Raw genomic sequence first — 57671 nt, 5'->3', positions numbered from 1 at the left:
TCGGCCGGTTCGTCGGGTTCGGGCGCTGCGGCGGGCGAGGGTGGGACGCCGCAGCGCGCCCCGCTGCGCGAGGAGGGCGGCTTCCAGGTACCCAGCCCGTTCCTGCGCGCCGCCCTGTCCCGCCTGGCCACCGCGCCCGGCGCTCCCGCCGCGGGCTGACCGCGCCCGCCGTCGATCCGACCAGACGAAGGAGCACCGTGAGCAACGACGAGCAGGCCTGGTACGCCGCCACCGAACCCGCGGAGACGGCCCGGCTGCGGGTGGGCACCGTCCTCCCCGCGAGCGTCCCGGTGGAGCCGCGCCAGCAGGCCGCCCCCGCCGAGGAGCAGGGCTGGATCAGCCCCGAGCCGTACCAGCAGGCCGAGGCGACGCCGCTCCGGCCCTTCGAGCAGGCGGAATCGGCGCGGATCGCGCCCGAGGCGTTCCAGCGGGACGTGGCGGCCTCGCCGTTGCGGCCGTTCGAGCGGGAGGTGGCGGCCTCGCCGTTGCGGCCGTTCGAGCGGGAGGTGGCGGCCACGCCTGTCCAGCCGTTCGAGCGGGAGGTGGCGGCCTCGCCGTTGCGGCCGTTCGAGCGGGACGTGGCGGCCACGACGGTGGAGCCCTTCGAGGGGGCGGAGACCCCGCGGATCACGGCCCGTGGGCTCGGCCGGTCCGAACCGGCGGTCGCCGCGAAGCCGATGGAACGGGGGACGCCCGCGGAGCACGCCACCGCTCCGTCGGCGGCCCGCGGGAAGTCGGACACCGCCGCGGCCAACCGGATCAGCAGTCGGCCCGCATCCGTCAACCGGGACGCGTCCGGGAGCGCCGGTCAGGGCTTCCAGGTCGACCCCGCGCAGTACCAGGCCGCGGTGTCGCCGATGCTCGCCGTCGCCGAACAGGTCGGCTCGTTGTACGCCTCGCTGAGTTCGTACCTGCCGTCGCTGGAATCCCAAAACCCTTGGGGCAACGACGAGTCGGGCAAGCAGTTCGCCGAGGGCGAGAAGGGCTACCTGAAGTACAGCAAGGACACCCTGGACGTCATCAAGGGTCTCCCGGCCGCCCTCAAGGGCATCGCCGACGGCCTGAAGGCGATGGCCGACGGCTACCAGAGCGCCGACGACGGCGTCATCACCGAGCTGAACGGCGTGGACCCCGGCAGCGCGCCGATGCCCGCCTCGCCGCAGCAGGCGGCCACGGCACCCATGCGGATCACCCCGCGGATCTACCAGAGCGGAAGGCACTGACCAGATGGCTGTCGAACTCCCGGAGCCCCTCCAGTGGGTGCTCCTGCTGCTCGCGGGCTGCCGCTGGCCGGAAGCCGACGAGGACCAGCTCCGCGACATGGCCGACCACTGCCGCAAGGCCGCGGAGACCCTGAAGGACGCCGCGCAGAGCGGCGACGCCACGATCAAGCGCGCACTCGAGGGCCAACAGGGCGTCGCCGCCGAGGCGTTGGGCAAGTACTGGGAGAAGTACTCGGTCGGCAAGGGCACCGAACAGGACCCCGGCTACCTGCCCGGCGCGATCAACGCGCTCAACGGCATGGGCGACATGCTGGAGCAGGTCGCCAACTCCGCGGAGACAGCCAAGATTCAGATCATCGCCCAACTCGGCATTCTGGCCTTCGAGATCGCGACCGCGGAGGCCGAAGCGCCGTTCACCGGCGGCCTCTCGATGCTGGAGGTGCCCGGGTTCATCGCGGCGAGCAAGCTCACGGTCATGGCGACCCTGAAGGCCCTGCTCAAGGAAATGATCATCATGGCGGCCAAGCAGGCCGCCCAGATGGCCGCGATCAACCTGATGGCACAGGGCATCGAACTCGCCGAGGGCCACCGCAAGAGCATCGACATGAAAGAAGTCGGCGAAAGCGCCAAGGGTGGCGCGATCGGCGGCGCCTCCGGCCACCTGATCGGCAAGGGCATCGGCAAGGCGGGCGAGAAGCTCGGCGTCGAGACCGCGCTCAAGTCCACCGCCGGCAAGATGGCCACCGGCGCGGCCGTCGGCGTCGGCGCGGACGTCTCCACCCAGCTGATCACCACCGGCAAGGTCGACGGCAACTCCCTGCTCGGCTCCGGTCTTTCGGGCGGCGCGGGCGCGGGTCTGCACGCGGGCGCGTCCAAGGTCAAGGGGCACTTCGCCACGCCGAAGGCGGCGGAAGCGCCGAAGCTGCCCGGGGCCGGTGGCGGTGCCGGCGCGGGCGAGCATGGCGGGACGCCCAGCTTCAACAAGTCCGACACCGCCACGGGCGCCTCCGCGTACCACGGGCCGTCCGGCGGCTCCGGTGCCGGTGCTTCGCGCACGGCGGAGTCGGGGGTGTCGAGCTCGGGGTCGTCCAACTCGGGTTCGTCGGCTTCGGGTTCGTCGCACGAGACGGGATCTGGTGCTGGTGCGTCGAAGGTCAGCGGGCTGACCCCGTTCGGCGGGGGACGGTCCGGGGACGCTCCGTCCGCCGGCTCGTCGGCCGCCGGCCACAACACGGCGCCGACGCCGACGCCGACCACGCAGGAGCAGGCGGCGTCGCACGTCCAGGAGTCGATGGCCCCGCGCGCCGAGTCGCGGGCTGCCGCGCCTGCGCAGGAGTCGGTGCCGCGTCAGGAGAGCGTCGCGCCCACGCGTGAGCAGGCGACGCCGCGCGGCGAGTCGCAGTCTGCCGCGCAGGTTCATGAGTCGGTGCCGCGTCAGGAGAGCGTTGCCCCGGCCGTCGAGCGGTCGGTGCCGCGTCAGGAGTCGGTGGCTCCGGTGCACGAGAACGTCGCTCCGCGCGGTGAGTCGCAGCCTGCCGCGCAGGTTCATGAGTCGGTGCCGCGTCAGGAGAGCGTTGCCCCGGCCGCCGAGCGGTCGGTGCCGCGTCAGGAGTCGGTGGCTCCGGCGCACGAGAATGTCGCTCCGCGCGGCGAGTCGCAGCCTGCCGCGCAGGTTCACGAGACGACGCCGCGTCAGGAGAGCGTCGCGCCCGCGCGTGAGCAGATGGCGCCGCGCAGCGAATCGCAGCCTGCTGCGCCTGTGCATGAGTCGGCGGCGCGTCAGGAGTCGGTGGCTCCCGCGCGCGAGAATGCCGCCCCGCGCAGCGAGTCGCAGCCTGCGGCGCCGGCCCACGAGTCGGTGCCGCGTCAGGAGAGTGTCAACCAGCCTGGCGCGCAAAACAGTTCGGCGCCGGACGGGTTCACCCCGCAGAACGATCCGCGGGAGCCGAGGCCGAGCGGCGCGTCCGCGATGCCCAACCTGTCGGGTGTGCTCGACGGTGCCGGGCACTTGGCGGGGGCCGGGGGCACCCATCTGGACGGTGGGACCCGCCTGTCCGCAGGGCCGGCGACGGCCCGTCCGGCGGGGCCGGAGCAGGTGGCCGCGCACCTCGTGCCGGACGGTCCGGGCGATGCCCCGGCCGCCGCGAGCACCACGCAGAGCCCGATGGTCGGTGCGCCGATGGCGGGCGGGTTCACGCCCGGCCCGGTCGGCGGTGTCGGCGGGCACGGCGGGTCCGGGGCCTCGGCCCACGCCACGCCGTCCCCGACCGTCCCGCACCAGGGCGGTGCCAAGCCGGCCACCACCCCGAACCCGAACGCCGCCCCGGCCGCTGGCACGATCCGCCCCGGTGCGGGTCGCGCCCCCGAGGCAGGCAGCAACGGCAAGCCGACGGCGGAGCAGGCCCACGACCAGCTGCTGGACCGTCAGCGGCAGGAACGCCAGAGCGAGCTCGACCGGCTCGGCCGGGCGACGAACGTGCGGGACGCCGTCCAGCAACTCGGTCGTACCCAGCGGCCCGGCCAGCGGCTCCGTCGTCCGGCCGACGCGGACCGGCTGCGGCAGGACATGCCCGGTATGACGCCGGAGCAGCGGGCGCAGGAGCTCGCCAACCTGAAGCCGGAGAACCGGCGTTGGCTGGCCCAGGACCCGGAGTTCGTGGACACGCTGAAGTCCTCGCTGCCGCCGAAGGACTTCGCCAAGGTGGCCGCCGACCTGATCGTGCACGTGGACCCGCGGGCCGAACAGGCCCCGTCCGCGCGCCACGAGGCGCAGCAGCAGGTCGCCCGGATGCTCCAGGACCCGGACACCGCCGCACAGTTGATGAAGAGCGGCGCGGACGTGGTGATCGTCCCGAAGGACGTCCGGATGACCGACGTCCCCGAACTGCACAACCTGCGCGGCGGGACCAACGACTCCGACGCGGGCGGCGGTCGCGGTTACGACGACATGCGCGGCTCCGGCGGCAAGCACTCCGCCGTCACCGAGGAGAACCTGCTCGGCGAGCGCACCACGATCGGCGCGGGCGGCCACTACGCGGACGGGTACTCCACCACCACGCACGAGTTCAGCCACACGCTGCACGAGCACGGGCTGACCCCCGCGGACAAGCAGACGATCACGGACGCCTTCAACAAGAAGAAGGCCGACGCCCAGGACCCGACGAAGTCCGTGCAGTGGCCGGACGGTTCGAGGCCCGGCAACTACTCCTCGCAGGACCAGCACGAGTACTTCGCGCAGGCCACAAACGCCTACCTGGGGACGAACCACGGCCACGACCAGACCACCGGCGAGGCGCGCAACAACGGCCCGGAGTGGGTGAAGCAGCACGAGCCCGACCTGTACCCGCTGCTGAAGAAGCTGTACGGCGAGAACCCGTCCGCCATCCACGACGGCCCCGCGAACCCGGTGCGCGAGACCACCGCGCAGAACGCCGCGTACGACGGCTTCCGCGAGTTCATGCAGCACGTGGACGGCACCCCGACCCCCACCGGCGAGCACGTCCCGCCGGCGACCGAGCACACGCCCCCTGCGGCTGATCGCACAGCTGCTCCGACCGAGCACATGCCCCCGACGGGTGACCGATTGCCGCACCCGCCGCCGCCCGCGACCAGCGCGGAGTACCAGCACAAGATCGACGGCAAGAAGACCTTCGAGACCCTCGACAGGTTCCTCAGCGACTCCCCGGAGTTCCAGCAGGTCCGCGAGCAGGTGCGGGGCTACGACCGGGACGAGCTGAAGACCGGCGACACGAACGCGGTGCTCTCCCAGTACCGGAACGAGAAGCTCCAGCACGTGGATGTGCTGTCGCGCAACGCCGAGCAGCTTCCGAAGGCGATCGCCAAGGTCGACGAGCGGTTGCAGGCCGTCGAGCACGAGCTGACCACCGGTAACCACCCGCCCGAGCGGGTCGCCGAACTCCGGTCGCAGCGTGAGGGGTTGGAGAACGCCAAGGCGAGCATGCAGGAACAGCGCGACCGGATGGCGATCTTCGAGCACGAGCGACTCAAGGACCCCGCGCTGGCCAGGGCCCGGTACGAGGCCGAGGTCCGGGTCCTGCCGGGCAGCATCGAGCGGATCAAGGCCGAGCAGCTGCGCAACGACGCCCTGCTGGCACAGGCCACGCAGCACCGGGAGGACGGAAAGCAGCCCGACGGCAGTTACAAGAACAAGGTTCACAACGACCGGTACGAAGACCTGAAGACTCACAAGGAGAACCTGTCCAAGGATCTCACGCAGCGCGAGAACGACCTTGCGACGGCGCAGGCGGAGATCAAGAAGCCGGCCCCGTCGGCAGCCCCGGCGGGCAGCACCGGCAGGGGCGGGGTGGAGGCGCCGGCCAGCAAGGAGGCCTGGACGGACTTCGACAACACCTACCGCAAGGCGTTCGGGTACTCCGACCAAGGCGTGATGGGCCATCAGCCGCACGCCGAGAAGGTCGTGGCCCGGATGGAGAACCACGCCCCCTCGATCGGGCCGGCGAACATCAACCGCAACCACGTGATCGCCGACTACATGGTGCACAAGTACGTCACGGCGGCCGTGTTCAAGGCGCGTGCGATGGACGAGGGCGACCATCGGGCGGCCTCGGACGCGTTCGGAGACTTCGTCTCCGCGATGTCCCCGGACCAGCACCGGATCTACGACGTGTACGGCAAGAAGGCCCAGGCCCGGATCGGCACGGAGGCCTACGACCTGGCCGGGCTGAGGGAGCACGAGCTGACCCGCACTCCCGGCACCGTCGATCTGAAGGCGACGTACGGCAACGAGCGGTTGCCGGGCGCGTTCGAGACCACCGGGATCACCGACCGCGGCAGCGCCGAGACCGCGGCGAAGAACCTGGAGCGAGAACTCGGCCGGTCCGGCCTGGACGTGCCCGCCCGCGAGCAGCTCAACCGGTTGAACGCCGCAGTGGCCGAGGTGCACCCGGACAACCCGACCGCGAAGCAACTCGCCGACGTGCACGGGGCGGTGGGCGCGGTCCACCAGAAGATCAAGGAACAGGCGGTCGACGACCTGGCGCTGGTCCACGGCGTCACCGGGCCGCAGAAGCTGGACGAGGCGGCGGCCGTGCTGACCAAGGCCGCCGAGGGGAAGGGCGGGCTGCAGACGCCCGAGCAGCAGCAGCGGCTGGCCGGGAAGTTGGACGACCTGGCCGACCACCTCCAGGCGGCCGGCAAGGACCCGAAGCCGGTCCGCGACCTGGCGGGCGACCTGCGCGAGCACCCGGAGCGGCTCACCGCGGACCGGTACGGCGCCGTCGCGGACAAGCTGACGAACGACCGGCCCGCCGTACGGGATCGCGAGGTCGACACGCTGCTGAAGGAGCCGGTTCCGAAGGGCACGGTCCGGCGGACGGCGGAGGGCCCGGCGGAGCGTGAGGTGAGGGCCGCGCAAAAGACGGTGACGGATCGCGAGAAGACCATCGCCACCGCAAAGAAGGACTTGGCAGCCGCCGAGGCCACGCACGCCACTGCCGAGCAAGCGGCCCAGAAGTCCGCAAAGGCCGCCGCGGACAACCCGACGACCGCGAACAAGAACAAGGCGGAGGCCGACGTCAAGGCCGAGCAGAAGGCCAAGGCCGCAGTCGACAAAGTCGCGAAGAAGCTGGGCGAGGAGGAGGCCAAGCTGCCCGGCGACAAGCAGCACCTGGACGCCAACAAGGCACTGCGCGACCGGGTGAAGGCGGTCTACGCCGAGCAGGTGTCGGGCGTCACCAAGCCCTCGCCCGCGCAGAAGAACGACGCTGGCCGGGTGGCCCGGGCGACCGTCGACCTGGAGACGGTCGGCAAGCAGTACGGCGGCTCGTACGCGCGCGCCGGGGACGGGGCGAAGCACCCGGCCGCGATGTTCGAGCAGGCACTGACCGCACACCTCGACGATGTGCCCGCGCTGATCGAGAAGCTCACGGCCGACCTGTCCAACAGCGCCTCCAACCTGCGGTTCGGCGATGAGTGGGTGAACAAGTGGATCCAGAACTTCCTGGACCCGCACATCATCCGCGAGCCCGATCTGCTGACCGCCGTCGCCCACGAGCAGTTGCCGCCCGAGGTGCTGTACGCGCCGCACACCGCCGACCTGTTGCAGGCGGTCCGCAGCCTGGAGGCGAACGGCCTGGTGCCGCTCGAGCTGCGCGACCTCATGGCCCCCAAGACCCAGGCCGACCTGGAGCACCTCCGGACGGCCGGGAAGCTCAGCGACAGCTCGACGATCGTCGTCGAGGACCTCGGCGTCCCGTCCCCGCACGCCGCCAAGCTGCCGGTCTCTTCGTCCGGCGAGTTCGCCAACCGCGCAGACGCCACCAAGCTGACGGACGAGCAGCTTCAGCGCCTCGGCGTGGAGGGCCTGTACCGGCCCGACCACGTGCCGCAGCCGGCGCCCGACCACGACGTGGTGATGGCCGACGCCAGCCAGTCCACCGCCCACATCCCCGACGGGGACGTGCAGATGCACGACGGGACGGCGGACGCTGCGGGGCCCGGCCGCAAGCGCCGCCGGGACGACAGCGAATCCGACGAGGAATTCAGTCGGGAGACCGCGCGCCTCCGCCTGGACGACCCCACCCCGCCCCCGCCGCCCCCGCCGCCGCCCGCGGCCACCGGGCACGGCGCGGGTACCGGCACGCGTGGGTTCGGCAGCCCGGCTGCGCCGCCGCCCCCGCCGCCGCCCGCGGCCACCGGGCACGGCGCGGGCACCGGCACGCGTGGGTTCGGCAGCCCGGTTGCGCCGCCGCCCCCGCCGCCGATGGGCAGCGTCCACGAGGGCGCGCCGGTCTTCGGACACCAGCCGCCGCCGCCCCCGCCGCCGCCGAGCGCTGTCCACGAGGCGCCGTCCCACGACGCGCCGCCGGTGCACGAAGCACCGTCGCACGAGCAGTCGCACGCCGCCCAACAGCCGCCGCACGCCGAGCCGTTGCTGCCGCCGCCCGGCACGGTGGAGCGCTGGCTGGTGCAGAACCCGGCCGAGCTGATGTCGCAGGCGCCGGTGACGGTGAACTACGCCGACGGCGCGATGCAGCGGATGCCCGGGCTGAACCAGCAGCAGGCCAACTCCTTCGTCGCCGCCGTCGAGAAGGCGGACCAGCACTGGTTCACGCTGGTGCCGGACCGCAACCACGTCGGGGCGGGCAAGAACGGCTTCGTGCTGACCCCGGCCTGGGAGAAGTACGCCGAGCACGACCCGTCGTTCCCGCGTCCCCCGGCCGGCACCGCGCTGCCCGCGCCGCAGCCCGACCACCACTACGTGACCGGTTCGTACGTGCCGTACAAGACCGGCCGCCCGGACCCGAACCTGCCCGACGCGATCGGCAAGACCGTGGTCCCGATGCACCCGGACCCGTCCCGGCCGAACGACGGCCTGGTGCTGACCGGCGGCATGAACGGCTGCGCGTTCGCGATCACCGACGTGACGCCGCACGAGTTCACCGTCTGGCACGTCCAGTCGTACTCGGCGTCCTCGAACCTCGGGATGACCGCGGACTTCCGGGCGACCAAGTCGGTCACCGACTGGTTCGGCGTCGAGGAGTACATGACGCCCGGTCAGTCGCGGCCGTTCGCGGTCACCAACATGCTCAAGCACGGTGCGCACGGCTGGGAGGTGATCAGCCACGAAGTGGTGGACCACGGCGGCGAGTTCGGGGTCGGTCGGCAGAACCGGCGTCCGCTGAACTTCACCCCGCCCACCGAAGCCGACCGGGTCCGGATGACGGTCGGCACGTACGAGGTGACCGCCCGCGAGCAGTTGAGCAACTTCGACCGGGCGGCAGAGTTGGCGCTGCGCGAGTTCGACCGCAACAGCCCCGGGTACCGCGTGCTGGAACAGCAGATCGGCGAGTTCCGCGGCCGTCTGACGGACCAGCTGGACACCGTGGCCGCTCTTCAGCAGCCCGGCCGCAGCCTCCAGGACGTGCGCAACACCGCTCAGCAGCTGGCCGACAACGCCGCGCAGCTCGGGCGGGCCGCGAATGACAGCAAGCTGCTGATCGAGGGCACCATGCGGGCGCTGCTGAAGGAGCCCGTCGGGTACGGCGCGGACGCCGAGCCGCACTCGCGGCAGGGGAAGATCGACACCATGCTGGAGGCCCTCGAACCGCAGCGGGGCGGCCACTGGATCGAACGGATGAACCAGGACAGCGCGAAGCAGCTCCAGGCCCACAACGCGGCCCCGACCACCGGCGAGGGTTTCGGCTCGCCCGCTGCCGGCCAGCACGGTGCCCCGCCGGTCGAGCACGTGACCGGTCGGGACGTGGAGCCGATGGACATCGAGACCCCGCCCTCAACCGCCTCGCGCCAGGCGCCAGTTGAGCGGGGTGGAGACACCGCGCCCCGCGAGCAGGGCGGAGACACCGCGCCCCGCGAGCAGACCCGCAACGACCGCAAGCGCGGACGGGAGGACGACGAGCCGACGCTGCGCCGGGAGACCGAGCCGACCGGGCCGCAGGCCAAGCGGCAGCGCACCCCCGCGTACGAGAACACCGACGCCGTCATGCGCGACCGCGGCTACCAAGCAGTGGGCCCGCAGCACGAGTTGACCGGGCAGCTGGTCGACTACCTCGGTGGCGCACCGAAGTTGCACCCGCCGATGAGCAACTCGCTGCTGCAGAAGGTCAATCCGCACCAGTCGCCGGTCCGGCCGGTCGAGGGCTTCCAGCCCGGCAACGACCTGAATGCCTGCTTCGAGAACGTCGAGGCGTACCGGGACACCCACTTCGGGCGGCCCCGGGTTTCCGGCCAGACCCTGAACGGCACGGTCGAGCCGATCCCCGGCAACGTCCTGTGGAAGCGGCACGACGGGCCCGCGCTGTTCGGCGAAGGGCCGGGCGCGGTCAACGAGTTGATGGCGAAGGTGAAGGCCGGTGGGCCCGGCAGCTTCGCCACCGTACTGGGCGCCGGGCCGACCGGCGCCGGCCATGCCGTCGCGCTGGTCCACGACCGGGACGGCGCACTGCGCTGGGCCGACCTGACCGACCGCCGGGTCGTCGCCGCCAGGCCCGGGGAGATGCCCTACAGCTTCGACCCCTCCTGGACGGTGTGGGCCTCCGTCGCGGACCGGCACGAGACCAACATCTCCGGGCCGCACGACCCCCAATTCATGGAGCGCTACAGCACGTTCACCCGCGGCGAACCGTCGCACGACACGTCCGAGCCGATGGACATCGACGACGGCTTCGGCAACGGGAGTCCGTCCCGGACGGAGGCGCTGGACGAGCACCCGGGCGGTGCGCCGAACGACGCTGCGCCGCAGCCGGGCGCCCCGCAGCCGACCAGCCGGACCTCGTCCGGCGACGACGGATTGGACGCGCCGGGGCTGACGACGCCCAGCACCCCGCCGCCGAGCACGCCCGGCGGTGCCGGCGGCCACGTGGCGGGCGGCCCGAACCCGGCTGGTGGGCCGGCCTCGACGGGCGGCGGCAGCCGTGCGACGGGCGGACCGAACCGCCCCCGGTCGGCCTCGGCCCCGGCCGAGTTCGGACCGCGCACGCCCGCCACCCCGGCCCGGTCCGAGACCGTCGCCGCTCCCGTCCGGTCGGAGACTGCCACCGGCCCGGTCCGGGCCGAGAGCGCCCTTGCATCGGTCCGGTCCGAGACCGTCACCGAACCCCGCACCGGAACGGGCCCGGAGAGCCCCCTGCGCCCGACTTCCCCCGAGGGGGTCGAGCGCGCCGCGTCGCTTGCACCGAACTCCGAGCACACGCCTGAGCCGGAGTTGGGGTCGCCCGGGTCGAAGTCTGAGCACGCGCTTGAGCCGGACTTGGGGTCGCCCACGCCGAACTCCGAGCACACGCCCCTGGCGGAGCTTGCGTCGCCCGGGTCGAAGGCTGAGCGCGCGCCTGAGGCGGAGCTTGTGCCGCCGGTGCCGAAGTCCGAGTACCTGCCCCCGGCGGAGCTTGCGTCGCCCGGGTCGAAGTCCGAGCACACGCCCCTGGCGGAGCTTGCGTCGCCTGGGTCGAAGGCTGAGCGCGCGCCTGAGGTGGAGCTTGTGCCGCCGGTGCCGAAGTCCGAGCACACGCCCCCGGCGGAGTTCCCGCCGCTCGGGCGGCGGGTGCCGGTGGCGGGGGACGGGTACTGCCTGCTCCGGGCGGTCGCGGTTGGCGCGCCCGAACTGGCGGGGCCGCACCAGCTTCAGGCCGCGGTCGGGGACCACTTCCGGTCGCTGCGTCCGGAGGACTGGCCGACCGAGGTGGTGTCCAATTACCGCAACAACATGCTCGGTCGGCCGGACCTGCCCGCCGGTGACCTGCTGGCGTACGTCCGTGCCGAAGACCGACCCAACTTCACGGGGCTGACCGTCGAGCAGCTGCGGGAGTCCGTCGGCGCGTACCTGACCGAGCACCAGCCGCTCCCGGCGGGCCACGAGCGGGCGGAGCTGATCCGGACCGTCCAGGAGTGGGACACCCGTTGGGGGAGCACCGGGGGCGAGATGCTTCCGGCGGCGACCGCCCACGCGCTGGGTCTCCGCCTGCGGGTGGTCGACCACGACGGGATCACCCAGGCCGTCTTCGGCCCCACGGACGGCCGCCCGGTGACGGTGTACCGCGCCAGCGACCACTACGACGGCAGCGAACCGCCGACGCACACCCCGGAGACCGACCACACGCCGCCGCCGACCCCCGAGCCGGCGCCGCAGCAGCTGCACGTCACCCCCGAGGTCGAGCAGCCGCCGTCCCGCACCGCCCCGGAGGCCGAGCAGCAGCAGCCGCACACCGTCCCGGAGACCGACCACACGCCGCTGCCGGCCCCCGAGCCGGCGCCGCAGCAGCCGCACTTGGCCCCCGAGCCGGCGCCGCAGCAGCCTGCTGCCGTCGCGCCGAAGCCGATCGCGGGTACCGACCTGGTGGTCGGTCTGACCGGCAACGAGGCGGCCGTCCGGAGGAAGGTCATCGACGTCATCGCGCAGGCCGTCCCGGGCGATCGGGCGGCGGCGCGGGCGTTCGCGGATGCGCATTTCGGGCCGGCCACGCTGCGCCCGATGCTGGGTGCGCTCTCGCGGGGCGAGGTGTGGACGGCGCCGTTCGAGGGCAACGGCTGGAGCGGCAGCGTGAAGCTGCGCGGCCAGGTCACCGAGTCGACGCATCTGCGTACCGAGAAGATCGAGTTCGAGAACGGCGCCGACCGTACCGTGGCGACCGGGACCAATCGCGGTGCGCAGTGGCAGTTCAACGTCGGCGTCCAGGCCCGGGAGGGGCGTGGGATCGGCGAGCCGTCGGAGCTCGTCGCGTACTACCACGACCGCGGTCAGGCCGAGGTCAACCTGGATCTGGGTGGCATGGTGGCGCGGTCGAAGACCAGCGGGCCCGCCGAGGTGTTCGAGTCGACGATGCGGCTGGAGCTGGACTTCGGCGACCTGCGCCACAACGGTGAGCCGGTGCGCGCCGAGGGGCAGGGCCGTACCGAGGCGGTGAACATCGACCTGACGGTGGCCGTCCCCGAGCGGCTCGAGGCCCCGGCGGCCGGCGAGCAACGGGTGCCCCCGCAAAGGCTGTTGGACGGTCGGGTCGGCGGCCAGGAGATCGTGCTCGACCTCGCGCCGCGTGATACGGCAGGGAACCGTCCGCCGGTGGAGGCGCTGCTCGACCGTGCGGACGCGGCGGGCCGGCAGGAGTTCGGCGGCGACTGGCCCGCGGTGCGCGAGAAGGTGCTCGCGGAGGTCGACTTCGCCCGTCTCCAGCGGGACTTGAAGAGCATGACGGCCGGCGAGCCGGTGTCCGTCACGCTCACCGACCGGCGCGGCAAGCAGCTCGGCGAGGTGGAAATCACCGCGCGGGTCGGCGAGTTGAGGCAGGCCGGCACCACCAAGGAGACCGAGTTCAACATCGGCACCACGGTGCAGCAGGTGCGCAGCACCTCCTCGAACAGCGGCCACGCGGGTCAACTCGGGTTCTCCGCAGCGGTGAAGCCGGGCACCGGCCTGATCGGCGGCGGCGGCGCCGGGCGGCTCGGCCGCGACCACGTGGAGATCAGCGGTGAGGCCCGGACCGCGCAGCTGACCAGCAAGTCGAAGGTGCCCGGCGTGATTTACGACGGCACCGTCCACTTCGATCTGAAGTTCAACGGCAAGTCCGTTGCGCACGAGGCGGGTTCGGCGGACCTCCGGGTGCTGGTCGATCGCGCGGACACCAGCGCGGACACCAGCGCGGACGCCACCGTGGAACATCCCGCGGAGCGCACCGCGGAGCACACCGCAACCGAACAGCAGCCGGCCGAGGTGGCCGCCCCGCCGGACAGCGTCTGGCGCGGCGGCGACGACCGGGGCGGGCTCGGCGAGACCGTGGTGGTTCGAGACCTGGAGAGCACGGCGGGGCTTCGCGAGGCGCTGGACCGCAAGGGGCGTGAGCGGTTCGGCGAGGACTGGAACTCAGTCCGCGACCAGGTGATGCAGGGGTTCAGCCAGCCGAACCTGGCGGCCCGGCTGACCGGGATGACCCGCGGTGAGGCGCTGGAGGTGAAGATCCCGGGCAAGGAGGGCCTGGTCGTCAAGGCCGTCGCCCGGGTCGAGGAGATGACCTACCGCCGCGAGGACGGCAAGGCGGAACTCAACACCGTCAACGAGACAGGCGCGTTCAGCGTGGCCCGTCGCCTCGGCGCGCGCACCACGATCGAGCAGGGCCAGCTCGGCGGCGCCGTCGCCAAGGGCACCCCCGGCGCCGAGCTCGGCGCCACCGCGTCCGGTCAGCAGCGCCGGCGTGCCGGCGGCCAGGGCCGGCAGGCGGACCGGGTGTACGCCAGCGGCAAGTACAGTGCCCCGCAGGTCATTTACGGGGCCAGGCTGGTGGTGGACGTGCACGTCGGCCGGCCCGGCGAGGCGGTCGGCGGCCGTCCGGACGTCTCGGCGCCGGTCAAGGTCGAGGTGGGCCTGGACGCGCGGGAGACCGTCAAGGTCGAGGCGCCGTCCACCGGGAGCTTCACGCGTCCGGAACAGCGACCCGAGCGCACGGCGGCCCCCGCCGAGGCGGCCACGCACACCGCGCCGCGCCGGATGACCGAGCGCCACGAGCTGAACGCGTCCTACGTGGTGCACAGCCTCAGCGGCGCCGACAAGGTGCGTGCGGCGGTGGAGGACGCGGTGCGGACGAAGCACGGCGAGCCGTCGGAGGAGGTGAAGCAGCGGATCGGGGCGAGCTTCGACCGGGTCGCGCTGAGGGCGCAGCTCTCGCAGCTCACCCGTGGTGGGCGGATCACCGAGACGGTGGCCGGCAAGACCTGGTCGGCGGAGGTCACCGTCACGGCAAGGCTGGGGGAGTCCACGTACCACTCCCAGGCCGCCAAGTACGAGTTCGAGTCCGGGACGCGCACGTCCAGCGGCCAGGGCACTCTGCGCGACAGCCGGGACCGGCTGAACGGCGGTGGCCAGGTCAAGGCGAATGCCCCGTTCGTGGCCGTCACCGGCGGCTACACGTACCGGATGGACCGCAGCTACGGCCAGGCGACGGAGACCGTCGGCTCGGCCTCGAACCGGGGCAAGCACGTCGAGCCGGCCGTGTTCTTCGACGTCGCCGTGCCGTACGACGTCACCGTCACGTTCAAGCGGCTGGGTGTGCCCGACGGCTCGCACACGGCGCCGGTGGAGACGGTGGCGCGGGTGGCCGTTCCGATGCGTGACGCCGAGCCGGTGTCCGGGCCGATCGAGCGGACCACGGCGACGCAGCCGAAGGGCTTCGTGGAGGGGCGGCGCCTGGACTCCTCGGCGATCGTCACCGACATCCACGCGCTGCCCGGGCCGACGGCCGGGGCTCCCCGCCGGACGCTCGGCGAGTCGGTCCTGTCGCAGGTGGAGTCCGGCTGGAAGCCCGGCGGGCTGCGCGCGTTGCGGCGGAAGCAGGCCGGGCAGCCGGAGTTGACGCGCAACCCGTTCGGCCGCGACTGGGCGGGCATCCGGAGCAAGCTGGACGCCGAACTCACCCCCGACCGGCTCCAGTCCAGGCTCAAGGGCATGACGGCGGGCGACGAGATCGTCGTGCGGCACGGGCGGACCACCGTCCGGGTCGGCGCCCAACTCCGCGACCGGATGGAGTACTTGGGCGACGCTGGCACCACCGAGTTCAACGCCGGCACCGACGTGCAGCGCAGCTTCGCGCACACCGGCGGCACCGGCAGCGGCCACCAGGGCGCGCTCGGGGCGGTCGCCTCCGTCCCCGTACCGGCGGCGCCCGGCGTCTCGGTGACGGCCGGTGTGACCGGCAGCGGCGGCCGGGGCCACGACCAGGTGGACACCCATAACCGCGCCACCGCGACCGGGTCGGCCACCAAGGCCAAGCTGCCCGGCAGCGCGTACGCCGGTGAGGCGGAGCTCCAATTCACCATCTCCCGGCGGCCGTTGGTCGGCACCCAGGTGTGGCAGCGGCGCACGGCGGCGATCGGGTTCGAGACGCTGGTCGAGTCCGGCGAGACCGTGCCGGTGCCGACCGGCACGGTGTCCGGGTCCGGAACCGTCACTGTGCCCGGCGACGGGCAGCCGCGCACCATCACCGTCCGGCCGCCCGAGCCCGTCACCGTCCAGGTGCCGCCGGAGCGGGTCTGGGAGGGCGGCCTGCGCGACACCGACGTGCTGCGCTGGCTCGGCGACGTCGGCGGCGTGCAGGACCTGGTGCGGCTGCGCGGCCCGGAGTACTTCGGCAAGTCGGCCTGGAAGGAGATGGAACCGGTGGTCGGGACGATCACCTCGCACGGCCACCTCTCGGCGCTGTTCGGCACCGCCACCCAGGGCATGGAGGTGTCGGCGACGGTCCCGTCCAACCGGATCACGCTCGGCGGCGGCAAGGGAGTCGAGGTCGGCGTGAAGGTCGTCTCGCTCGAACACCGGGCGGTCGACGACAAGGTCGAGCTGAGCCCGGCCAACGCCATCTCGGCCGGCAGCACGCGCTACGACCTGTCGACGGGCAACGCGGGCGTCCAGGGCCAGGTCGGTGCCAAGCTCACCGGCGACGTCACCACCAGCCCGGCGATCGTCGGCGGCGTCCAGCGCCTGTGGCGCGAGGGCGGCGGCCACGGCGACGCCGGCCAGGTGGTGTCGAACGGCAAGTTCGCCGTCCCGATGGCGCGTTACGCCGGGCATGCCGAGGTGGAGGTGACGCTGTTCAACGGTGGCCGAACCCCGGTCAAGGAGAGGGGAGTTGTTCCGTTCGCGGTCGACATCCCGCTGTCCGAGACCACCGCGTCCGAGGTGGCGGGCGACCACTACCTGGCGTTCACCGAGCAGCAGCGGTCCGGTGAACTCCGGGTCGCCGAGGGCGCCTGGCGGCTCGCCGAGGTCCGGCGGCTGCTGGCACCCGACGCGGGCCCGGTCCGTACGCCCGCCGAGCACGAGCAGCTGATCGGCACCGTGCGGCTCGGACAGGCGGTCTACGAAGGGGAGTTCACCGCGAGCACCGAAGCCGGCGCCGCCCACATCCGGGCCACCCACCAGCTGGTCGAACTGGCCGGCGGCACCTCGGAGGGCACCGCCGCCCTGCTCGACGGCCTGCTCGGCGGCACGGACGGCGCGCCGCTGAACGCGGACGACGTGCGCCAGGTGATCACCCACATCGAGCGGAGGACGGCCGAAGGGCCGCTCACGCTCGAGGAGTTGACCGCCGCGGCGCAGAACGGCTGGAACGCCTGATCCACCCGAGGCGGAAGCCCGCCGGGCCCGCCCCAACGGGCTCCGGCGGCCTTCCGATTTCGACAACGAGTGTTTCGGCGTGGGGCGTTGACAGTCGATCTGTCCGGTCGATCTAATGCTGACGCCCGAGCAGCGGGCAGCTCACTGGGGGGAGCCGCATGGGAAGCAACAGGATCGACTCACTGTTCGAGCGCGACCGGGCCTGCCAGGGCGCGGGCATCGTGCTCGACGAGGTGACCGGCGGCCGGGCGGTGGCCCGGATGAAGGTCACCGCGGAGATGGCCAACGCGCACGGCATCGGGCACGGCGGGTACGTGTTCCTGCTCGCCGACGCCGCGTTCTCCTACGCCTGCAACAGCTACGGCCCGGTCGCCCTCGCGCAGGGTGCGCAGGTCACCTTCCTCGCCCCCGCGCAGATCGGCGACGAGCTGATCGCCGAGGCCGTGGAGCGCACCAGGTCCGGCCGGCAGGGCGTCTACGACGTCACCGTCCGGAGCGCCAGTGGCACGGTGGTCGCCGAGTTCCGCGGCCAGAGCACGCTGGTCGCCGGAGTTCCGCACAGCGCCTGACAGTTGGGCCTCACGGCACGCAGGCACTCCGGGGTTCAGACGTCGCGACGGCTGCCGAAGAACAGGGCGGCCAGCGCGCCGCCCACGGCCCAGGCGGCGTAGACCCACCACTCACCGGCCGGATCGGCCGGGAACGGAATGTGCGGGTTGACGGGCGTGCCGACCAGGTCGTGCAGGACCTGCCAGGCGCGGAACGGCGTCGCGTGGTACAGGCAGGCCGACCAATGGTGGTTCTCGCTCATGAAGTTGGGGATCAGCAGCAGCACCGTGACAGTGGTGACGACGGTCGCCACGCTGTGCCGGACGATGGCCGCCAGCCCGAGGCCGGTCAGCGCGCACACCGGCGGCAGCAGGGTGGAGGCCAACAGCGCCCGCCAGATACCCGGTTCGGCGAGCGAGATGCCGGCGTGCTTGCCCGACAGCACGGCCTGCGAGGCCCAGAACGACACCGCGGTCGCCACCACACCGAAGGCCGTCATCACCACCGTCAGCACGACGATCTTCGCGGAGATCAGCGCCTGCCGGGCCGGCACCGCCGCAAAGGTGGTGCGGATCTGGCCGGTCGAGTACTCGCTGACCAGCGCGACCGCGCCCAGGCATCCCGTGATCAGCAGGGTGGCGATGCACGCGTTGTTGGTGAAGGAGGCCGCCAGCGATCCGCTGGGAACGAAGAACTCCCGCATCCCGGGAGAGAAATGGTCCCAGTCGTTCACGTCGGCGATCGCCGCGTTGACGTTCAGGAACACCAGCCCGAGCAGGCCGAGGAGCAGGCCCCAGCGGATCGACCGCAGCGAGATCAGCTTGAACCACTCGCCCAACAGCAAATCCCGGAAGCGGGCCCGCGGTTCGTCCACCGCGAGCGGTGCGGTGGGGGCGACGGAGGTGAGCGCGGTCATCGGGAGTCTCCTGCGAGGTATTCGACGCTGTCGGCGGTGAGTTCCATGAACGCGGTCTCCAACGAGGCGGCGCTGGTGGCCAGTTCGCGCAGCCGCAGACCGTGCCGGTGCGCGAGGTCGCCGACCGTGTCCGCGTCCAGGCCGGTCACCACCAGCCGCTCGTCCCCGTCGGGCCGCACCTGCGCGCCGGCCGCCGTCAGCACCTCGGCCAGCGCGGTCGCGTCCGGGGTGCGGACGGTGACGCTGCTGCCCCGGCCGCGGGCGGCGAACGTGGACAGCGGCTCGTCGGCGATCAGCCGGCCGCGGCCGACCACCACCAAGTGGTCGGCGGTGTGCTCCATTTCGCTCATCAGGTGGCTGGAGACGAACACCGTGCGCCCCTCGGTGGCCAGCCGCCGGAACAGGCCGCGCACCCAGCGCACACCCTCCGGGTCGAGGCCGTTCAGCGGCTCGTCGAACAGCAGCACCGGCGGGTCGCCGAGCAGCGCGGCCGCGATGCCCAGGCGCTGCTTCATGCCGAGCGAGTAGCCGCCGATCCGCCGCCGCGCCACCCCGGCGAGCCCGACCTCCTCCAGCACCTCGTCCACCCGCCGCAGCGGAATCGCGTTCGTCCGGGCCAGCACCCCGAGATGGGCGGCCGCACTGCGCCCGCCGTGCACGTCGGAGGCGTCCAGCAGCGCGCCGACGTGCCGCAGGCCGCGCGGGTGGTCGCGGAAGCGGTGGCCCTGCACGGTGACGGTGCCACTGGTCGGCTCGTTCAGTCCGATGATCATGCGCAGCGTGGTGCTCTTGCCGGCCCCGTTCGGGCCGAGGAAACCGGTGACGCAACCCGGGCGGACGGTGAAGGTCAGACCGTCGACGGCAACCGTGCGGCCGTAGCGCTTGGTGAGTTCGTTGACTTCGATCACGACAACCACAGTTCCGTGACGGGCCGTCGTCCCGCGTCGGCCTGCCGCCGACACCTCCGGCGGCCGATGTCTACCCAGGTTGTACGTCCCCGGTCCGACGCCCGCCGGCCGGGCGGCTGGCTACGATCACCCCATGCCCGTGAACTCGCCCTCCCTGCTCAGACGCGTGACACCCGGCGGCTGGGCGACGATCGCCTGGACGGCGGGCCTCGCGTACTCCTTCGTGGTGCTGGTCCGGCTGCCGGGCGAGTCGCCGGACAACTTCTACCGCGGCCTGCTGCTGTCCGGCAGCAACCAGGTCTGGCTCGCCGTCTGCACCGTGATCTCGCTGGCCGGCTGCGTGCTGCTGCGCCGCATGCCGCTGACCGCCCTCGGGCTGCTGCTGGCGGGCGCGGTGTTCGGCGCGTTCGCGATGCACTCCAGCACGATGGACGTCCCGCTGGTCCTCGGCCCCGACGTGGCGCTCTGGTACGTCGCGGCGACCCTGCCCCGCCGCAAGGTGGTGCTCGGCTCCGCGATGGCCGCCCTGGTGCTGCTCGGCTACCCGATCGGACGGGTGTTCGCCGGCTTCATCATCGGCACCTCCACCGAGCTGGCCGTCCTGCTGACCGCCGCCGTCGCCGTCCTGCTCGGCAACTCCGCCGGGGAGTCCCGCCGGCACGCCGCCGAGCTGAGCGAGAACGCCGCCGCGCGGGCCGTGGCCGGTGAACGGCTGCGGATCGCCCGCGAGTTGCACGACATGGTCGCGCACAGCATCGGCATCGTTGCCCTCCAGGCCGGCGCGGCCCGGCTCGTCCTCACCACCCAGCCGGAGGCCGCACGCGACGCACTCGGCCAGGTCGAGACCGCCAGCCGCGAAACCCTCTCCGGCCTGCGCCGCATGCTGGTGGCCCTGCGCGCCGCCGAGGACGACCCGTCCGACCGTGTCCCGCTCACCCCCGCCCCCGGCCTCGCCGACCTCGACCGCCTCGCCCGCTCCACCACCGCCGCGGGCGTCGCCGTCGACCTCCGCTGGCACGGCGAACGCCGCCCCCTGCCGCCCGAGGTGGACCTCTCCGCCTACCGCGTCGTCCAGGAGTCGCTGGCCAACGTGGTCCGCCACGCCGGCGCGCGCTCCTGCCAAGTGACCATCTCCTGCGAGGAGGACTCGGTGTCCGTGGAAGTCCTCGACAGCGGCGGCCTGCGCGCCACCCAGCCCACCGGCGCGGGCTTCGGCCTGCTCGGCATGCAGGAACGCGTCGCCCTGCTGCACGGCACATTCGCGGCCGGCCCCCGCCCGACCGGCGGCTTCCGGGTCGCCGCCACCCTCCCCGTCGCGGCGGGTGCCCGATGACCGTCCGCATCCTGCTCGTCGACGATCAGCCGCTCGTCCGCGCCGCCCTCTCCATGGTGGTCAAGGACGCCCCCGACCTGGAGATCGTCGGCGAGGCCGGCACCGGGGACGAAGCAGTGCGCCTGGCCGCGGAGTTGGCCCCTTCCGTGATCGTCATGGACATCCGGATGCCGGGCATGGACGGCATCGAAGCCACCCGCCTGATCACCTCGGGCCCGTCCTCGGCCCACGTCCTCGTTCTCACCACCTTCGACGACGACGAGTACGTCTACGGCGCGCTCCGCGCCGGCGCATCCGGCTTCCTGGTCAAGGACATGGGCCTGGAAGAGATCCTCGCCGCCATCCGCGTGGTCGCCGCCGGCGAGGCCCTGCTCGCCCCCCGCGTCACCCGCCGCCTGATCGCCGACCTCACCTCCCGTCCCACGCCCGGCAGTTCAGCGCCACCCCTCACGCTGACCGCCATCACTGAACGCGAACAGGAAGTCCTCACCCTGATCGGCCGCGGCCTCTCCAACACCGAGATAGCCGAGCACCTCTACCTCAGCGTCACCACGGTCAAGACCTACGTCACCCGCCTGCTCTCCAAGCTGAACGCCCGCGACCGCGTCCACCTGGTGATCCTCGCCTACGAGGCGGGCCTGGTGACGGCATCCCGCTGACCTCTTGGGCCGTCAGAAGGGCGGCGCTGTGTGTATTTGGCAGCCGTCGGATTCCTGTGCGCCTCGGCGAGCATCCGGTGAGGACCGTGTATGCCTCGGGACGGAAGCCCAGGGCAGCGTCGATCTGAATTCCCGGCAGGGAATGGCCGCCGTCGATGTGATGCCGCTGGCGCTTTCGGCCCCTGCTGCAAATCGCGCGGTGATAAAGGTGTTGGGCCGCCGCAGAGTGCGGCGGCCCAACAGGTGCTGCTAGCTGTTCAGGTCTTGATCATTGGCGATGATTCCTGCGATCAATTCCGCGAGGAATTCGGCGGCCTCCCTGGGGTCTTCCGTGAGCAGGAGAACCTGGGCGTCCCTGGACCACGCTTTCGATCGGACGGCATATGTGCCTTCCGATCCCACCGCGACGGTCGGCCACTGCTCATCGATCGGGGCCTTCCAAGCGTACCCATCACGAAACACCACAAGGGTGTTCAGGGAGACGGTGGGAAATACCTGGCGAAGAACCGGGATCTCCGAGGCGGCTTGCAGGAGCGGCCAAAAGAGCGGACTGAACCAGCCATTCGTGCCGTGGGGTGGGCGGAATGCGTTGAGGAGGCCCTCCCACTCGGAATCCACGCTTCTGTCTTCCACCCTCGGCCCTTTCTGATTGCTAGCACGGCGCTGGTCCGTTGAAGAACGTGGTTGCTGCTCTCGCTGCTGAATTGCCGCAGATGTATTGAAGCTCAAACGATGTCGGCCTTCCAGGCGCTACTCTTCCGGCCAGCACTCCCTCGACGTCCTGCATCCCCTGAAGATTGAACGATATCTTACCGCCTCTCGCGACGACCCTGTCGATCACGGCTTGACCTGCACTGTCGCTCCAATAGTTTGGGTTCGGGAAGATGTCCTTGAACTCTGGAGCATCGTTCATAACTGCCTGCTGCAAATTGGCGAACTGCCCGAGATTTGCGCCACTTGCGCTATCGAATCTGAACCCGAGCGCGAGATGGATGCCGCAAGGGCCATCTGCGTTGTGTACCAGCACGGGGATCCTCGCCTACGAGGCCGGCCTGGTGACCACCTCCCGCTGACCGCCCACCTCCGGCGACTCGGCAGATCGCCGCGATCGGCGACCCGATGTCCACCGACCTCAGCCCGGCAAACACGCACAAGTACCGCACCGGGCTGGTCACCACGGAGACCACCCAGGACGGTGACGCCGCGCTCTGGTACTACCCCTCGGTGTCCGACTACAGGTTCGCCGACCCGGTGCGGCTCGCAGCGACCGGCTGGAAGGACCGCGACCTGATCAGCCCCGGAGACTGGGCCGGACAGGGCCGTCCGGGCCTGTGGGCCCGCGACCGCGTCACCGGTGAGATCACCGCCTACACCTTCACCGTTACCACCATCACCAACACCGACGAGGACGGCATCACCATCAGCTACCCCGCCGCCACCGGTATCGCCAACACCAGCACCATCGCCACCGGAATCACCGCCACCGCCTGGCCCCGCATCGGCTCCGACGGCGACCTGACCGCCACCGACGCCCCCTCCCTCTGGGCCATCACCCCCCAGGACACCCTCCACTCCTGGACCGGCACCCGCACCGGCACCCCGACCGACCCGGCCTTCACCCTCACCGGCCCCAACGCCTGACACCCACCACGGCCGGGCCCCGCTCTCGAACTGACAAGGGCGGGGCCCGGTCTCGTGGTCGGTGCTGGGGACATTCGTCGACGACCTGCTGTGCGGAGCGGGCCCGGCGGGCCAACATCCGAGCTACTGTGGATGTCATGACTGCGGCCTACGAGGACGTGCCCTTCAGCGAACTGCTCCACCATCCCGCCGCGACCACACGCAGGCTGGACGCAGTCCGCGCGCTGCGACTGCGGCGACGCGATGCGGGGGACCTCGCCCTGATGCGCGTCGAGCAGATGGAACGGGACGCCTCGGTCGTGGACTTCACTTCGCGCCTGCTCGCGGGGCTGGTGCGAACGGAGAACATCGATGCCCTCCGCCAGGCCCTGCCTGAAGCCCTGCCATGGACCACGTTCCTGCCCGCAGAGGACATCGACACCCTGATCGCCGAACTGGTGGACACGGCAAGTGGCGCGGTGGCCCTGGACAACCTGGCCCCGATCGCACTCCTGCTCGCCCAGTGGCGGCACAGCGCCGAGGTCTACGCAGACCCCGCCCTGCACGCCCTCCTCACCCGCGAGCCCGACGGCGACCTCGGGCCGGTCCCGGTGCCCGAGGCCACGGAGTGAGCCCGAAGCGCGGAGACCGGGCTGCGCCGCCCCCGATCGGCTGTGAGTACGACCTTCGATTCGCGAACGCCGAGGCCGCCGACGGGTGGGATCACCTGAGCCGCCAGGCGGCGAGCAACCTGCGCCGCGCGTTCGAGAAGATCCGCGCCACTCCCCGCGCCGGCGACAATCCCGACCGTCAGCATCGCCTCAAGGGCCAGCTCGGTACCGGCATCTTCAAGGGCCGGGAAGTGGAACGCTGGCAGTACGAAGTCACTGGCGGCGGACGCATCTGGTACCTGCTGGACGACGCCAACCGCACGGCCTGGATCACCTACGCGGGCACGGGCCATCCCAAGGCCACGGAGTGACCCGCGCTGACACTTGTCCGGGCCCCGCCCTCCGAACTGTGAGGGCGGGGCCCGGTCGCGTCAGTGGGCGGGGCGTTCGTCGATGACCTGTTGGAGTTTGCCGGTGCGGGGGTTGGTGGTGAGTTGGGCGCGGGGGACCCATTCGATCTGGAGGGGGTGGATGGCGCCGATGGCGGTTTCGTCGGCGTAGGTGGGGCGGGCGTCGAGGACGGCGCGGCGGAGGGTTTCGGTGAGGGTGGCGGGGGGCGGGGTGGTGTGGCCGAGGCGGATGATGAGGCCGTCGCGGTTGTCCCAGCGGCGTTGGACGAGTTGCATGCCGGTGATGTGGTGCTCGGGGTCGTGGGCGAGCAGGACGTCGCGGACCTGCTCGGTGGGCATGGAGACGATGCCGACCCGGGCGCCCTCGGTGGAGCGGCCGAGGAGGCGGAACCGGCGGCAGGAGGCGTCGGTCCATTCGGCGCGGTCGCCCGCGGGGTAGCGCAGGATCGGGACCAGGGTGCGGAACAGGTTGGTGACGACGACGCGGCCGGGGACGCCGGGTTCGGTGATGGGTTCGCCGGTGGCGTCGTCGATCAGTTCGACGACGGTGCGGTTCGGGAAGGCTTCGTGGACGCGCAGGTCGTCCCCGGCGGGGACGGGTCCGGCGACCAGGCCGGCGTCCACGGAGGCGTAGCCGATGGAGGAGAGGGCGGCGTTCGGGAAGGCCGAACGGAGCAGCGGGCGAAGGTCGTTGAAGAGGATGTCGCCGCCGAACAGGATGAGTTCGACCTGCGGGGCGGGCCGGTCCTGCTTGAGCAGGGTCTCGGCGACGGCGGAGAGTTTCATCGGTTCGCCGGCCAGTACGTCCGCGCCGAAGCCGTGGATGACGTCGGCGACGTACTCGTCGGGCGCGGTGGCGATCGGCAGGCGGACGTTGTCGATCGGCGCGTGCTGCAGGGCGTATTCGATGAACAGGAAGCCGCTGTAGAACTCGCCGGCCCGGAACAGGTTGGCGACCTTCTGGCCGGGCTTCAACCCCGCGTCGACCAGGCCCGCGCCGAACGCGGTGACGGAGTCGACGTGTTCCTCGCGGGTCCAGGGGGAGAACTTGGGCGCGCCGGTGGTGCCGCCGGACTTGTAGACGCAGGCGTCGGTGAGCGGGCCGGTCAAAAGCTGGTTGTCGGGCCAGGAGTTGGCGGCCCAGAAGGCGATCTGGTCGATGACGGGCAGGTCGGTGAGGGAGGTGACGACGGCGGGTACGTCGCGGTAGAGCTCGGCGTAGAACGGCGAGTTGCGGCGGGCGTGGTCGACGAGCGCCTGAAGTGGCTTGGCAGGCATATGAGTTGATCCTCAGGCTAGGAAGTGGGGGTGAGGCCGATCCAGTCGTGGGCGAGGCGCTGGATCGCCCGGCCGTCGGGGTCGGCGAGTTTCGCGGAGAGGTAGTCGGCGGCCCACGCGTTGGTGGGGATGCGGAACGGCGGCCGGTCCTCGGCCAGCGCCCGCACCACCGCGTCGGCGACCTCCGCGGCGGGCTGGCCGGCGTTCGCCCAGCTCTTCCCGAGCCGGTCGACGTACGCGCCGAAGGTGTCCGCGTAGGGGCCCGAAGCGGCTTGTACGGTACGGCGGTTGACGTCGGGGAAGTGGCCGAACCGGGTGTCGGGGACGTAGCCGGGCACCACCATCGAGACCTGCACGCCGTGCGCGGCGGCGACGGGGGCGAGTGCCTCCATGAAGCCCTCGACGGCGAACTTGGCCGCGCAGTAGGCCTCGTTGAAGGGCTGGCCGACCACGCCGTGCACGCTGCCGATGGTGAGCAGCCGGCCGCCGGAGGCGCGCAGCAGCGGCATCGCGGCGCGCGAAACGGCCACCGTGCCGAAGAAGTTGACCTCCAGGTTGGTGCGCAGCGCGGCGGAGGTGGACATCTCGAGTGTCGGGTCGAAGTTGGAGATCCCGGCGTTGTTGACCACCGCGTCGAGCCGGTCGAGGCCGGCGAAGCACGCGGCGATGGACTCCTCGTCGGTGACGTCGAGTTGGCGGACGAGGGCGTCGGGCGCGGCGGCCCGCAGCGCGTCCGCGCGGTCGGGCGAACGGACGGTGGCGATCACCGTCCAGCCGGCCCGGCTCGCGGCCGCCGCGGTGGCCAGCCCGATGCCGGACGAGCAGCCGGTGATCAGCAAGATCTGACGAGCCGTCATGAGGCGGCCTCGGCAAGCTCGGTGACGCTGTCGGCGGCCTTCGGCAGGTCGGCGTCCATCCGGGCCTGGACGCCGAGCGCCGGCAGGAAGGAGCAGGCGGCGAGCAGGGTGCCGCCGACCATGGTCCAGCGGGTGGCGTCGAGGATGCCGAGCGGGCCGGTGAGCAGCGAGACGGCGAAGCCGCCGGCCAGTGCGGCGAGCGGGATGACGCCCCAGGTGGCGGTGCGGAACGCGGCGTGCATGACGCCCTGGTGCTGCGCGGACATCCGGGACTGCCGGGCGGGCGCGGAGCACACGTTGATGCACGACATGAAGAAGCCGTAGCAGCCCATGGTGACGGCGATGACCGGCCCGGCGGGCAGGGCAGGTGCGGCGAGCACGCCGAGGCCGACCAGGCAGTGCAGCAGCAGTGCCCAGGCCATGGTCCGTCCGATGCCGAGGCGGCCGCTGATCTTCGGGGCGACCAGCGCGCCGAGCAGCGCGCCGACCGCGCCCGCGGACATCGCGGCGCCGAACACGCCGACGGTGACGTGCAGGCCGCGGTAGGCGAACACCGGCAGCACGGTGACGAACACCGGCCCGCCCGAGTTGAGGGTGACGGCGGCCAGCACCACCCGGCGCAGCACCGGGTCCTGCCAGTTGAGGCGGAAGCCGAGGGTGAGCCGGCGCCACACCGAGCCCTGGGCGACGGTGCGGTCGCCCCACGGCTTCATGAAGCGGAAGCAGGCCGCGGAGACCAGGTAGCTGGCGGCGTCCACCAGCAGCGAGGCGGCGCCGAGCGCGCTGTACAGTCCGGCGGCGATGGACGGCCCGGCGACTTCGGCGACCGAGCCGCTGCCCTCCAACCGCGAGTAGGCGCGCACCAGTTGCTGCTGCTCGACCACGGCCGGTACCGCCACCAGGTAGCCGACGTTGAAGAAGATGGTCGCGCCGGAGACGGCGGCGACGCAGCAGAACAGCAGCGGCGTGGAGAGGAAGTCCAGCCAGTACGCGAGCGGGATGATGCCGACGGCGACCAGCCGGATCAGGTCGCAGACCAGCAGGGTGATCCGCTTGTCCCAGCGGTCCACCAGCACGCCGGCCACCGGGCCGAGCAGTGGAATGCCCAGGTACTGGGCCATCGCGACGATGCCGACCTGGAACGCGGACGCGTGCAGCACGAAGATCATCAGGGTGGGGACGACGAACACCGTCACCCGGTCGCCGATGTTCGAGATCGACTTGCCGAACCAGAACAGGTTGAAGGCCCGGCCGAGTTGCTCGGGCGCGTGCAGTTTCACGAGGCCTCCCGGACCACGAAGCTTGCGGTCTTCCCGGTGCGGTCGTTGCCGACCAGCGCGTCCACCACCCGGACTCGGACGTGCTCCGGGTCGTGCACGAAGGCGGTGCTCAACGTGAAGGTGGCGGACAGCAGTTCACGCCGCAGCGCGTCCGTGTCGGGCTCCGCGCCGGCCGCCGTCAGCAGCAGGACGTCCACCTGCTGGGCGCGCCCGCCCTGTTCGGTGATCACCACCTGGCCGCGGGCGACGCCCGGTTCGCGTTCCACCCGGGCGAGCAACTCGTCGATGTGCAGGCCGAGTCCGCGCACCTGCACGACATTGTCGCGGCGGCCCAGCACCCGCATCGCGGGGCCCGGCCGGCCGCACGGGCAACTGGTCAACTCGCCCGCGTCGCCGGTGCGGTAGCGCAGCACCGGGTTGAGCATCGTCGGGTCGAGGGAGGTGAAGTCGAGCAGGCCGTCGTCGCCGACGTGCACCAGCTGGTGCGGGAAGGTGTGGAAGGTGTCGGCCGGGCATTGCGGGGTGTTGGAGCCCACCACCCAGGTCTCGGTGGAGCCGAACATGCCGTGCCGCCGGGCCTTCGGTGCGACGACCGCCAGGTCTTCCTCGAGCTGCGGCTGCCAGGCCTCGCCCAGCCACAACACCTTGCGCAGCGACGGGAGTTCGATCCCGGCGGCGCGGGCGTGCGCGAACCACAGCCGCAGCACGCTCGGGGTGCCGCCGATCGCGGTGACCTTCCGGTCGGCGAGGAAGCCCAGCCACTCCGGGTACTCCTCGCGGGTCACCGACCCCAGCGCGATGATCCGGCAGCCGGACAGGTCGGCCAGGCCCGCCGCGAGGAAGTGCGCGCCCCACATCCGGCCCGCGCCCCAGGCGTTGACGAAGATGTCGTCGCGGTCCAGCGGCTGCCAGTGCTCGAACACCTTCGCCATGTAGAACCCGGTCGGCGCGTACCCGACCTTCGGGGCGCCCGTCGAACCGCCGCTCTGGAACAGCCAGGTGGCGCCCTGCTCGGCGGACGGTTCCAGGTGGGCGAGCGCCGTGTTCAGGTCGTCCTTGGCCAGCGGCGGCAGCGCCGCCAGTTCCGCGAGCGTGGTGGGCTCCTGCGCCTGGGCGTACCGCTCGCCGAACTCCGGGACGCCACGCAGCAGTTCGAGAGTTCGGCGGGCCACGGCCAGGCCGTCCGCGGCCTGCTCGTCGGTCAGCGAGAAGCTCATCGGCCGGCACCCCCGTGGGCGAGGAACGCCGCGTGCGCGTCCCGGTAGGCCGCGAACCGGGCCCGGGTGACGTCCCGTTGGACCGAGCGGTCCGGGTCGTCGAAGTCCGGGGCGATCACCCCGTCCGGCTCCAGCTCGGAGAACCAGAACCGCTCCCCGTCGTGCAGGAAGTCCACGCAGAAGAACGGGATCGGCAGCTTCTTCGCGAAGTACGCGGTGGCGTCGGCGAGTTCGGCCGGGATCTCGCAGAACTCCATCGAGCCGCCACGGCTCGCGTTCGCCACCGGCGAGCCGTCCTCCGGGGTGCGGCGCAGCACCGCGTACGGCTTGCCGTCGATCACGTACACCCGGTAGTCCACCGTGCCGTCCCCCAGGTAGGGCTGGGCGACCAGCGTGGTGTCACCGCCCTGGGCGAGACTGGCCAGGCCGCGCACGTCCTCCGGCGAGCGGGCCAGGCAGATCCCGCCGCCGCCGCACCAGCCGGCCGGCTTCACGATCGCCGGGAACGTCAACTCGCCCAGCGCCACCTCGTACTGGTGCTTGGAGACGTCCCGGCCGGAGCCGATCCGCACCGACGGGATCGGCGGCACCGGCGAATCCGCGAGGAACAGCATGGTCGCCAGCTTGTCGTTGCCCAGCAGCGACACCTGCGCCGGGAACGGCAGGTAGAACCCCGCCTGCTCCAGCACCGTGCACAGGGCGAGCTGGTTGAACACGTCCATCGACTGGTACGGCAGCGAGTACAGCGCCGTGATGAACAGAGTGTCCTCGGGCGTGACCAGTCGGTCGTCCACGTACACCCGGGGCCGGCCCGGATCGGTGCCGTCCACCGTCACCGCCTCCGGGGCGTGCCGGGACCACTCCATCCCCATTCCGGCGGCGACCTCCGCGAACATGTCCCAGAAGTAGTGCTTCCACATCGCCCCCGACCGGGTCGACTCCCGGTCCGGGAAGATCCAGCACATTCGGCGCAGCGGCGCCGGCACCTCGCTCACGAGTTCTCCAAGAGGTCCACTGGTTCCGGAAGTTGTGCGCCATCGGCGCGTGCTGCCTGCTCCGCCCACCAGGCACGGCCGTCCGCCGGCAGGGTGTCCACCGGATCCACGTACGGATACCGGCGGCTCAACCAGCCGTCCCCGCCGAGTGCTTCGAGCGGGCGGAGCTCAAGTGCGGTGCGGTAGTTCTTGGTCCAGTACGAGATGCCGCGCACCCGGTCGTAGCCGACCGCCTGGTGCACCCAGCGCTTGCCGACGTGCGGCACGTCCGCGACGAGCCGCGGCGTGGCGTACCCCGGCAGGTAGCCGAGGATCGCCTCCTGCAGGCGCTGCGCCTCGGACAGCGGCAGCCGCCAGTGCTCGGCGTTCGGGATCACGTCGCACAGGTAGAAGTAGTAGGGGAGGATGTTCGCCTCTCCCTGGAGGGCGAAGCACAGGTCGAGCAGCGCCGCCGGGGTGGCGTTCACGCCGCGCATCAGCACGCCCTGGTTGCGGACGTCCCGCACGCCCGCGTCGAGCAGCGCCCGCGCCGCCTCGGCGACCAGCGGGGTCACCGAGGAGACGTGGTTGGCGTGGGTGTGCACCGCCAGGTTGACCGACCGGCGGGCGGCCAGCCGGGCCACCCGCTCGACGCCCGCCAGCACCTTCGGCTGGAGCCAGTGCTGCGGGAGGCCCACCACCGACTTGCTGGCCAGCCGGATGTCCCGCACCGAGCCCAGCTCCAGCAGCCGCAGCAGGAACGACTCCAGCCGCGGCCACGGCACGTTCGCCAGGTCGCCGCCCGACACCACCACGTCCCGCACCGACGGGGTGCGCTTGAGGTAGTCGAGCATCTGCTCCTCGCGGTCGGCCGGCCGCAGCACCAGCCGCGCCTTGGCCACCTGCGGTGTGGAGCGGCCGACCAGGTCCATCCGGGTGCAGTGCCCGCAGTACTGCGGGCAGGTGGACAGCAGCTCGGCCAGCACCTTGGTCGGGTAGCGGTGGGTCAGGCCCTCCACCGCCCACATCTGCGCCTCGTGCAGCGAATCCCGCGCCGCCAGCGGGTGGTTGGGCCACTCCGGGTGCCGGTCGGAGCGCACCGGCAGCATGTACCGCCGCACCGGATCCGTCAGGAACGCCTCGGTGAACGCCCCGGGCTCCAGCGCCGCGTCCGCCGCCATGGTGTTCAGCATGTGCGGCGGCAGCAGCACCGACATGGTCGCGAACTCGGCCTGGTCGGCGGCCAGTTCACGGTAGAACCGGTCCTCGAGGAGAGACCCGAAAACCTCCCGCAGCTGCCGCTCGTTCTGCACGCAGTGCGCCCGCTGCCACTGCGCGTCCCGCCACTGCGCGGCCGTCACCTCCCGCCAGCCGGGCAGCCGCCGCCAGTCCGGTTCGACCAACTCCCGCCGCACGTACTGGTACGGCTGGGCCAGCTGACGGTCCATCAGGAACGCGCCGGGGAAGGTGCCGAGGAGGTGATCGAGGAGGTGATCGAGGAGGGGGCCGAGGAACCTTCGGCGAACTGGAGGAGCCCGGCGTGCCGGGTGCGCAGCTCCCGCTTGAGCACCTTGCCGGTCGGGCCGAGCGGGAAGTCCAGGGCGTTGGACGCCACTTGGAGTGCCGCCAGCTCCGCCAGCCCGGCCTTCGCCAGCTCGGCGTTGGCCGCCTCCAGCAGCCCGTCCGCGCTCGCCCCGTCCTGCAGCCGCACCACGGCGATCGGCCGCTGCCCGCCGTCCGGGTGCGGCACGCCCACCACCGAACAGTCCTGCACCCACTCGGCGCAGTCGGCGAGCAGCACCTCCTCCAGCGGCAGGCTGTACACCGGCCCGTCCAGGGTGTCGATCACGTCCACCGTCCGGTCCAGGTGGAAGAACCGCCCCTCGCCGTCCCGGTACGCCACATCGCCGGTCAGCCAGTACCCGTCGCGCCGGAACGACTGCGTCAGGCGCTCGTTGTTCCAGTACCCGGGCGTGATCGACGGCGCGATCACGGCCAGCAGGCCCACCGTGCCGTCCGGGACCTCCACACCGTCCTCGTCCAGCACCGCCGCCCGCTCCACCACCTCCGACGGCTTGCCGACGCAACGGTCGGCGCGGCCCGTCTCCGGCGAGGTGACCTGCCCGAACAGCGCCATGCCCATCTCGGACGAGCCCAGCCCGTCCACGAACTGCGAACCGGGCAGCGCCGGTTGCTCGGCCCGTTCCTGCGGCAGCAGCCACGGCCGGATCAACCCCGCGGGGCGCTCGCCGAGTTGAACGAGGCGGCGGATGTGCCCGAAGTGCGCGCTGTCGCCGGTGTTGAACCAGGAGTGCACCTTGGACGCGCCCTCCACCGGCAGCTCGCCGGTCGCCAACTCCACGAAGGTGCGCGGGAACGAGGCCACCATGGTCGGCCGGAACGCCTCCATCACCGGCTCCACCGTGACCCGCCGCCAGTCCGCCATCACCACCGTCGGCAGACCCAGCAGGGTAGCCGTCAGGAAGTAACTCAGGCCCCCCGCATGGGTGTGCGGCATCAGCGACATCAGCCGGTCGGACGGCTCCGCCGGGAAGCGCACCATCCGGGGCTGCTTGCCCTCCCAGAACTGCCGGTGCGCCAGGATCGTCGACTTCGGCGTGCCCGTCGTCCCCGAGGAGTGGATCAGCGCCACCACGTCCTCGGCCGCGTGCTGGTACGGGTACCCCTCCGGCAGCGACGACGCCGCCACGTCGAACGCCTGTACCTCGGCCGTCAACGACAGGAAGCGCGGCCGCAGTTGCGGATCCTTCCGGTACGCCGAAGCCAGCCGGGTGGTGTCGTCCGCGACCACGCCCACCACGCCCACGTGGCTCAGGTAGCGCACCATCACGTCGTGTCGCATCGCGTCGTTCACCAGCGCCGGCACCGCGCCCAGCGCGGTCAGCGCGAAGAAGTGCAGCAGCGGCTCCAGGCCCTCGGCGATCACCACGCCCACCGGCTCGCCCGGCCGCACCCCGTTCGCGTGGTACCAGGCCGCGTACCGGTCGCGCAGCGCCACCAGATCGAGCAGGCTGTGCCCGCGCAGCACCACCTGCCCCCGGTGGTCCAGCCGGTGGCTGAACGCGAACGGAACCGCACGGTTGGGATTCGCCTCGACCGCCCGGTCGAGGAAGTTGCCCGCACCCAGGGTCGGGTCGGACATGAAGCGCTCTCTGACGGCGAGCGGCGCGATGGATGTCTGATCGCTCATGGCGGCCTCCGGTCTCTCCGGTCTTCCGAAGCAGGACTCGATGCCCGGACACGCCCTCGTGAAGCGCGCACCGGGCCAGGGAAAAGGGGTCCAACTGATCACTGGGTGACGCGAGTTGCGCCTACTGGCCGAGAAGCTCGGCGACCACGCGACGGCCCGATCGGATCGCGCCCTCCAGCAGGCCGAAGAACTCGGTGCTGGTCTCGGTGCCCGCGAAATGCACCCGGCCGTGCGGCGTCGTCAGCGTCGGACCGAGCGCCGACCAGTCACCGGGCCCGAGCAGCGCCGCGTAACAGCCCCTGCTCCAGGGCTCGTTGACCCAGTCCGTGACATGGAACGCGAGCGGCTCCGGCAGCATCGGAAACAGCCGGGATGCCTGCGCGACCGCCGCCGCGCGCTGTTCGGCAGGCGGCAGAGCGGCGAAACGGTGCGCCTCCGCACCCGTGACGAACCCGGTCAGCACGCCCGGCGACCCCTCCGGCGGAGTGTCGTCCACCGTGGACAGCAGCGGACCGGCCGCGTTCACCGACCACCCCGACAGGCCGTGCGCCCGCCACACCGGCTCCGGGAACACCAGGTTCACCTTCACCGCACACCCGCGCTCGGTGCGCGACGCCGCTCGCGGGGACGGCAGTCGCGGCTCGAACCCGATCGCGTCCGCGAGCAGCGGCGGCACCGCCACCACCACCGCCTCCGCCCGGTAACTCCCCTCGGGCGTACGGACGATGGCCTCCCGCTCGGTCTGCTCCACCGACAGCACCGGCTCGTCCGTGTGCAGCAGCCCGCCCAGATCCAGCAGCCGCCCGGCCAGCCGCTCGCACAGCCGGTGCGAGCCGCCCGCCACCCGGTCCTGCTGCGCGCCGCCCTCGAAGGCGTTCAGATAGCGCAGCCCACCGCCCGAGCGCAGGTAGAACGCCATGTGCAGCACGGAGATCTTCGCCGGGTCGGCCGCCATCATCTCGCCGAGGAACAGCGGGAAGAACAACTTGGCGTCCGGGTGCGACAGTTGCTGCTCCGCCCAGTCGGCCACCGTCATCGCGTCCAGCCGCTCGGCGTCCGGCGAGAGCCACGGCGCGTCCGGGCGGACGGCGGCCGTCAACTCCTCCAACCGCTCGAACAGATCGCCCAGTGCGACGGCGCTCAGCGGCGGGAACCGCCCGTCCCGGGTGGCGTCCGCTTCCTCGCCCGCCAGGGCAAATCGGCTGGCGCCCCGCATGGTGGTCGGCGCGGTCTTCAAGTCGCAGGCGGCGAGCAGGGCGTGGAGCTCGGTGTGCAGGTCGCCCAGGTAGGCCGCGCCCGCGTCGATCCACCGCCCCGGCGCCACCTCGATCCCGCGCGTACGCCCGCCGACCTGGTCCCGGGCCTCCAGCACCGTCACCCGCACGCCCTGGCCGGCCAGTTCGACCGCCGCCGTCAGGCCGGCCAGTCCCGCGCCGACCACGATCACCGAACGCGGCGCGGGCCCGGTCTCCGAGTGGGACGCGGCGCTCACCGGGCCGCCGCGATTCTCTCCGCCGCGACGCGGGAGGCGAGACCGGCCGGGGTCGGGTCGGCGAGGAAGTCCTCGAAGGTCAGCTCGACGCCGTGCTCGCGGGCGACGGCACTCAGCACCCGGGTGGCGATCAGCGAATCGCCGCCCAGGAGAAAGAAGTTGCCGTCGGCCGGGACGTTGTCCAGCTCCAGGATCCGGCAGAAGACGGCGACCAGCGACTCCAGCTGGTTCGCGGTTGTGGCATCGGCCGGGGCGGGTGCGGTGACGGGCATGTCGAGGCTCATCGGGGGGGGGTCTCCTTCGACCGGTGCGGGGTGCGCGTGGTCTGGCGGGGCCGGTGGTGCCGGCGGTGCTTGGGTGTGAGGTGCTGTGCGTGGCGCTGTCGTGGTGCGGTGCGTGAGGCGCGACGGAGTTGCCGGGTCAGGCGATCTGACGGTGCGTCAGATTCATGAGCAGTCCTCCGGCGCGTGCGGGGAGGGAGGGTGGCTCAGCGCGGGGCGGTGCTGTGCAGGCGGTGTGAGGCGGCGCGGTCGACCTTGCCGCTGGCGGTGCGGACCAGGTCCGGCACCACGGTGATCCGGCTCGGGACGAGGTGGCCCGGCAGGCGTTCCCGCAGGTAGAGCAGGAGTTCGGTGGCGAGAGCGGGGTTGGGCCCGCCGGTGCGCGGGACGACGTACGCGACCAGGGCGGCCCGCCCGGCCAGCGTGGTGGCGGTGACCGCTGCCGCGCCGACCTCCGGGTGAGTGCCCAGTCCGGCCTCCACCTCCGCCGGATCGACCCGGATGCCGCGGATCTTCACCTCGTGGTCCAGCCGCCCCAGCGGGGTCAGCACCCCGTCCTGGTCGCGGGCCGCACGGTCGCCGGTCCGGAACCAGCGCTGCCCGTCGCGGAGCACGAACCGTTCGGCGGTGGCCTCCGGCAGCCCCGGGTAGCCGGTCGCGACGGCGGGCCCGCCGATCAGCAACTCGCCGTCGGACGTGAGCAGTTCGTCCACATGGGGGAGTGGCCGTCCGATCGGCGCGCGCTCGGTGGGATCCCAGGCGCGGCCCGGCTGTCGGGTGCGCGGGCCGAGCAGGTCGACGGCGTGCGTGATCAGGGTGGTCTCGGTGCAGCCGTAGGTGTTCAGCAACCGGATCCGAGAGCTGCTCTTCAGCCGGCTCCAGTCCGCCAGCCGGGCCGGGTTGGCGGCCTCGCCGCCGATCACCACCAGCCGTACGCTCGGCGGCAGTTCGGCGCCTTCACCGTCCTCGGTGAGGTGCAGGACCAGCTCGTGCCAGAACGCGGTGGGCAGATCCAGCACGGTGATGCCGCGCCGTTCGACCATCCGTAACAGTCGGGCGAACGACGCCGAGTGCGCCTCCGGATCGAACACCAGCCGGCCACCGGCCGTCAGCGTCGGCAGGATCTCCTCGAAACAGGTGTCCCAGTTCAGCGAGGCGAACTGCAACACCCGGTCGTCCGGCCCGACTTCGATCAGGTCGCGCAGCGATCCGACCGCGGCCGAGATCGCCCGCCGCGGCGTCACCACCGGCTTGGGCTGCCCCGTGGACCCGGAGGTGAACAGGACGTACGCGGGGTCGTCGGGCGCGACGGCCGTTGCCGTCCCTGCGGCCGGTTCGTCATCCAACTCGAGGTACGGAAGCCCGAGTTGATCGGCCTGAGCGCCAGCCCCGCGACCGGCCAGTAACCGGCAGCCGGCCACCTCGACCATCCGCTGCTGCCGCTCAACCGGGAACCCCGGGTCGAGCGGCACGTACGCACCGCCCGCCATCAGGATGCCCAGAAGCGCCACCGCGGTGTCCGGACGATGCCCGGCCGACACCGCGACCGGCCCCGGCCGGCCACCCAGCCGATCGGCCAACCGCTGTGCAGATAACGCGAGTTGCTGGTAGCTGAGAGTGTGCTCGGGAGACTCGATCGCGGCTCGCTCGGGCCACCGGAGAACGGTTTCCGCGAACGCATCCAACAGATCGGAGCCCGATCTGTTGATGCCACCGTTCTTTGACATGCGCGCTCCAAGATAAATGCCCAGAGGTGCCCGTCCGTGCTTCGGCGAACCGGGACTCTACCTCCAGCCCCCCGGCCCCACAATGGTTGTTGAGTCGATTTCCCAAGAGACCTGTAACTGAACTGTGAACTCCCCGCGCCCAGACCTTGATCACCGTCCGTGATCAAGCCCCCCAACTGGTGCCGACCGTCTCGCGACCCCTGTCCGGGGGCATTCGGGCGCTGGTCCAGTCCACCGCGCGACGGTGCGCGGGCGCACCCGTGATGCCGGGTCGGCCTGCCGCGGAATGCCCCCGAATTGCGGCCCGATCCGATAGCGCCCCGCCCCGAATCTGCCTGCTTTGCCTCCGCACGAACGCCGGCCCGCCGCCCCCCGATTGCACCCACTCGGGAATGGAAAGCCATTACCTGCCGCCGCCCCGGCCGCCCCCAATTCGCCCCGCGCCGGACGCTCGCGACGCCGCCCGCTTGTCAGCCCGACGACAACGGAGCGTCACCGAACGACAGTTCGGCGTCGGCGACACCAGCGGCCAGGCGGGTCGGTCCGAGTGCTCATGCCGGCGGCGGTGTGGTGGCCGTTCATCCGGTCTTCGGCTTGTTCCAGTCCTGCGCCCAGCTCTCCGCCTGTTCCGCAGGCCACAACCAGCGGGCGCCGTACTCCTTCTCATCGCCGGGATCCAGCTGGGTCAACGCGCGGACCAGCGCCGGGCTGTACACGGCACGGACCCGGAAGTTCTCCAGGAATCGGCTCTCCATCACGATCCGTATGTACCGGTGCGGCTGTTGCTTTGGTGACGTCCCGACACAATGACGCGTTCGCCTCCGTCGCCCCAGACCGGCGGCGCGATCCACACCTTCGCCCCCGGCGCGAAGTGCTGCAGCCCCCGGCGGATCTCCAGCCCACCGTGGCCGTGACTGGTCTCCTGGGCGACATTGGCCACGACACAGATGCCCAGCGGCTCCGGTCCGGTTGCACTTTCCATGGTTTCCATGATCGCCCAGTACTGGCGTAGTGGCGTAAACCCTTTTCCGGGGTCTGCTCTGGAACCGTCGGCCGGCGCCGTGGGGGACTCCATCGGGGTCTGCAGCGCTCGCCGAGCGGGCGTCCGCAGGCCGGCACGGCCTACCGCATGGTGCCGGCCTGCGGACGTCGTCTCACTTCAGGTGGCGAGCGAAGAAGCGGGCGCCGGCGTCGAGTTCGTGGTGCGGGACGCCGGTGTGGCCGCCCATGTTGGCGTGCAGGGTCTTCTCCTTCGAGCCGAAGGCGTCGAACAGGTCCAGGGCGGCCTGGCGGGGGTTGCCTTCGTCGTCCCACTGCAGCAGGACCTGCAGCGGGATGGTGACCTGCCGGGCCTCCGCGACGATGGCGGCGGGAACGAGACTCCCGGCGAAGAGACCGGCGGCCGCGATGCGCGGCTCGACGGCCGCCAGCCGGACGCCGATGGAGATGATTCCGCCCTCGTAGCCGACCGGGCCGCCGATCTCGGGCAGCGCAAGGAGGCCGTCGAGCGCCGCCCGCCACTCCGGGACCGACTTCTCGACCAGCGGGAGGATCAGCGCGTCGACAACCTCCTCGCTGACCGGCTCGCCGGCCTCCATCGCCCGACGCAGGTCGGCGCGCGCCTGGTCGGCGGCGGCCCAGCGGGGACGGTCGCCGCTCCCGGGCAGCTCGATGGTGGCCGAGGCGAAGCCGTACTCCGCCGCGTAGTACCGGGCCCGCCCCGCCAACCGGGGGTACATCCTGCCCAGCCCGAGCGGCGGGGGACAGATCAGGATCAGCGGCGCCGGCTCGGACGCGGAGGCGGACGCGGGCGTCCACAGGATGCCGGGGACCTCGCCGAGGGTGAACTCGCGCTCGACGACGCCGTCGTCGAAACGCTGCTCAGAAGTGAAGTGCATGGTCGTGCCTTTCGGGAGTGCTCACAAATGGCGCTCCCGGACGACGACCTATCGCCCGACCGTGACCCCGGAGGGGAGCACCCATGTCGATACTGCGTTCACGGGTACCACCTCCTCGTTCTCTTTCACGGCCACCGGAAAGGTAGCAGCGGTCGCCGTGGTGGGCCAAATGGTTCACCGGCTGAGGTGTCAGGAGTCGAAGAACCGGATAGAGCTGCTCGTCGCTGCCGTCCTCGGGGAGGCGCCCGGTGGTGGACGCGGTACTTGTGGTGCATCCAGTCCTGGAGGACGGAGACCGCCTCGCCCGTAACGGGGAGGGTGGAGTCTATTCGGCGCTGCCGGTGGCGACGTGGGTCAGCAGGGGGGCGTAGTGGGAGGGGTTGGCGTCGAAGGTGCGTGCGGGCGGGATGGATCGTGCGCCTATGATCTGGCGAATGTCGCCCACCGTGCTGCTGATCGATCTCGCCGTCGTCCTGTCGGTCGCCACCGGTCTGTGGTTCGGGCCGCGGGTGTTGGGTGGGACGCCGCCGGTGCGGGCCGGGTGGACGGTGCGGCCCGAGGTGGGGCTGGCGGTGGTGGTGGGCGCCGTGTACCTCAACCAACTGGTGTGCGCCGCCTACGTGGTGAGGGTGCACGGCGGGGACGCGTCGTTCGTGGCGCGCTACCTGCCGCCCGGGTGGTTCGCCCAGCCGGTGGGGAACCCGGTGGTGCGGGCGCTGGCCGAGTGGATGCCCGCGCCGCGGCTGTTCGGGCCGAGTGTGCTGCGCGTGCAGGCGTTCCTGGAGCTGCCGTTCGTGCTGTTCGCGTACGGGACAGCGCTGCGGCGGCTCAGCCCGGCGCTGTACCGGGCGGCGCTCGGGTCCGCGCCGCTCGCGTGGGCGGCCGCGCTCTCCTACACGGTGGTGTTCGGGGTGGTGGAGTGGGCGCTGCGCAACCCGTGGACCGTCCAGGACGTGCTGATCCGCGCGGTCTCCGCCGCCGTCACCGCCCCGCTGGTGCTCACCCTCGCCCGCCGCGACCGTGACCGGGGAATGGAACTCCGGCCCGGATTGGGAGGGTTGCTGCACTTCGCCGTCTCGCTGTGGGCACTCGGCGGGCTGGTGATGGTGGTGTACGACACCGCGCTGCTCTACAACTCCGCGCACCTGCGCACCCGTTGGCCCGAGGCGCTGCTGTGGCTCGCCGTGCTGGCGGTCACCGCGCGGTGGCGGCCCACCGCCCCGAGGCCGGTCGGGCCGGCCACGGCCGCGCTCGCCACGGTGCTGCGCCGCGGCCTGGTGCTGTTCCTGGTGCCGGCCCTGGCGGTGCGCTACGGCCTGGGCTTCGCGCACCTGCAAGTGGCCCTCGGCGGTGGGACGTTCACTGCCGTCGGCGCGCTGTGCCACCGCCAGGTCCGGTTCGCGCTGCTGCCGCTCGCGCTCGCCGCGACGGCCGGACTCGGCGCAGCGTACCTGGCCCTGCACGCGGTCGCCGACACCTACCCCGAGAGCGGCCTGCTCCGGGCGGTGGTCGTCTGCCTGGCCACCGCCGCGCTGGTCTGCGCCCTTGCCGACCGCCTGGCCGACAACCCGCCTGCGGCGTCAGTGATCTGAGGAGTCGATCAGCGCCTGGACGCCGTCCAGGATCCGGTCGAGCCCGGACTCCAGCGGGTCGGCGGGCTCGGGGGCCCAACGCGCCGGCGGCGATCGCGCGGGTGAGGGTCGGGAAGCGGGCGGGAAAGCGGGCGGCGTGCCGGTCGAGCAGGTTCCAGTGCTCGCGGCTGCTCACCCTGGTCCGCACGATGCTCCGACCCCTGCCCGTCACCCGGCCCCCGAGTCCGAGTCCGCGTCCTCGTCGAAGTCGCCCAGGTGGAGCGGCACTTGGCCGATGCCGTCGCGGAGCAGCTCGGTCAGGTGGTGGGCCAGCCGGCGGGGGCGGACGGTCTGCTCGGTGGTGGCCAACTCATCGATGCTCCACCAGTGGTGGCCGTAGCGGGCCTCCTCGGTGTCGATCCGCGCCGCTGCCGCCTCGGCGGCGGTGAGGCGGCAGAGGCGGTACTCCTCGGACTGGTCGAAGTGCCGGCCGTCGACGCTGAACCGGGTGCGATGCGTCCAGGCGAGCGGGCCGAGCCGGTCGGCCACCACCGTCAGCGTGGTCTCCTCGCGCAACTCCCGTACGGCGGCGGCCAATGCGTCCTCGCCGTCCTCGATCCCGCCGCCGACGGTGAACCACCAGCGGGCGCCGTCACGACGCGGGTCACGGCCGCAGAGCAGCAGCAGGCGGTCGCGGTCGTCGAGCAGCAGGATGCGGGAGGTGCGGCGCCGGTGCGGGGTCATGGGGCGCCACGTTACCGGCGGCCCTTGTGCGCCGGCCGGACCGGCAGCGGAGTCGCGGCGAAGTCGGCCTCCGTCAGCCGGAGTTGAGACCCGGACGAAGCAGGTCGAGCATGGCGGCCCAGGCTGCTTCGCCGAGCAGGGATTCGCCGTGGGCCGTCCCTCCGTAATCAAAGACCGCCGAGGGCGCGGCGGGGCCTTCGCCCGGGAAGCGCAGCCGGTGTCCGGCGTCGTCGCGGCTCACCAGGCGGACCTGGGCGCCAACTGCTCGCCGGCGTGCGGCCAGTTGCTCGGCATAGCGCAGGGACGGCCACATCCGGTCGTCGCCGCCCGCGACCAGCAGGAGGTCAGCGGACATCTTCTCCACCGGGATCGCGGCGGCGTCCAGGCGCTCGGCGTAGGTCCGCTCGCTGAGTTCGTACCAGCCGAGGATCGCCACCGGACCGTCGCCATGCCCTTCGGGCTCCCAGCGGTCGCCGGCCAGCGGAACGAAGGGCACCGGCTGCCCCTGCCACGTCCAGGAGGACCGCCAGGGCTGGTTCTGCCCGTCCAATCCCGGGCCCACGTTGCACCAGACCAGCGAGGTCGGCGAGAGGGCCACCACCGCGTCGACACCCGGATCATGGATCGCCGTGAGCATCGCGGCCTCGGCGCCCTTCGACACGCCGAGGATGCCGATACGTTCCGCGCCACGGGCTCGCAGCAGATCGACGGCCGCCACGAAGGTCTCGAGCGGCACCTCGCAGATCCCCGGCGGCTGCCCCGGCCCGCCGAACCAACGGATGGCCAGCGCAAGGAACCCCTGCTCGGCGAGCAGCCTCGCCCGCACGCGGTCCACCCGCCCGCTCGACCCGGCCAGCACGAGGACGCCCGTGCCGTTGCCCGCGGCCGGCTCCATCAGGACCCCTTCCCAGGGGGTCGTCAGTTCGTGTTCGACAACGGTCACGGATCTCTCCTGATTCGGAAGGGAGTTGAGTTGAAGGCCGGCCAAGGAGTCGCACAGGTGGGCGCGTTCGGCAAACTCCGGGCGGGGCCGGAGACGGTCTTGGAACGATTGTGCCGGGTGAGGGAAGGTCGGGTGTCTGACATGCTGGGCGCGTGACAACGACCGGTTCTTCGATCCGCCTGGCGCGTCCTGAGGATGCGTCTGCTCTGGTGGCCCTGCAGCAGGCGCTGGACCACGAATCGGAGTTCATGCTGCTGGAGCCCGGCGAGCGGGAGCCCGATCCGGAGTCGGTGGAGGCGCGTCTGGCCGGTTGTGCCGACGGGCCGGGACCCGTCGTATCTGGTCGTGGCGCTGACCGGGCCGGTGCTGGTCGGCTATGTCGATGTCACCGTACTGCCCTTCACCCGGGCCCGCCGGAGCGGCTACGTGGTGGCCGGTGTACGCGCCGATCACGCCGGCCGGGGCCTGGGCCGGGCGCTGATGGAGAGCGCGATCCGGGAAGCCGGCTCGCGCGGGATGGGCCGTCTGGAACTCACCGTGATGGAACACAACCACCGTGCTCTCGGTCTCTATCTGCGGTGCGGCTTCCAGGTCGAGGGACTGCGAAGGGCCGCGCTCGACGTGCACGGCCGCCGAGTCAGCGAGTACTACATGGGACTGCTCCTGGACTGAGCCCTCGATTCAGGGTCTGGCCGACCTCGGTCGCGGCGGAGAGCACCGTGCACGCCGCGAGGACGGTCAGGGGCCGGCTGCCCGAAGACCTACCGCACGCCCTGATCCTGAACGGCGGTGCGCGGGTGGGGAGTTCAGCTCGGCCGGCGGACGCCGAACCACTGCTCGGCGGCGAACTCCTCGAACCGCTCGACCTCGGCGAACCCCAGCTTCGTCGCGAGCCGCATCGCCCGGTCGTTGGCGGACTGCGTGCAGAGCACCACCGGCTCGCCGGGAAGCGCGCCGTCGAACCAGCCGAGGACGGCCGTGCACGCCTCGGCGGCATACCCGCGTCCCCACGCCTGCGGCAGGAACAGGTAGCTGAGTTCGGCCTCCCCGCCCTCCGGACGGACGTGGCCGGGGCGGTCCGCGTCGCGCCGGTCGAGCGTGACGAGACCGATGGCCGTGCCGTCGAGCTCGACCGCGAACAGGCCGGGCTGCCGGGTCGGCGTCTCGGGCACTGCCCGCTCGACCTCCGCGCGCGGACGCGCGCCGCCGAGGTACGTACGGACCTCGGGCGAGCTGAACAGGTCGACCACCGCGGCCCGGTCGCGGGCCTCGGGCTCGCGGAGGACGAGCCGCTCGGTGCGGATCGGGGCGGGCGGCCAGGCGGTGACTCCAAGATCGGTCATGCCCGAAAACCTACCGCACGCCCTGATCCTGAATGGCAGTGCGCAGGTGGGGGGTTCAGCGGGGCCGGCGGACGCCGAACCACTGCTCGGCGCCGTACTCCTCGAACCGTTCGACCTCGGTGAACCCGAGCTTCATCGCGAGCCGCATCGCCCTGTCGTTGGCGGTCTGGGTGCAGAGCACCACCGGCTCGCCGGGGAGCGCGCCGTCGAACCACTCGAGCGCGGCCGTGCACGCCTCGGCGGCGTATCCGTGGCCCCACGCCTGCGGCAGGAACATGTAGCCGAGTTCGGTCTCCCCGCCCTCCGGGCGGACGCGGCCGGGGCGGTCGGCCGGGCGCACCTCCAGGGTGACCAGGCCGATCATCGTCCCGTCGAGCTCGGCCACGAACACCCCGGACCGCTGCCCGGGCACCTCCGGCACCGCACGCTCCAACTCCTCGCGCGGGCGGGCGCCCCCGATGTGCGTCCCGACCTCCGGCGAGGCGAACAGGTCGACGAACGCGGCCCGGTCGCGGGCCTCGGCCGGCCGGAGTACCAGCCGCTCGGTGGCGACTGGAGCGGGTGGCCAGGCGACAGTTCCATGATCACTCATGCCGGGCAACCTACCCGAGGCCGCTCGACTTGCGGGCCGGAGCAGCCAGTTCGGGGATCGCCGCCGCCCGTAGTGCTCTACGGGGTCGGCAGTCGGCCGGGCGCGGCCGGTCCGGCGGCGCGGTCACGTACCTCGACGACCGGCGTCGGGGCCGACCGGACGGATCGTCAATCGGCAGGCGCGAACACCTGGTGCAGGAACGGATCGTCAATCGGCAGGCACGAACACCTGGTGCAGGATGGGGTCAACAGCGTGCTCCAGGAAGAAGCTCTCGTGGTCGACCCCGCTCTCAAAGCCGCCCTGGTCCGCCTGCGGGCCGTGAAGTCGCAGCGGCCGACCGGCGCGGAGCCCCGCGAGCTGGCCGACTGGTGGGAGAAGATCGCCGATGTGCTGGATTCGCTTGCGGCTGTATTCCTCTTCGAGGACGACCGGGTCAAGGCGGCAGCGGAGGCCGAGGCGGCGCGGGCCCGGGCGGACGAGATCAGGTAACGCCTCAACCGGCAGGCGCGAACAGCTCGTCGAGGTGGTGGGTGAGGACGGCGAGCGCGGCCTCGCCGTCGCGTTGGCCGCCGAGGACGCTCTGGCCGAGGCCGTTGACCATGGCGGCGAGTCCGGCGGCGGTGATCTCGGGGTTGCGGGCGGGGGAGAGGGAGCCGTCCTGCTGGGCGGCGTGGAGCTGCTTGGTGAGGAAGGACTCCAGCAGGTCGGCCTGGCCGGTGCCGTGCTTCTCCAGCGCCGCCGGGTCGTTGAGGACCAGGGCGTAGTACGCGGTGTAGGTGCGGGCGATGCGCCGGCTCTCGGCGTCGGTGGGCAGGATGCAGGCCAGCACGGCGGTGATCAGCGCGCGCGGGGTGGGCGGGCTGCCGGCGGCGGCGATCCAGCGGGCCATTCGGGCCTGGAGTTGGGCGCCGAGGCGGGCGAGTGCGTCGAGCAGCAGGCCCTCCTTGGTCTCGAAGTAGTACTGGACCAGCCGCAGTGAGACACCGGCCTCGGCGGCGACCGCGCGCATGCTGGCGGACTGCAGTCCTTGGGTGTCGGCGATCCGGAGCAGCGCCTCGGCGATCTGCCGTCGGCGCTCCTCGTGTTCGACCTTCGTGTTCATGATCCGGCCTCCCTGGTACACCCGTATCATGCCGTGATACACATGTACCATGCGAATGAGCGAGTTCAGGAACGCCCAGGCCGCCGCTCGATTCCAGGCCGCCTACGACCATGCCCTGGCTGCCCTCTGGCCCGGCCCGCGCACCGCCATCGACGTCCTCGGGCCGTACGGCACCACCCGCGTCCACCGCACCGGCACCGGCACCGAGAGCGGGCGGCCGATCGTGCTGCTCGCAGCTTCCGGCGGCAACTCCCTGATGTGGCACCACCACCTCGGCCAACTCGCCGAGCACCACCCGGTGTTCGCCCTCGACCCGATCGGCGAACCGGGCGCCAGCACACAGACCGCGCCGATCGCCGGCGGCGCGGACGCCGCCGCCTGGCTGGACGGCGTCCTCGCCGAACTCGGCCTCACCGACGCCCACTTGGTCGGCTGCTCGTACGGCGGCTGGGTCGCGCTCCAGCACCAACTGCACCACCCGGGCCGGGTTGGCTCATTGACGCTGCTCGACCCGGCCGGATTCAACGGCTTCGGCTTCCGCTTCTACGCCTGGCTGATCGCCGGCGGCCTCGCCGCGTCCGCACCCCGCGCGCTGCGGCCCCGGCTGGCCCGCGCGGTCGGCAACAGTGCCGTACTGGAAGAGGAGTTGATGCGGTTGTCCCGCGCCGCGATGGGCTTCCGCCGCGCCCTGCCCGTCCCGCCGGTGCTCACCGACGAGGAACTGCGCCGGATCGACCTGCCCGCACTGTTCCTGCTCGGCGCGCGCAGCGCACTGCACGACTCCGCGGAGGTCGCCGCCCGGCTCGAACGCGTGCTGCCCAGTGCCCGGGTGGAGATCGTCCCGGACGCCGGGCACTCGCTGCCGATGGACGCGCCCGACCTGGTCACCGAGCGGATCCTCGCGCCGAGCCGGACCTGACGCCACGTCACATCGCGCTCCGCCCCGCGCCGTTGGCGTTTCGAACCGCCACCGCGCACTGCCAAGTCGCGTACAGCAGAACCGCGGTGACGGCATCCATCAGGACGTTGACCACTGGCTGAGTCAGCTGCATCGTGATCACATAGAGGTAGCTGAAGCCGCTGTCGAACGAGGACATCGCCATCGAGAGCGCGAACGACGAGACCACTGCCGGGATCAGCGTGATGGCGATGACCCGCAGCACCGTCCGCCAGTCGCCGCGCAGCACCGCCCAGGCCCGGCGCACGCCCGCACCCTCCATCAGCACCGCCGTCGGCAGCAGCGTGAGTGCGATCGCGCCGAGCAGTGCGGCCAGATCGAGCACCATGCCGCCCGGCGGGAGTATCAGCGTCGAGGTGTTGTTGCGGACGGACTCGGGGAAGAGGAGGATCACCGTGATCACCAGATAGCGGGCGCGCGGCACCAGCAGGGCCACGGCCAGCAACGCCACCCCGGCCCCCGCCGTACCCAGCAGGCCCCGGCGGCCCGACAGCAGCTCCAGCTTCGGCGCCCACACCAGGGCCGAGACCGCCGCCCCGACCAGTATCGGCAGCACCAGGGTGATCGCCAACGGGGCTTCGACCGCCGATCCGATGAACCGCAACGCCCACTCCGCGACCACCGGCACCAAAGCCAACAGCAACAGCCGCCACCAGCAGGCCGCAGCCCGCGACTTGACGATTCCCCACCAGCTCGCGTCCGTGCGCGTCTCTTCGTACACCACGCGGTGAGGGTAGCGGCCCGCGACCGGAGCGGTGGCCGCCGGGGTTCGTCGAGCGGGCGTCAGGACGCGGCCCAGGTGAGCACCGCGGTGCCGCCGTGCAGGATCTGGCGGTGCACCTCGCGGAGTTCGGGGCCGGGTTCGACGCCGATGGCGTCGGCGAGATGGCGCCAGACCCGGTGGTAGGCGGCGAGGGCCTCGGAAGGGCGGCCGGAGCGGGAGAGCGCCGTCATCAGCAGCGCCCAGAACCGTTCCCGGTCGGGGTGGCGTGCGGTCAGCTTGCGGAGCTCGGCGACGGCGGTGCCGGTGCGGCCCAGACGGAGCAGCGCCTCGACGCGCAATTCGCGGACATCCAGGCGGAGTTCGGAGAGGCGGACGGCCTCCTCGTGGTGCAGGACGGCACAGGCGATGTCGGCGAGTGCCGGGCCGCGCCACAGTGCCAGGGCCTGATCGAGGGAGCTCAGGCCATCGCCCGGACAGCCCTCCCGGACCTCGTGCGCGCCGTGCTCGTACAGCCGGACGAACCGGTGGGCGTCGAGCTCGGCATCGGTGATCGACAGCCGGTAGCCGCCGGAGCCGGTCTCCAGCCGCGGCCCGAGCGGCCCGAGGGCGCGCCGCAGCCGCATCACGTAGCTGCGCAGCGTGGTGGCGGCACCGGCCGGCGGGCGGCCGTCCCAGACGAGTTCGGCCAGCGTGTCACTCGGAACGAAGCCGGGCCGCAGTAACAGGGCCGCCAGCAGCACGCGTTGGCGGGCGGCCGGCAGTGGACGCGGTCCGGAGTGATCGGAGATCACCAGGGGGCCGAGTATCCCGAAGTGCATCTGTTCCTCCTCGTGTGCGGGTGGACCCGGGACCGCGGCCCGGGACGGGGAGTTGTCGATCGCCCCTGCCTACCCATGGTTCGACGGAGCGAGCCACGTCGATGCCGCCGATCAATCAATTCCGGTCAACCGGACAGCCGGACCCGCAGGTCGGGGCGGGTTCCTGGACGCCACACAGGTGCGACGGGTATGCCACGGGCCTGACGAAGGATGGGCTTCGCGGGGCCACCGATCACTGGAGGGGCCCGCGACCACTCCGGTGCCGGATGTTCCGGCACCGCTGTTGAGGGAGGACCACGGGATGCGTCTTCGCAAGCTCATCGCGGCGGCCGGCATAGCCACCACGGTGGCCGGCTTCGGCCTGGTCAACGCCGGTGAGGCCTCGGCCTTCAGTGTCGACTGCAGCAACTACAACGCCTGCCTGTACTACAACTCCGCGGCGTACGGCTACGGCGCCTACTACGAGCAGCAGCCCAACATCCCGGACTACGCGGGCCTCACCTTCCGCGCCGGCAACAACGGCAGCTCCGGCGCCGGTGTCGCGGTGAAGAACCACGCTGCGGCCGTCGACAACCGGTGGATCGGCAACTTCACGATCTACTACAACAGCAACTACAACTGCTCCGTCGCCTGCCAGACCATCGGGGCCAACACCCGGGTGGACCTGAACGCCTCGGTGAAGAACAACAACGCCTCGGGCAGCTTCGGCTGAGCCAACGCATCAGCAACTGACTGAACGTCAGTAAAGCTGCGGCCCCGGGTCGTTCGCGCGACCCGGGGGCCGTGCTCCGCTCCGGCCGGTCGGCCCGGGCCGGGGTCGCTGCGCCGCCCCGACGTCGAGGAGTACCCACCCATGCCCCGCCGCAGGCGCATGACCTAGTGCCGCAACAGGCAACCTTTGCCCCGTCGCGGCCCGATGCATCCCGCCTGGACGCACCGCCAGAGCACCCAAGTACACCCAGTACGAGGGCGCTTCGGCGGCACGCCCAGCCGGGCGCCTCGGGCCGCTCCTTGACGGGCGAAAGTTGCCTGCCGCGGCACCAGCTGCGCGCCACGGGGCCGACGAAGCGGGGCCACCGAATGCTGGAGGGCCCCGCGGCCACTTTGGTGCCGGACGTTCCGGCACCGTTGTCGAGGAAGGACCACGGGATGCGTCTTCGCAAGCTCATCGCCGCGGCCGGCGTCGCCACCACGGTGGCCGGCCTCGGCCTGGTCAACGCCGGTCAGGCTTCGGCCTTCAGCGCCGACTGCGCCGGGAACACCCATGCCGTCTGCCTGTACTACAACGACTCCGCGCACGGCTACGGTGCCTACTTCATGCAGACCGGAGACCTCCCGGGCTACACCGGTTACACCTTCCGGTCCGGCCTGAACGGCACTGCCGGTGCCGGGGTCGCGGTGAAGGACCACACCTCGGCCGTCGACAGCTGGTACGGCGGCAACTTCACCTTCTACTACGGCGGCGGCTACAACTGCTCCATCGCCTGCCAGGTCATCCCGCCCTGGTCCAGGGTGGACCTGTACACCTCGCTGAAGAACAGCAACGGCTCGGGCCAGTTCAACTGAGCCGACGCCTCATCGGCCTGTTCACGTCAGTGAAGCTGCGGTTCGCGCGGCCCGGTTGGCCGCCGCTCCGCCCGATCGGCCCAGGCCCCAACTGCTCTGCCGCCACCACGACTTCGAGGAGTATTCGCCCGTGCCCCGCCGCCCGCGCCCTTCCCGCCGTACCTCCGGCCTGCTCGTCCTGCCGCTGCTGCTGGCCGCCGGCTGTGCGGGCGCCAACGCCGCTTCGTCGCACGCCGGTTCCGCGAGCCTGCCGCCGCTGCCGAAGCCCTCGGTGGGTGTCGCGCCGGTGACCGACTCCGCGAATGCGCTGCCGCTGCCGCTGGACGGCTACCTGCTCAACCCGGCACAGATCGCCTCCGTGCAGCAGGCACAGGCGAAGCTGGTCGACGCCTGCATGGCCGGGTTCGGTCTGGACTTCCACTTCCCCCCGGCGCCCAAGGAGCTGCGCGAACCGGACGCCCCGACCACTCGGGTCGACGGACGGTACGGCCGGCAGAACGCGCAGTTGATGGTCCGCTGGGGCTACCACCCGGAGGGCGGCACGCCCGCCGACGGCGGCGTCCAGAAAACGACGCCACCCCCGGAGGTCATGGTGGCCGAGACCGGAACCGACAAGCCGACGGAGCGGTTCGGGCCCGGTGGGCAGGTGATCAACGGTCACAAGGTGCCCGAGCGTGGCTGTCTGGGGCAGGCCAACCGTCGGCTGACCGGTACCCCCGACGGGCAGATCGGCGACCCGCAGAGCGCGATCGACGCGAAGTTCCGCACCATGGGCGCCGCGCAGGACGATCCGCGCACGCAGGCCGCGTTCGCGCAGTGGGCGGCGTGCATGAAGGAGCACGGTGTCGCCGAGTACACCGATCCGCTTGCGGCGATGTCCGACTCCGAGTGGGCGCGCACCCCGCAGCCCGGCGCGCGCGAGCTGAAGGTGGCGGGCGCGGACGCCGACTGCCGGCACCGCGCCAACGTGGTGGGGATCTGGTACAGCGTCGACTACGCCTACCAGCAGGAAGTCGTGGACGCCGACCCGGCCGGGATGGCGAAGATCAAGGCCGGGCTGGAGACGCAGGTCCGCAACGCCGCTGAGGTGCTCGGAAGTTGACGACGGCCGCCGTTCGCCGGGACCCGCAGGTGGGCGGGCCCCGGCGCTCGGCTCAGCCGTTGATCGGATAGCGGCAGGCCTCCGCACGGGCGGCCTGCAGGGCGTCGCCGGTGAGGGTGTCCGGCCGGCCGGTCTGCCCGGTGCCGACCAACAGGGCGTCCGAGACATCGGTCGGCGCCTGTCCGCCCAGGCAGGCGGCGGCCACTACCGGGACGTCCGGCTGCCCGTCGGCGGCCGAGCCGGGCTGCCAGGTGGTGCGGAACTCCTGCTTGGCGGTGGTCATCGCCAGCTGGTGCCAGTGCGGCCGGTCGGCACCGCGGTCCTGGTAGTAGGCGGCGAACCCGACGATGCCCAACTGGTGCCCGCTGACCGAGAGTTCGACGCTGGTCGGGTCGGCGGCGAAGGGACGGGCGGTGAGTGCCAGGTCGGACGGGCCGGGGAGCCCGCCGGGACAGGCGGCGGGCGGCAGTTCGCGCGGCGGGTTGCCGTGGACGACCGCGGAGGAGATGTATCCGTCACCCAGCTTGAACCAGCGCACGTCCGGCGAGTTGCCGGTGGCGTCGATCACCACGTCGCCCAGGCAATAGGCGGTGAACTTCAACCGGCAGCCGGCCGGGAGCTCCTGGAGCACCTGCCCGCCCAGTGAGGGCGCGTCCCGGACCCGGGTGGTGTCGGTGTACGTCCGGCCGCCGAAGCCGCCTTTGCTGCTGACGGGTTTCGGGCATCCGGGCGGGAGCAGGGCCAGCCGGTCCGAATTCTCGGTGGAGAGGTGGAGTGCGAACATGCTTCCCGCCAGCGCCGTCACCACTCCGGCGGCCAGTGCGACCCGGCCGCGCCACGGCCGTTTCGGCACCGGCTGCGCGATGTCGAGCGAGACCGTGGTGAACGCTTCGGCGGGTACGGATAAAGAGCCGAGCGGAGTGGTCGCGGTGGCGGTTGCGGTCATCGTGGCGGTGGACTCCCGTACCGCAGCGGCGAGTTCGGCATCGGCCGGCTCGCGACGGAGGTCGGTGAGTTCGGCTTCCAGCCGGTGCCAGCGGCGGCGCCAGTCCTCCTCGTCGCCCTGGCAGGCGCCGACGAAGGCGAGCGTGACCTCCAGGCTGGGGCGGCGCAGACCGGCGGCGGCGTCGCTCAAGGTGGTGGCGCTGAAGCCGGCGACGCGGGCGAGGGACCGGTAGGTGGGGTTCCCGACGGACTCCCGGAGCTCGCGCAGGCCATGGGCGAAAGCCTGCAGTGGCCCGTCGGTGGGGTCGAGGGGGCGTGGTCTACGGGCCAACGTGACTCTCCTGCAAAAGGGGACAAGGCGGGCGTTCGTATAGACCAGATACAGCCCGCCATTCTCCATGATCGGAGAGCGACCGACAACTAAAAGTTTCGTAATCGAAGGGTGGAGACGTGGTACGCCCCTTCGGTCACGGCCCGGGGCGGACGATCTGCACCAGATTGCCGCAGGTGTCGTTGAACACCGCCGCCGTCACCGGCCCGAGTTGGGTCGGCTGCTGGGTGAACTCCACGCCGAGGGCACGCAGTCGCTCGTACTCTGCCTGCACGTCGTCCACCGCGAACGAGACGGCCGGAATGCCGTCCGCGACCAGTGCCGCCTTGTACGGCGGGACGGCCGGGTGTCCCGACGGTTCGAGCAGCAGCTCGGTGCCCGCCGGCTGCTCCGGCGACACCACCGTCAACCACCGCGCCCCGCCGCCCAACGGCACGTCGTGCTTCACCACGAACCCCAGCACCTCGGTGTAGAAGCGCAACGCCCGCTCCTGGTCCTCGACGAACACCGAGGTGATGTAGATCCGCATCCCGCCGCCCTCCAAGCCTCGCCGCCGACCCCCCGACCCTACGGCCGACCGCGACCCCGGCCGCCGGCGGCACGCCGGGCGCGGACGAACGCAGAAGTCCCGTTCGGAGTGGGGAGTTCACTCCGCGCGGGGGAGCCGGGCGGCCAGTGAGGTGAGGAGCAGGTCGAGCGCCAGCGGGTAGGCGCTGCGGCGCATGTCGGCGGCGAGTAGGTGGGTGGTGGCGGCGATGTGGGGGTGGGTGGTGGGGGAGAGGGTGCGGTAGGCGGTGTCCCAGACGGCGAGGTCGGCGTGCTGGGCGGGCGCGGGGAGGGCGAGCATCGCGGAGTCGAGGACGGCGAAGCCCAGGGCCTGGTCGATGAAGGCGTGGTACAGGCTGACGGCGTCCGGGTCGGGGAAGCCCGCGTCGCGCAGGATGCCGAGCATGGTTTCGATGGCGCGGATCTCGTTGGTGCGGCCGGTGGTGCGGTACGCGGCGAGGACGGCGGCCTGCGGGTGGGCGAGTGAGTGGGCGTGGATGCGCAGGCCGACCTCGCGCAGGTCGGCCTGCCAGTCGCCGGTGGGCTGCCAGCCGTGCAGGCCGCGGCCGATGAGTTCGTCGGCGACGGCGAGCAGCAGGTCGTCCGCGCTGTGGAAGTAGCGGTAGATCGCGCTCGGGTCCGCACCGAGCGCCGCGCCGAGGCGGCGGACGGTGAACGCCTGTGCGCCGTGCTGGCCGACCAGGCGCAGCGCGGTGTCGATGATGACCTGCTCGGAGAGCATGGTGCCCTGCTTGGTGGGGCGCCGCCGCCGGCGTGCGGCCTCGGGGACGACTCGATCGCTCATGGTCGTGGAGCTTACGACAACAGCATTGACGTGTGAAGCGGAGCGCAGGTTTCATGGCGTGCCACCGGCCCTCCCGCCGGAGCACCCCCCACCCCGGCGCGCCGCCTGCTTCGCGGCCCGCCGTCGCACCTCCGCGCCCGCCGCCGAACCCGGCCGAAGCGTCCCCAACTCGCGCCCGCCGCACGGGCGTTCCCCCATGACTGAATCGGTGGTGATCCCTTGGCAACGATGCTCAAGGACAACGGCAGCAGTACTTCCACCCCGGACGCGATGCGCAAGTCGGTCGGCGTCGGCGCGGTGGTGGTGATCGCCGCGTCCAGCACGGCCGCCACCACCTCGATCGGCATCGGCCTGGGCCTGATGGCGGGCGTGGTCGGCCTGCACCTGCCGGCCATCATGCTGCTGGCGTTCCTGCCGGTGCTGGGCATCGCCTGCGGCTACGGGCGGCTCAACCGGGTCGAGCCGGACGCGGGCAGTTCGTACCGCTGGGTGGGCCGGGTGCTGAGCCCCTGGCTGGGCTTCCTGACCGGCTGGGTCAACATCCTCGCCACCATCGTCTTCATGGCGTACACCACCACGGTGACCGGCTCGGCGATCATCCAACTGGTCGGAAAGGCGGGCCTGCACGCGCTGCCCGGCGTGGAGCTGGACGCGGACTCCAGCCTCCAGTGCACACTGATCGGCATGCTGGTGCTGGTGGGTGCGACGGTGGTCGCGGTGCGCGGACTCGACCTGGCAGCGGCGTTGCAGAAGTACCTGCTGATCTTCGAGTACGCGGTGCTGATCGCGTTCTGCGGGTACGGGCTGATCGCCGGCGACCAGCCGTTCAGCCTGTCCTGGTTCAACCCCTTCGAGCTGACCTCGCTGAGCACACTCGCCCAGGGCATGGTGCTGGCGGTGTTCTGCTACTGGGGGTTCGAGTCGGTGTTCAGCGTCGGCGAGGAGGTGCGCGACCCGAAGGACGCCACCCGCGGCGGCCTGTGGTCGCTGCTGCTGATGCTCGGCCTGTTCCTGTTCGCCGGCACGGCCTTCCAGCGGGTGCTGCCGCTGGACGAGTTGGCCGACAACGGCGCCACCGGCCTGGCCTACTTCGCCGAGAAGCTCGCCGACCAGCCGCTGGCCGCACTGCCGCTGGTGGCCCTGACCTGCTCGGCGGCGGCCTCGCTGCAGGCCTCGGTGATCCCGACCGCGCGCGGCGCGCTCGCGATGGGCCGCGACGGCACCCTCGGCAAGGTGTGGACGCGCCTGCACTCGCGCCACCGCACCCCGTCCACCGGCACCTGGCTGATCACCGGCATCTCGCTGACGCTGGCCAGTCTGTCGCTGGTGATACCGACCGTCACCGAACTGATCTCGGCGACCGTCAACGCGATCGGCATCGTGGTCGCCCTCTACTACGCGCTGGTGGCGATCGCCTCCGCCGTGCGGTTCCGGCACCTGCTGCGCGAGGACTTCGTCGAGGGCCTGAAGGCGGTCGTCGCACCGCTGCTCGGCGGATCGGTGCTGCTGCTGGTCGGCGGCTACCTCGCCTGGACCTTCTACGACTCCACCGACCACTTCGAACTCGCCGCCGACAACGGCTGGTTCGAGCTCTCGGTGCCGGTGCTGATGATCGGCTCCGGACTGCTGGCCGCGGCCTGGTCGTGCTGGGGGCGCCGCTCGCCGTACTTCACCACCAACAACTGACGTAACGTCACATCCCCTGTGCCACTTGGAGATTCCCGCATGAACCACGCCGACCTGGTCTTCACCGGAGGGCCGATCCACACCGGCGACGCCGCCCGCACCCGGGCCAGCGCGCTGGCCGTCACCGGCGAGCAGATCACCGCCGTCGGCCACGACGAAGTCCGGGACCTGATCGGCCCGGGCACCGAAGTCGTCGACCTGCACGGCAAGTTGCTGATCGCCGGCTTCCAGGACGCGCACATCCACGCGGTCTACGGCGGCAACGAGATGGCCTCCTGCGACCTCACCGGCACCGTCACCGTCGACGAATACCTGCAGCGGATCGGCGAGTACGCGGCCGCCCACCCCGAGAAGGAGTGGATCACCGGCGGCGGCTGGTCGCTGGAGAGCTTCGACGGCGGACTGCCGACCCGGCAGCTGCTCGACCGGGTGGTGCCCGACCGGCCGGTGCTGCTCGCCAACCGCGACCACCACGGCGCCTGGGCCAACTCCCGTGCGCTGGAAGCCGCCGGGCTCGACCGGCACACCCCGGACCCGGCCGACGGCCGGATCGAACGGGAGGCCGACGGCACCCCGAGCGGCATGCTCCAGGAGGGCGCGGTCGGCCTGGTCGGCCGGCACGCCCCGTCCGCCACCGCCGCCGACCTCCTGGCCGCCCTGCTGAGCGCCCAGCGGATGCTGCACTCGCGCGGCATCACCGCCTGGCAGGACGCCCTGCTCGGCGAGTTCGGCGGCAACCCCGACCCGTCCGACGCCTACCTCACCGCCGCGCAGGACGGCACGCTGACCGCCCGGGTGGTCGGCGCACTCTGGTGGGACCGCGAGCGCGGCGCCGACCAGATCCCCGAACTCGTCGCCCGGCGGGAGAAGTACAGTCACGGACGGTTCCGCGCCGGGGCGGTGAAGATCATGCAGGACGGCATCGCGGAGAACTTCACCGCCGCCCTCACCAGCCCGTACCTGGACGGCTGCGGCTGTGCCACCGGCAACAGCGGCCTGAGCTTCGTCGACCCGCTCGCGCTGCGCGAACACGTCACCGCACTGGACGCGCTCGACTTCCAGGTGCACTTCCACGCCCTCGGCGACCGCGCCGTCCGCGAGGCACTGGACGCCGTCGAGGCCGCCATCACCGCCAACGGCCGGCGCGGCAACCGCCACCACCTGGCCCACCTGCAACTCGTCCACCCCGACGACGTGCCCCGGTTCGCCGCACTCGGCGCGATCGCCAACATCCAGCCGCTGTGGGCCGCCCACGAACCCCAGATGGACGAACTCACCATCCCCTTCCTCGGCCCCGAACGCGCCGCCTGGCAGTACCCGTTCGGCGACCTCCTGCGCGCCGGCGCCACCCTCGCCGCCGGCAGCGACTGGCCGGTCTCCAGCCCCGTCCCGCTCGAAGGCCTGCACGTCGCCGTCAACCGCCGCGAACCCGAAGCCGACCCCACCACCCCCGTCTTCCTCCCCGACCAGCGCCTCGACCTCGCCACCGCCCTGGCCGCCTACACCTCCGGCACCGCCCACCTCAACCACCTCGACACCACCGGCACCCTCCGCCCCGGCCACCTCGCCGACCTGGTCGTCCTGGACCGCGACCCCTTCGCCGCCCCCGCCGAAGAAATCGCCGAAACCCGCGTCCTGCGGACGTACGTGGGTGGCCGGGCGGTCTTCACCGCAGAGTAGGCCGCTGCCGGCCGCCGGGTTCGCACCGGTCGTTGACGAGCCACGTTCCGACAACGACCGGTCCGGCCGCAGCGTGATCGAGGTCGCCGCCTCGACGCGTTCGGCGAGGGCGGTCAGTACGCGGGTGAAGTCGCTCGCGGTGGCGTCGCCGTGGGCGCTGAGGGTCAGGGTGCGGGCCTCCGAGCACCGGACGTTCTCGGTGATCCGCCGGCCCGGGTGGCAACCGGCGAGTTCGAGGAACCACCCGGCGCCGGCCCGCAGTTGTCCGTCGCTGTCGGTGTGGACCGGGCAGCCTGCGGCCGACCAGCGCTCTGCCTGGACCGCGGTGACGGCAGGATTGAGGAACACGGAGCCGACCTGGCGGGCGTCCGGGCTGTGCGGATCGAGAAGCAAGCCGCGGCGGTGGCGGTTGGCGAGGACCGCGGCGGTGACTTCGGCGACGGGAGGAGTGGCCCTGGCCCCGGCGCCGAGTTCGTCGATCAGCGGCCGGTAGCGGATCGGTGCGGGTGGGGTACGGAGGAGCCGGACGGTGACGGTGAGAACGGTCCAGCGGCCGGGGCTGTTCTTGAACCGGCTGTCGCGGTACCGCAGGCGGCAGGCCCGGCCGGGCAGGGTGCGCAGGATGCCCGATTCCCAGTCCCACGCGGTCAGGTGGTCGAGGACGTCGCCGATCTGCTGACCATAGGCACCGGCGTTCTGGACCGGTGCGGCGCCGACAGTGCCGGGAATCCCGGCCAGGCACTCCACCCCGGACAGTTGTTCGGCGGCGGCCCAGGCGACGAGGTCGGTGAGCGGGTGCCCCGCCTGCGCCGTCGCCAGTACGGTGCCGTCGGCCTGCTTCTTCACGCTGATGCCCCGGGTGTTCATCACCGCGATGGTCCCGGCGTGCCCGGAGTCGGCGCCGATGACGTTGCTGCCGTGGCCGAGTACGAGCGGGCTGAACTCGCCACGGCCGCGGACGGTTTGGACAAGCTCCGGCCAGTCGGCGGGATCGGACAACCGGAGTGGTTCGTCGATCGGCCCGCCCAGTCGCAAGGTGGTCAGGGACGCGAGCGTGGTGCGGGGCACGGCCGGCCCTCCCGGGGTACGTCGGTGATCGCCCTGAGAGCGACGGCCCGCAGTGGGGCGAGGCGGGTGCGGTTGTCCTGGTGGTGGTACACGGCGTTGGTGCAGATGGCCAGATAACGGCCGGTGGCCGGGGAGAGGTACAGGCTGGTGCCGGTGAAGCCGTGGTGGTACGCGACTCGGCCGCCGTCGGCGAGGATCCAGGCCAGGCCCCGGCGCAGGCCGGGCTCGATCTCGGCCACCGGGTGCAGGCTGTCGGCGAACCAGCGGCCGAGATTGTCGTCGGCCGGGGGTGCGGCCAGTAGGCGCATGGCGAAGACGGCGAGGTCGGCGGCGGTGGTGAACACGCCCGCGTGGCCGGCGACTCCGCCGAGCAGGGCGGCGTTGTCGTCGTGTGGGGTACCCCAGAGGCGGGGCCCGCCCGGCAGTCGCTGCTCGGTCGGGGCAACGTCGCGGGAGCGGGCGACGGGCCCGAACGTCGTGCTGTTCATGCCGAGGCCGCGCCAGAGGTCGGCGGCGAGTTCGTCCAGGCGGTGGCCCCGGGTGTGGGCCAGGGCCAGGCCGAGGAGAACGAAGCCGCGATTGATGTAGCGGTGGCCGGTGCCGGGTTCGGCGATCAGTGGTTCGCCGCAGATCAGTTCGGCGAGCGGTTCGGTGCGGCCCCGGTACTGGTCGAGGCGGGTGTCGGCGCGCAGTCCGGAGGTGTGGGTGAGGATTTGGCGCGGCGTCACCTGGCCGCCGGGCGCATCGGCCGGGATCGGCGGCAGCAACTCACGGACGGGGGAGTCCAGGCCGAAGCCGTTGGCGCGGGAAGTGCCGGCCAGCGGCCAGGTGGCCAGGATTTTCGTCAGCGAGGCGACGTCGTACACGGTGTCCGGTCCGGGCCTGGCGTCACCGCATTCGGGGGCGACAACGCCGGCGCTCAGGTAGCCGGGAGCGGTGTCGGCGGTGCCGTGGGCGATGACGCCGCCCGGCACGATGCCGTCGGCGGTCAACAGCTCCAGGTGCTCGCCCAGTTCGGCGAGCGCGGTCGATTCGAACGGCGTCATGTCATCTCCTGATTGACCGTCAAGTCAGCGCCGAGATCGGCGAGTTTGGGCAGAAGGCAGCT

47 protein-coding genes and 1 pseudogene (2 of these 48 only partly in view) are annotated in these 57671 nt (G+C 72.0%); 18 read left to right on the top strand and 30 right to left on the bottom strand.

Features of this window, described 5'->3' with window-relative positions; all coding sequences use genetic code 11:
• From ACGFWJ_RS04340 to paaI, 4 genes are all read left to right on the top strand, one after another.
• Positions 1–159, top strand: the 3' portion of a protein-coding gene (locus tag ACGFWJ_RS04340) for a hypothetical protein (protein WP_392945072.1). The gene continues 2202 nt to the left of window position 1, outside the view; the window shows 159 of its 2361 coding nt (coding positions 2203–2361); its start codon lies beyond the left edge, outside the window; the stop codon is at positions 157–159.
• A 38-nt stretch (positions 160–197) separates the two neighbouring features.
• Positions 198–1223, top strand: coding sequence for a hypothetical protein (locus tag ACGFWJ_RS04335; RefSeq protein WP_392945070.1), 1026 nt, complete (start codon positions 198–200; stop codon positions 1221–1223).
• Between the two features lie 4 nt (positions 1224–1227).
• On the top strand, positions 1228–16818 hold the full coding sequence (locus ACGFWJ_RS04330; RefSeq protein ID WP_392945067.1) for a hypothetical protein: 15591 nt from the start codon (positions 1228–1230) through the stop codon (positions 16816–16818).
• A gap of 158 nt (positions 16819–16976) precedes the next feature.
• Positions 16977–17387, top strand: a complete 411-nt coding sequence (gene paaI / locus ACGFWJ_RS04325; protein ID WP_392945064.1) for a hydroxyphenylacetyl-CoA thioesterase PaaI — start codon at positions 16977–16979, stop codon at positions 17385–17387.
• A 35-nt stretch (positions 17388–17422) separates the two neighbouring features.
• Here paaI and ACGFWJ_RS04320 read toward each other — a convergent pair whose 3' ends face one another.
• Together ACGFWJ_RS04320 and ACGFWJ_RS04315 are read right to left on the bottom strand one after the other, a co-directional pair.
• Positions 17423–18283, bottom strand: a complete 861-nt coding sequence (locus ACGFWJ_RS04320; protein WP_392945061.1) for an ABC transporter permease — start codon at positions 18281–18283, stop codon at positions 17423–17425.
• On the bottom strand, positions 18280–19191 hold the full coding sequence (locus tag ACGFWJ_RS04315; RefSeq protein WP_392945059.1) for an ABC transporter ATP-binding protein: 912 nt from the start codon (positions 19189–19191) through the stop codon (positions 18280–18282). The genes ACGFWJ_RS04320 and ACGFWJ_RS04315 overlap by 4 nt, the downstream gene beginning before the upstream one ends.
• Before the next feature lie 133 nt (positions 19192–19324).
• Between ACGFWJ_RS04315 and ACGFWJ_RS04310 the strand changes: the two genes are divergently transcribed.
• The gene (locus tag ACGFWJ_RS04310) at positions 19325–20524 is read left to right on the top strand and encodes a sensor histidine kinase (RefSeq protein WP_392945056.1); all 1200 of its coding nucleotides are present in this window, start codon (positions 19325–19327) and stop codon (positions 20522–20524) included.
• Positions 20521–21183, top strand: coding sequence for a response regulator (locus ACGFWJ_RS04305; RefSeq protein ID WP_392945053.1), 663 nt, complete (start codon positions 20521–20523; stop codon positions 21181–21183). The genes ACGFWJ_RS04310 and ACGFWJ_RS04305 overlap by 4 nt, the downstream gene beginning before the upstream one ends.
• A 249-nt stretch (positions 21184–21432) precedes the next feature.
• Here ACGFWJ_RS04305 and ACGFWJ_RS04300 read toward each other — a convergent pair whose 3' ends face one another.
• Complete coding sequence (locus tag ACGFWJ_RS04300) at positions 21433–21801, bottom strand: DUF6193 family natural product biosynthesis protein (protein ID WP_392945050.1); 369 nt, start codon at positions 21799–21801, stop codon at positions 21433–21435.
• A gap of 34 nt (positions 21802–21835) precedes the next feature.
• Positions 21836–22210: a hypothetical protein gene (locus tag ACGFWJ_RS04295; RefSeq protein WP_392945048.1), complete on the bottom strand. Its 375-nt coding sequence runs from the start codon at positions 22208–22210 to the stop codon at positions 21836–21838.
• Between the two features lie 92 nt (positions 22211–22302).
• On the opposite strand from ACGFWJ_RS04295, the gene ACGFWJ_RS04290 reads away from it, so the two are divergent.
• The 3 genes from ACGFWJ_RS04290 (at position 22303) to ACGFWJ_RS04280 (ending at position 23785) form a co-directional block, all read left to right on the top strand.
• Positions 22303–22824 (top strand): hypothetical protein, encoded by a 522-nt coding sequence (locus tag ACGFWJ_RS04290; protein WP_392945045.1) that lies wholly within the window; start codon positions 22303–22305, stop codon positions 22822–22824.
• Positions 22825–22961: 137 nt separating this feature from the next.
• Entirely contained in the window at positions 22962–23435 is a 474-nt protein-coding gene (locus ACGFWJ_RS04285) for a hypothetical protein (RefSeq protein WP_392945042.1), read from the top strand.
• Positions 23432–23785 carry a hypothetical protein gene (locus tag ACGFWJ_RS04280; protein WP_392945039.1) on the top strand — a complete coding sequence of 118 codons (354 nt, stop codon included), beginning with the start codon at positions 23432–23434 and terminating at the stop codon, positions 23783–23785. Before ACGFWJ_RS04285 ends, ACGFWJ_RS04280 begins: the two co-directional genes overlap by 4 nt.
• A 60-nt stretch (positions 23786–23845) precedes the next feature.
• On the opposite strand, the gene ACGFWJ_RS04275 is transcribed toward ACGFWJ_RS04280, so the two are convergent.
• The 13 genes from ACGFWJ_RS04275 to ACGFWJ_RS04215 all read right to left on the bottom strand — a co-directional run bounded on the left by ACGFWJ_RS04275 (position 23846) and on the right by ACGFWJ_RS04215 (position 38039).
• Positions 23846–25102, bottom strand: coding sequence for a phenylacetate--CoA ligase family protein (locus ACGFWJ_RS04275; RefSeq protein WP_392945036.1), 1257 nt, complete (start codon positions 25100–25102; stop codon positions 23846–23848).
• A gap of 17 nt (positions 25103–25119) precedes the next feature.
• Positions 25120–25959: an SDR family NAD(P)-dependent oxidoreductase gene (locus tag ACGFWJ_RS04270; RefSeq protein ID WP_392945033.1), complete on the bottom strand. Its 840-nt coding sequence runs from the start codon at positions 25957–25959 to the stop codon at positions 25120–25122.
• Positions 25956–27239 carry an MFS transporter gene (locus ACGFWJ_RS04265; protein ID WP_392945030.1) on the bottom strand — a complete coding sequence of 428 codons (1284 nt, stop codon included), beginning with the start codon at positions 27237–27239 and terminating at the stop codon, positions 25956–25958. The genes ACGFWJ_RS04270 and ACGFWJ_RS04265 overlap by 4 nt, the downstream gene beginning before the upstream one ends.
• A complete protein-coding gene (locus ACGFWJ_RS04260) occupies positions 27236–28456 on the bottom strand; it encodes a phenylacetate--CoA ligase family protein (RefSeq protein WP_392945027.1) in 1221 nt (406 codons plus the stop codon). Before ACGFWJ_RS04260 ends, ACGFWJ_RS04265 begins: the two co-directional genes overlap by 4 nt.
• Entirely contained in the window at positions 28453–29451 is a 999-nt protein-coding gene (locus ACGFWJ_RS04255) for a RimK family alpha-L-glutamate ligase (RefSeq protein WP_392945024.1), read from the bottom strand. The genes ACGFWJ_RS04260 and ACGFWJ_RS04255 overlap by 4 nt, the downstream gene beginning before the upstream one ends.
• Positions 29448–30878, bottom strand: coding sequence for a KamA family radical SAM protein (locus tag ACGFWJ_RS04250; protein ID WP_392945022.1), 1431 nt, complete (start codon positions 30876–30878; stop codon positions 29448–29450). The genes ACGFWJ_RS04255 and ACGFWJ_RS04250 overlap by 4 nt, the downstream gene beginning before the upstream one ends.
• Complete coding sequence (locus tag ACGFWJ_RS04245) at positions 30878–32641, bottom strand: class I adenylate-forming enzyme family protein (RefSeq protein ID WP_392945019.1); 1764 nt, start codon at positions 32639–32641, stop codon at positions 30878–30880. Before ACGFWJ_RS04245 ends, ACGFWJ_RS04250 begins: the two co-directional genes overlap by 1 nt.
• Before the next feature lie 121 nt (positions 32642–32762).
• On the bottom strand, positions 32763–34133 hold the full coding sequence (locus ACGFWJ_RS04240) for a flavin monoamine oxidase family protein (RefSeq protein WP_392945016.1): 1371 nt from the start codon (positions 34131–34133) through the stop codon (positions 32763–32765).
• Positions 34130–34417 carry a phosphopantetheine-binding protein gene (locus ACGFWJ_RS04235; protein WP_392945013.1) on the bottom strand — a complete coding sequence of 96 codons (288 nt, stop codon included), beginning with the start codon at positions 34415–34417 and terminating at the stop codon, positions 34130–34132. The genes ACGFWJ_RS04240 and ACGFWJ_RS04235 overlap by 4 nt, the downstream gene beginning before the upstream one ends.
• A gap of 203 nt (positions 34418–34620) precedes the next feature.
• A complete protein-coding gene (locus tag ACGFWJ_RS04230) occupies positions 34621–36141 on the bottom strand; it encodes an AMP-binding protein (protein ID WP_392945011.1) in 1521 nt (506 codons plus the stop codon).
• Between the two features lie 578 nt (positions 36142–36719).
• Positions 36720–36896: a hypothetical protein gene (locus ACGFWJ_RS04225; RefSeq protein WP_392945008.1), complete on the bottom strand. Its 177-nt coding sequence runs from the start codon at positions 36894–36896 to the stop codon at positions 36720–36722.
• On the bottom strand, positions 36896–37132 hold the full coding sequence (locus tag ACGFWJ_RS04220; RefSeq protein ID WP_392945005.1) for a hypothetical protein: 237 nt from the start codon (positions 37130–37132) through the stop codon (positions 36896–36898). Before ACGFWJ_RS04220 ends, ACGFWJ_RS04225 begins: the two co-directional genes overlap by 1 nt.
• Positions 37133–37295: 163 nt before the next feature.
• Positions 37296–38039: an alpha/beta hydrolase gene (locus tag ACGFWJ_RS04215; protein ID WP_392945002.1), complete on the bottom strand. Its 744-nt coding sequence runs from the start codon at positions 38037–38039 to the stop codon at positions 37296–37298.
• A 434-nt stretch (positions 38040–38473) separates the two neighbouring features.
• Between ACGFWJ_RS04215 and ACGFWJ_RS04210 the strand changes: the two genes are divergently transcribed.
• Positions 38474–39631 (top strand): hypothetical protein, encoded by a 1158-nt coding sequence (locus tag ACGFWJ_RS04210; RefSeq protein ID WP_392944999.1) that lies wholly within the window; start codon positions 38474–38476, stop codon positions 39629–39631.
• Between the two features lie 207 nt (positions 39632–39838).
• Here ACGFWJ_RS04210 and ACGFWJ_RS04205 read toward each other — a convergent pair whose 3' ends face one another.
• Positions 39839–40354 carry an NUDIX hydrolase gene (locus ACGFWJ_RS04205; RefSeq protein WP_392944997.1) on the bottom strand — a complete coding sequence of 172 codons (516 nt, stop codon included), beginning with the start codon at positions 40352–40354 and terminating at the stop codon, positions 39839–39841.
• A gap of 73 nt (positions 40355–40427) precedes the next feature.
• Positions 40428–41297 (bottom strand): acyl-CoA thioester hydrolase/BAAT C-terminal domain-containing protein, encoded by an 870-nt coding sequence (locus ACGFWJ_RS04200; protein ID WP_392944994.1) that lies wholly within the window; start codon positions 41295–41297, stop codon positions 40428–40430.
• Between the two features lie 195 nt (positions 41298–41492).
• Here ACGFWJ_RS04200 and ACGFWJ_RS04195 point away from each other — a divergent pair, with 195 nt between their 5' ends.
• Positions 41493–41969 carry a GNAT family N-acetyltransferase gene (locus ACGFWJ_RS04195; RefSeq protein ID WP_392944991.1) on the top strand — a complete coding sequence of 159 codons (477 nt, stop codon included), beginning with the start codon at positions 41493–41495 and terminating at the stop codon, positions 41967–41969.
• Positions 41970–42103: 134 nt separating this feature from the next.
• Here the strand turns inward: ACGFWJ_RS04195 and ACGFWJ_RS04190 are convergent, their stop codons facing one another.
• Both ACGFWJ_RS04190 and ACGFWJ_RS04185 read right to left on the bottom strand, forming a co-directional pair.
• Positions 42104–42640, bottom strand: a complete 537-nt coding sequence (locus tag ACGFWJ_RS04190) for a GNAT family N-acetyltransferase (protein WP_392944988.1) — start codon at positions 42638–42640, stop codon at positions 42104–42106.
• Between the two features lie 55 nt (positions 42641–42695).
• Complete coding sequence (locus ACGFWJ_RS04185; protein ID WP_392944985.1) at positions 42696–43232, bottom strand: GNAT family N-acetyltransferase; 537 nt, start codon at positions 43230–43232, stop codon at positions 42696–42698.
• A gap of 231 nt (positions 43233–43463) precedes the next feature.
• Between ACGFWJ_RS04185 and ACGFWJ_RS04180 the strand changes: the two genes are divergently transcribed.
• Positions 43464–43721: a hypothetical protein gene (locus ACGFWJ_RS04180; RefSeq protein ID WP_392944982.1), complete on the top strand. Its 258-nt coding sequence runs from the start codon at positions 43464–43466 to the stop codon at positions 43719–43721.
• Between the two features lie 4 nt (positions 43722–43725).
• On the opposite strand, the gene ACGFWJ_RS04175 is transcribed toward ACGFWJ_RS04180, so the two are convergent.
• The gene (locus ACGFWJ_RS04175) at positions 43726–44334 is read right to left on the bottom strand and encodes a TetR/AcrR family transcriptional regulator (RefSeq protein WP_392944980.1); all 609 of its coding nucleotides are present in this window, start codon (positions 44332–44334) and stop codon (positions 43726–43728) included.
• A 55-nt stretch (positions 44335–44389) separates the two neighbouring features.
• Here ACGFWJ_RS04175 and ACGFWJ_RS04170 point away from each other — a divergent pair, with 55 nt between their 5' ends.
• The gene (locus ACGFWJ_RS04170) at positions 44390–45253 is read left to right on the top strand and encodes an alpha/beta fold hydrolase (RefSeq protein ID WP_392944978.1); all 864 of its coding nucleotides are present in this window, start codon (positions 44390–44392) and stop codon (positions 45251–45253) included.
• Positions 45254–45260: 7 nt separating this feature from the next.
• Here the strand turns inward: ACGFWJ_RS04170 and ACGFWJ_RS04165 are convergent, their stop codons facing one another.
• Both ACGFWJ_RS04165 and ACGFWJ_RS04160 read right to left on the bottom strand, forming a co-directional pair.
• Positions 45261–46016 carry a hypothetical protein gene (locus tag ACGFWJ_RS04165; RefSeq protein ID WP_392944976.1) on the bottom strand — a complete coding sequence of 252 codons (756 nt, stop codon included), beginning with the start codon at positions 46014–46016 and terminating at the stop codon, positions 45261–45263.
• Positions 46017–46075: 59 nt separating this feature from the next.
• Positions 46076–46834 (bottom strand): BTAD domain-containing putative transcriptional regulator, encoded by a 759-nt coding sequence (locus ACGFWJ_RS04160; protein WP_392944974.1) that lies wholly within the window; start codon positions 46832–46834, stop codon positions 46076–46078.
• A 301-nt stretch (positions 46835–47135) separates the two neighbouring features.
• Here ACGFWJ_RS04160 and ACGFWJ_RS04155 point away from each other — a divergent pair, with 301 nt between their 5' ends.
• From ACGFWJ_RS04155 to ACGFWJ_RS04145, 3 genes are all read left to right on the top strand, one after another.
• A complete protein-coding gene (locus tag ACGFWJ_RS04155) occupies positions 47136–47546 on the top strand; it encodes a hypothetical protein (RefSeq protein ID WP_392944972.1) in 411 nt (136 codons plus the stop codon).
• A 437-nt stretch (positions 47547–47983) separates the two neighbouring features.
• Entirely contained in the window at positions 47984–48400 is a 417-nt protein-coding gene (locus tag ACGFWJ_RS04150; protein WP_392944969.1) for a hypothetical protein, read from the top strand.
• Positions 48401–48530: 130 nt separating this feature from the next.
• Positions 48531–49502, top strand: a complete 972-nt coding sequence (locus ACGFWJ_RS04145; RefSeq protein ID WP_392944967.1) for a hypothetical protein — start codon at positions 48531–48533, stop codon at positions 49500–49502.
• Positions 49503–49554: 52 nt separating this feature from the next.
• On the opposite strand, the gene ACGFWJ_RS04140 is transcribed toward ACGFWJ_RS04145, so the two are convergent.
• The 3 genes from ACGFWJ_RS04140 to ACGFWJ_RS04130 all read right to left on the bottom strand — a co-directional run bounded on the left by ACGFWJ_RS04140 (position 49555) and on the right by ACGFWJ_RS04130 (position 52129).
• Entirely contained in the window at positions 49555–50778 is a 1224-nt protein-coding gene (locus tag ACGFWJ_RS04140; RefSeq protein ID WP_392944964.1) for a helix-turn-helix domain-containing protein, read from the bottom strand.
• Positions 50779–50914: 136 nt separating this feature from the next.
• Positions 50915–51307 (bottom strand): VOC family protein, encoded by a 393-nt coding sequence (locus ACGFWJ_RS04135; protein WP_387635458.1) that lies wholly within the window; start codon positions 51305–51307, stop codon positions 50915–50917.
• A 117-nt stretch (positions 51308–51424) separates the two neighbouring features.
• Entirely contained in the window at positions 51425–52129 is a 705-nt protein-coding gene (locus ACGFWJ_RS04130; RefSeq protein WP_392944962.1) for a TetR/AcrR family transcriptional regulator, read from the bottom strand.
• A 228-nt stretch (positions 52130–52357) separates the two neighbouring features.
• Here ACGFWJ_RS04130 and ACGFWJ_RS04125 point away from each other — a divergent pair, with 228 nt between their 5' ends.
• A complete protein-coding gene (locus ACGFWJ_RS04125; RefSeq protein ID WP_392945472.1) occupies positions 52358–53815 on the top strand; it encodes an APC family permease in 1458 nt (485 codons plus the stop codon).
• Positions 53816–53854: 39 nt separating this feature from the next.
• A complete protein-coding gene (locus ACGFWJ_RS04120) occupies positions 53855–55495 on the top strand; it encodes an amidohydrolase (protein WP_387859345.1) in 1641 nt (546 codons plus the stop codon).
• 72 nt (positions 55496–55567) lie between these two features.
• Here ACGFWJ_RS04120 and ACGFWJ_RS04115 read toward each other — a convergent pair.
• The 3 genes and pseudogenes from ACGFWJ_RS04115 to ACGFWJ_RS04105 all read right to left on the bottom strand — a co-directional run.
• Positions 55568–56563 (bottom strand): annotated as a pseudogene (locus tag ACGFWJ_RS04115) (UDP-N-acetylmuramate dehydrogenase); the annotation flags it as partial.
• Complete coding sequence (locus ACGFWJ_RS04110) at positions 56536–57609, bottom strand: serine hydrolase domain-containing protein (RefSeq protein ID WP_392944959.1); 1074 nt, start codon at positions 57607–57609, stop codon at positions 56536–56538. The gene ACGFWJ_RS04110 and the pseudogene ACGFWJ_RS04115, both read right to left, overlap by 28 nt.
• Positions 57606–57671, bottom strand: partial view of a UDP-N-acetylglucosamine 1-carboxyvinyltransferase gene (locus tag ACGFWJ_RS04105; protein ID WP_392944957.1) — the 3' portion only. It continues 1242 nt past the right edge of the window; 66 of the gene's 1308 nt are visible here — the last part of the coding sequence; its start codon lies beyond the right edge, outside the window; its stop codon occupies positions 57606–57608. Before ACGFWJ_RS04105 ends, ACGFWJ_RS04110 begins: the two co-directional genes overlap by 4 nt.

This window comes from Kitasatospora sp. NPDC048407 (genome assembly GCF_043200475.1).
In the GTDB taxonomy this organism is placed as follows: Bacteria; Actinomycetota; Actinomycetes; order Streptomycetales; family Streptomycetaceae; genus Kitasatospora.
The sequence above is the reverse complement of the archived record's forward strand: the minus strand, read 5'-3'. Positions and strand labels throughout refer to the sequence as shown.

Coding starts and splice junctions, on each gene's coding strand:
- ACGFWJ_RS04305 (WP_392945053.1), top strand. CDS start 20,521: ATGACCGTCCGCATCCTGCTCGTCGACGATCAGCCGCTCGTCCGCGCC.
- ACGFWJ_RS04220 (WP_392945005.1), bottom strand. CDS start 37,132: ATGGAAACCATGGAAAGTGCAACCGGACCGGAGCCGCTGGGCATCTGT.
- ACGFWJ_RS04250 (WP_392945022.1), bottom strand. CDS start 30,878: ATGGACCGTCAGCTGGCCCAGCCGTACCAGTACGTGCGGCGGGAGTTG.
- paaI (WP_392945064.1), top strand. CDS start 16,977: ATGGGAAGCAACAGGATCGACTCACTGTTCGAGCGCGACCGGGCCTGC.
- ACGFWJ_RS04275 (WP_392945036.1), bottom strand. CDS start 25,102: ATGCCTGCCAAGCCACTTCAGGCGCTCGTCGACCACGCCCGCCGCAAC.
- ACGFWJ_RS04120 (WP_387859345.1), top strand. CDS start 53,855: ATGAACCACGCCGACCTGGTCTTCACCGGAGGGCCGATCCACACCGGC.
- ACGFWJ_RS04320 (WP_392945061.1), bottom strand. CDS start 18,283: ATGACCGCGCTCACCTCCGTCGCCCCCACCGCACCGCTCGCGGTGGAC.
- ACGFWJ_RS04290 (WP_392945045.1), top strand. CDS start 22,303: ATGTCCACCGACCTCAGCCCGGCAAACACGCACAAGTACCGCACCGGG.
- ACGFWJ_RS04175 (WP_392944980.1), bottom strand. CDS start 44,334: ATGAACACGAAGGTCGAACACGAGGAGCGCCGACGGCAGATCGCCGAG.
- ACGFWJ_RS04195 (WP_392944991.1), top strand. CDS start 41,493: ATGCGTCTGCTCTGGTGGCCCTGCAGCAGGCGCTGGACCACGAATCGG.
- ACGFWJ_RS04160 (WP_392944974.1), bottom strand. CDS start 46,834: ATGCACTTCGGGATACTCGGCCCCCTGGTGATCTCCGATCACTCCGGA.
- ACGFWJ_RS04235 (WP_392945013.1), bottom strand. CDS start 34,417: ATGAGCCTCGACATGCCCGTCACCGCACCCGCCCCGGCCGATGCCACA.
- ACGFWJ_RS04150 (WP_392944969.1), top strand. CDS start 47,984: ATGCGTCTTCGCAAGCTCATCGCCGCGGCCGGCGTCGCCACCACGGTG.
- ACGFWJ_RS04190 (WP_392944988.1), bottom strand. CDS start 42,640: ATGACCGATCTTGGAGTCACCGCCTGGCCGCCCGCCCCGATCCGCACC.
- ACGFWJ_RS04230 (WP_392945011.1), bottom strand. CDS start 36,141: ATGTCAAAGAACGGTGGCATCAACAGATCGGGCTCCGATCTGTTGGAT.
- ACGFWJ_RS04245 (WP_392945019.1), bottom strand. CDS start 32,641: ATGAGCGATCAGACATCCATCGCGCCGCTCGCCGTCAGAGAGCGCTTC.
- ACGFWJ_RS04155 (WP_392944972.1), top strand. CDS start 47,136: ATGCGTCTTCGCAAGCTCATCGCGGCGGCCGGCATAGCCACCACGGTG.
- ACGFWJ_RS04270 (WP_392945033.1), bottom strand. CDS start 25,959: ATGACGGCTCGTCAGATCTTGCTGATCACCGGCTGCTCGTCCGGCATC.
- ACGFWJ_RS04285 (WP_392945042.1), top strand. CDS start 22,962: ATGACTGCGGCCTACGAGGACGTGCCCTTCAGCGAACTGCTCCACCAT.
- ACGFWJ_RS04225 (WP_392945008.1), bottom strand. CDS start 36,896: ATGGAGAGCCGATTCCTGGAGAACTTCCGGGTCCGTGCCGTGTACAGC.
- ACGFWJ_RS04205 (WP_392944997.1), bottom strand. CDS start 40,354: ATGACCCCGCACCGGCGCCGCACCTCCCGCATCCTGCTGCTCGACGAC.
- ACGFWJ_RS04110 (WP_392944959.1), bottom strand. CDS start 57,609: ATGACGCCGTTCGAATCGACCGCGCTCGCCGAACTGGGCGAGCACCTG.
- ACGFWJ_RS04135 (WP_387635458.1), bottom strand. CDS start 51,307: ATGCGGATCTACATCACCTCGGTGTTCGTCGAGGACCAGGAGCGGGCG.
- ACGFWJ_RS04215 (WP_392945002.1), bottom strand. CDS start 38,039: ATGCACTTCACTTCTGAGCAGCGTTTCGACGACGGCGTCGTCGAGCGC.
- ACGFWJ_RS04130 (WP_392944962.1), bottom strand. CDS start 52,129: ATGAGCGATCGAGTCGTCCCCGAGGCCGCACGCCGGCGGCGGCGCCCC.
- ACGFWJ_RS04170 (WP_392944978.1), top strand. CDS start 44,390: ATGAGCGAGTTCAGGAACGCCCAGGCCGCCGCTCGATTCCAGGCCGCC.
- ACGFWJ_RS04330 (WP_392945067.1), top strand. CDS start 1,228: ATGGCTGTCGAACTCCCGGAGCCCCTCCAGTGGGTGCTCCTGCTGCTC.
- ACGFWJ_RS04185 (WP_392944985.1), bottom strand. CDS start 43,232: ATGAGTGATCATGGAACTGTCGCCTGGCCACCCGCTCCAGTCGCCACC.
- ACGFWJ_RS04210 (WP_392944999.1), top strand. CDS start 38,474: ATGTCGCCCACCGTGCTGCTGATCGATCTCGCCGTCGTCCTGTCGGTC.
- ACGFWJ_RS04125 (WP_392945472.1), top strand. CDS start 52,358: ATGCTCAAGGACAACGGCAGCAGTACTTCCACCCCGGACGCGATGCGC.
- ACGFWJ_RS04260 (WP_392945027.1), bottom strand. CDS start 28,456: ATGAGCTTCTCGCTGACCGACGAGCAGGCCGCGGACGGCCTGGCCGTG.
- ACGFWJ_RS04310 (WP_392945056.1), top strand. CDS start 19,325: ATGCCCGTGAACTCGCCCTCCCTGCTCAGACGCGTGACACCCGGCGGC.